The following is a 57,671-nucleotide window of genomic DNA, read 5'->3' on the forward strand; positions in this document are numbered from 1 at the left end:
GATTTTCTGGAGAAATCGCTCAAGGGAGCCGATTTTCCTTACGTAAATGCGAATGTTTATGTTGACAAGGGGGGGCAAGCTACTAAAAATTATTTTACCCCTTATCGAATTCTTGATAAAACGGTAACGGACGAGAAGGGCCAAGAGCACATCCTTAGAGTGGGCGTCATCGGTTTGGTCACACCACAAATTATGCAGTGGGATGAAGCCAATTTGAAGGATAAAGTCGTTACGAAGGATATTGTGGAAACGGCGAAAAAGTTTATTCCTCAAATGAAGACGGAAGGTGCTGACATTATTGTCGTGCTTGCGCACACAGGTTATGAGGATGTGCCGCAAACGCCAATGATGGAGAATGCCGTTAAATATTTAAGCCAGGTGGACGGAATTAACGCTATTCTGTTTGGGCATGCTCATAAATCTTTCCCCGGCCCTGATTTTAAAGAAATGAAGGGTGTAGATCTAGATAAAGGAACCATTAACGGCGTACCGGCTGTGGAAGCTTCCTCATGGGGCAAGGATCTGGGTATTATTGACCTGAGCCTGGAAAAGAGAAACCGCGAGTGGAACGTAACTAACTCTCAGTCTGAAGTACGTCCGGTTGTGAGTACCACTAACCAGGCTGTGCAGTTTACTCCTGACTACAAACTGACAGATTCGATCAAGGAAGAGCATCAAGGAACGCTGGATTATGTTCGCCAACCTGTTGGAACAACGACTGCACCGATTAACAGTTATTTTGCATTAGTGCAGGATGACCCTTCCATTCAAATTGTGACGAATGCACAGAAATGGTATGTTCAAAACCATCTTAAAGGGACCGAATACGAAAATCTTCCCGTATTGTCGGCAGGCGCTCCATTCAAGGCCGGTGGTCGAAACGGAGCCGAGTATTACACCAACATTCCTGAAGGTACGATAGCGATTAAAAACGTGTCCGACCTGTATGTGTATCCGAACACGGTTCATGCTGTAGAAGTGACCGGTGCTGAAATTCAGGAATGGCTGGAGTGGTCTGCAGGTCAGTTCAACCGCATTGATCCAAAGCAAACTGAGGAGCAATCGCTGATCAACAAAGATTTCCCAACCTACAATTTTGATGTCATTGACGGTGTGAATTACCAGATTGATGTAACTCAGCCTGCACGATATGATGCCAAGGGAACTATTATTGATTCTTCAGCTCATCGTATCAAGGATCTGCAATACAATGGGAAGGCTATTGATCCTGCGCAGAAATTTATCGTAGCTACCAATAACTATCGTGCTTCCTCATCCAAACTGGCTAACCCAGATGGCAAACGAATTGTGATGGCAGCACCGGATGAAAGTCGCCAGGTCATTATTGACTATATCCGTACGAACGGAACGATTAATCCATCGGCGGACGGCAATTGGTCTATTGCTCCTTTTGGTCAGGCAAAGGTTACTTTCGAGTCCTCTCCTGATGCCAAAGACGTGCTGGCAGGAAATCAACAAATTTCATACTTGAGCAGCGCGGCAGACGGCTTTGCCAAATACAGCTTAAAAGCTGGCGCTAAGCCTAGTGCAGCAACCACTCCTGTAAAGGAAGCTGTGGCTCCCGCGAAAGCAACAGCAAAACCAGCTGTTAAAACGACCAAACCTGCAGCTGTTAAACCAGCTAAAACAACGAAGCCGAAGGCGTCCAAATAACTTCGGATTTTAGTTTCCACTCAATATCAGAATGAAGCAGCAAGTCTCTTTAACCAAGAGATTTGCTGCTTTTTTTGATGCCAAAAACAACAGCCCCGAATTTATCATGATTGCAAAAAGTTTTCTGATTTTTGTCGAATATGTACTTAAGTCCTAAGTTGTCGTTAAGAATAAGCTACTTTTTTGTAAAAACACGTAATTATATAGTGCTTTTGTTCTAGTTATTTGTGATATAATGGTGAAAAAACCGGAAAATTGTTCCGAGGAGGACCATTATGACATGCAGCAATTGCAGCATCATATTACCTATTAAGGATCAAGGATTGCTCAGAATTAGGCATTCCAGGGTGTCGCTTACTCCAGCATTAGATGGTTTGGGTATGCTATCGGAACAACTGAAGCAGGAACATGGGCGTGAGGGCAGCATAGAGTTTCGCTTTGACAGCCGTTCAGAGCTGGAACAGCTGGTTAACGGACTGGCTCGTCTGCCGCAGGAATACCTGAACCATATGCAAGTTGTGGTAACGGGCTTGCATTATATCGAAGGATATGAGGACTGGCTTCTATTTAGTCAATTGCAAGCCAGACTGCAACATCCAGATATCGTGAGTATTATTAAGGATCAAAGTTTTTCCAGCCATATGCAGCCTATTGTTGACCACAAGCTGGATATTATCGGGTTTGAGTTTTTGCTGCGTCCGTCACATGCAGAGAGACCTTTTCAGCCTTTCCGGCTGTTTGAAATCGCCCGTGAAGCTGGCTTGCATGCTCATCTGGATCGCTCGGCTCGTATTTCCGCTATTGAAAAAAGTGCAACATGCCTTCCGGCGGGAATTAAACGTTTTATTAACTTTCTCCCTTCCACCATTTATAATCCGGCTTATTGCTTGAATCACACCTTTGAGACGATTGATCGGTTATCCATGAGTACGAAGGATTTTGTATTTGAGGTCGTAGAAACGGAAGAGATAGACGACCTTAATTTTTTGCATCATATCTTTGATCAATATCGCAATCGAGGAGTTTCGGTAGCCCTGGACGATGTGGGGGCAGGTTATTCTACGACAGAGCTTATGAATTGCCTTCAGCCGGATTATGTTAAAATTGACCGCAGTATAATTGACGGCTGTCATAGTAACAGTGATCAGAAGCGGCAAATTACAGGGATTGTAGAATCGGCTTTTCGTTTTGGAGGCCAAGTGTTGGCTGAAGGCGTAGAGCAGATGGAGGATTTTGAATTTTGTCGTGAAGCAGGTGTGTCACTGGCTCAGGGTTATTTGTTTGGCAAGCCGGAGCCTGGTCCGCCCTCCAATTTTATGCTTAGTAGCGTAATATAGTCAGGAACAAATTTAAGTAGACGTAGTTTATAAAAATTGGAGCTTAAATAAGGCTGTGGCATAAGCAAATTCCAATTCTATTGGACAGCGCTTTATCACCATTAATGTAAAAAACGCGAGTTGCAGAGGTTATTTCACCCCTGCAACTCGCGTTTTTTGGTCTGCTTGCCCACCTGAGTAAGTTCTGGACAAGCGAAGCCACTTAGTCTCCAATTTTACTTGGTAAGGAACGTTAAAAGCCCGGAGGCAGTTTACGACCGTTTTTATTTTTAAAGTAAAGATTGACGTCTTGAAGACAATTGGATACAGTGTATTGTATAAGAAACAGTGTTTCTTTCGTAATACACCGTATCCATACTAGGTAAAAAGTTTAACATTACAGGGAGGACAACCAAAATGAAAGCAGTGCAACTGAAAGACGGTTTTGGCTTTGAAGAGTTAACCTTGACGGAACTTGACATACCGGTGCCGGGACGGCTGGAAGTTCTGATCCGCATAAGGGCAGCGTCCCTGAATTACCGGGATTTGGTGATTATCAACGGGCTAATGCCGATCGGCATTCAATTTCCCTTCATTCCGTTATCCGATGGAGCGGGTGAAATTGTAGCTGTGGGCGAAGGGGTGACAAAATTTCAGATTGGACAAAGGGTAGCGGCAAATTTACAACAGAAATTCATTGGCGGGAGCACGAGAGCGGAGGTCTTAAAGGACAGTCTGGGAGGCCCGCTCAGTGGAGTGGCGTCTGAATATATCGTTCTGCATGAAGATGGGGTCGTCGCCATTCCGGATCACCTTTCTTGGGAGGAGGCTTCCACCTTGCCGATTGCAGCATTAACCGCATGGAGCATGCTGATGGAATCCGGTGGGCTGCGAGCGGGGGATACGGTGCTCTTGCAAGGAACAGGCGGTGTTTCCATCTTTGGGCTTCAATTCTCTCTGATGGCGGGAGCAAGGGTAATTATCACATCGAGCAGCAATGACAAGCTGGAACGGGCAAAGGATCTCGGCGCATGGCAGACAATCAACTATTCGGAAGTTCCCGAGTGGGATAAGGTGGTTCTGGAGCTGACAGACGGCGGAGTCGACCATGTCCTGGATGTAGGGGGAGCGGCAACAATGGCGCAATCCATCAATGCACTTCGTACCGGAGGGACTGTGAACATGGTCGGCTTCTTATCGGGCTTGACTATTCCTGAGTTTGATGTCACCAGCATTTTGCAGAAGGCTGCGACGATTCGCGGCAGCCAAGTCGGTAACCGGGAACATTTCGAAAACATGAATCGTGCCATTTCCCGCCATCGTTTACATCCTGTCATTGACCGGGTATTCCCGCTCAGCCGAATCGGCGAAGCCTTCGCACTTTTGGCTGAAGGAAAACAGTATTTCGGTAAAATCGTCGTTCAAATATAAATGAGCATTTTGCATAAATCCCAAGAGCGATTTCAAATCAGCAATATATAGATCGAAACGGTTTAGTTCGTCTATATAGTGTACTTTCGAGCGTTGGGAATCGAATTATGCAAAATGCTGAAATATTATTCACATCACATAGGAGGCACTCTAATGCCCAGTAAACCCGATTTATCTGTCAAAGATTCTCAAGGAAGAAAGACTAAGAAACCGCGTAAATGGGTACGCAGAACCGGATTATCGCTGTTGGCGGTAATCCTTCTGGGAATGGTTATTTTTATGCTCATCCCTTCCCCTGTCCAGCCTGCAAAATGGCTTGCACCTTCGGCCCCCTCTTTTGAACAAGCGGGTCCATGGCAACAAAACAACAAACTCAGCTCCGCAGAGCTTGTTACAATTGCCCCTAAGTTTCCGGAATTTATCACCTTTGACAAGGAAGGAAATTTATATACGGGAGACTCCGACGGGAAAATTTATAAGGTTGCCTTTGATACAAAGGGCAATCCGCAAAAGGCCCAGCTATATGCAGATACCAAAGGAACGCCCAATGGACTTATGTTTGACGCAAGTGGAAATCTGATCGTTACGGATGTTAAGAAGGGGCTGCTGTCGGTAGATCCTTCCGGAAACGTGACGGTGTTGGCCAATCAAGTCGACGGCACACCGATCTATTTGGCCAACGAGCTGGATATTGCCAAAGATGGTACCATTTATTTTTCTGACACCTCCAATTATGGCAGTGTAGTCTTCAAAGAAATCGCCGAGAACAAGCCACATGGACGTTTGCTGAAATATGATCCGGCGACCAAGCAGACGACAGTTCTGTTGGAAGGCCTTTATTTTGCGAACGGGGTTGCCTTGTCTGCGGACGAAGATTTTGTGCTTGTGGCAGAGTCGTATCACTACCAATTGACCCGATATTGGCTCAAAGGGCCGAAGAAGGGAACTTCGGATATTTTTGCGGATAATCTCGCCGGTTTTCCGGATAACATTACGCGTGATGATCAAGGCCATTTCTGGGTCGGTCTCTTCACAACACGTATTCCCTTTGTAGATCAGATGCATGGAAGCCCGTGGCTGGCTGGAATGATGGCCAAATTGCCTCAATCGCTGCTCAGCGGTGCAAGCGCACCTGTGAAGCATGGGCTTGCTATAGAGCTTAATCCGCAGGGTAAACTCATCGGAAGCTGGCATGATCCTGAAGGCTCGCTTTATGGGGTAACCACGGCTGTAAACCATGACGGATATTTATATATAGGTACAGCTCCTGGAGGCAGCCAGGGTGTTCATCGTGTGCTTTTAACCAAATAAGCTTGGGGAGGGTATAATATGATATTGGATGAATTGAGATTATCCTGGAAAGCGAAGGAAAGCCTGGCCGGGAAAGTAGCTTTGGTAACAGGCGCAAGCAGCGGCATTGGGGCATCAATTGCAAAAAAACTGGCAAAGCGAGGCGCGTATGTAGCTGTATTGGCACGCCGTCAGGAGCGATTGGATGAATTGGTTCGCGACTTGAACCAAGAGGAGTTGTACGAGGTCATGGCAATACCTGCCGATATCCAAAAAGCTGAAGACGTACAGCAGGCGGTCCACGCCATTCTTGAACGCTGGGGGCGGCTTGACATTATCGTTGCCAATGCCGGCTTCGGGTATCGAAGCCCGCTGGCAGAAGTGGAACTGGAAAGATGGGAGGAGCTTTACAAGACGAATGTGCACGGTCTTGTCCTGACACTGAAGTACGGACTTCAGCCAATGAGGGAACAGGCCAAGGGGGATGTTGTCATTATCTCCTCTATTGCAGCGAAGGAAGTGGTTGCCGGAGGAGGACTATACAGCGCTACCAAGTACGGCGTTAGTGCCATAGCCTCTGCATTGCGTTTGGAGACCAGTACGCAAGGAATTCGTGTAACTGCGATTCACCCCGGGGCGGTGGCGACGGAATTTTCGCAGGTGGCCGGATATCCCGAGCAGGAAATTCGGGCGTTTGCTTCGAGCGTTTTGCCGCTGCATCCCGATGATGTTGCAGAAGCTGCCCTTTATGCACTAGAGCAGCCGGAGCATGTCAATATTCCAGAGTTGACCATTATGCCTTCGAGGCAGGTCCAGCGGTTCAAATAGAGCGATATTTATTCTGACACAAACCGGGTAACCGGGTATGGTCATCGCCGATGCCGGGTATGGCGGCGAAGAGGACTACGTGCCTTCGTTTGACCATAACCTGCTCAAATGGGTGAGCATGAACCAAAAAGCGCGAGCTACAGGGGGATAATAACCCTTGCACTCGCACTTTTTTTATACTAATGACGAAGCGTGACTGTCCAATAAAGTTTAAAACCAGCTTTGGGACAGCTCCATTTACTATAGAGCAGACCATATTCTGTGAAAATTTTGGCTCCACGTTCGCTCATTCAGTCATCGTGAGCACAGCTATAGTGTAATGACGTATAGCCCCAAGGGTGTGGTTGCGCTCCCTGCAACCATGAAGCTGAGATCATAGCTAGATCTGCCGGGAGGGACGCTGATATCAGCCAATCGGCATACCTTGGTATTATCTCGTAGCAGAGGGATACCATATACACGATCATCCACACGCACAGACCCGGCGAACGCGCCCCCACGTGGATTGGCATGAATTCGTACGATACGTACCTCGTCACTGTCATTAACGATGGGAATCGTCGCGTTGTATATGGTTCCGAATTGTCCGCGATTATCTAGCGCAGGCCCCAGCTCGCTGCGTGCCCCGGTAAACAGCAGATCGGCAGGAGTCTCGCCGTTCAGCTTTTTGGTGGCACACGCCCGGTAGTTGGCGCTTTGCCCGACCACGTACTCTGGCATCCGCGAATTCGTTTCGGAAAAGGACCACACCCCTCGTGGATGCGCCTGTGGTGGAGGTACGGGAGGAAGCGCATCCATATGAATCTGGCGCAGATCCGTCTGCGTATCCTTGCTGATCACGGTGCGAATCACATAATCCAGCGTACCGTGGCCTTCAGCAAATTCTACTGTGAGGTCATAGATGAATCCGGCCAGTGATCCTTCGGGCAGCTCAAATTCCTCCAGCAGGGCGGTGCCTTTGCCGAATTTATGACGGTCTGCTGGCTTCAGACGTTCCATCGTACCCGCCAAACAGCTTTTGGCAATAGACTGCCCGACATCTATAATCCAGTTGCCATCCTCAGGCACAATCTTAAGGGCACGTTCAATATGACGTACTTCTAGTTTAGCAGCGCTTCTGTTCTCTACGGTGATGCCCAGTTTAACAGCGCTGCCGATTTTGTTATAATGCCAGCCGAAAATGCGATGCTTGACTGTTCGGGTTGTCGTGCGAACCACATCATGCCACAGGGTGGCTTGCTCGGTAGGTACCGTCACGTGGGTAAGCGTCTCCGGGTTATCGCTAAGCATCAGGCGGCGTGTTCCCCCCTCAGTGGCTGACTCCACATCCACATGGATGTTGGGCGGGATCACAGTAGTTTCCACAATCAGATCCTTTGGCTCCTTGGGTCGATGGTTCATGTAAATTCCTCCTTTTATTCAAAAGTGGCACCGCTTTGAGTACATGTATATGGGCAGTTCATAAATATAGGTAACGCCAGGTCCACTTTTACAACCTGTTTTGCAAAATATTTTTTTAAAATAAATCTCCGTAGGTTATAGCGGCTCTGCTAATGCGTCGAAGCAAGCTTACAAGACTCTTGTTCCCCTACACCAACGATTCGCAGACAGGTATTGCGTGTATGTTAAGAGCATAAGCTATTGGATGTACAGAGAAGCTACAGGAGGGAAACATGCCTAGAAAAATATGGTGGAAGGAAGCCGTTGTATATCAGATTTACCCGATCAGTTTTCAGGATTCTGACGGAGACGGTAAAGGAGACTTGCGAGGCATTTTGTCCAGGCTGGATTATTTGTGTGAGCTGGGTATTGATGTAATCTGGATTTGTCCGGTATATAAATCGCCTAATCACGATAACGGATATGATATTAGCGATTATTATGCCATTATGGATGAGTTTGGAACAATGGAGGATTTTGACGAACTGCTTCACCAGGCGCATGAACGAGGCATCAAAATCATGATGGATTTGGTATTAAACCATACATCGGATGAGCATCCGTGGTTTACGGAGTCACGCTCGTCCAAGGATAATCCGAAGCGGGACTACTACATATGGCGAACAGGCAAAAATGGCGGATATCCGAACAACTGGGAATCGTATTTTTCCGGTTCAGTGTGGAAATATGACAAGCTTACAGACGAATATTACATGCATCTATATTCCGAGCATCAGCCAGATCTGAACTGGGAAAATGAAGAGATGGTGAGCGAACTCTACCGCATGGTGGAATGGTGGCTGAAAAAGGGAGTCGATGGCTTCCGTTTTGACGCCATTGCCCATATTGTCAAAGCGGAGGGACTGCCGGATGCCGATAATCCTGACAAACGAACCTTGGTACGTGCCTATCAGCTCTTTTCCAATCTGGAACAGGTACATGTGCTTCTACGGATGCTGAATGAAAAATTACTGGAGCGTTATCCCTTAATGACAGTTGGCGAAACGTCTGGTTTAGGACCGGAACAGGCGCTTGATTATGTGGGGGACCAGCGGCATGAGCTGAATATGGTTTTCCAGTTTGAACACATGTTTATTGATGCACAAGGGCTAGGGACGGAAAAATGGAAACCCAAGCCGTGGACACTGGTGGAGCTGAAAAAAATAATGAGCAGCTGGCAGACAGTGCTTCATGAGGAAGGATGGAATGCCAATTATCTGAACAATCATGATCAGCCGCGGGCCCTCTCGCGATTTGCTAATGATGGACAATATCGCGTAGAGTCAGCCAAAATGCTGGCAACCTTCACACATATGTTAGAGGGTACGCCTTATATTTATCAAGGTGAGGAAATTGGCATGACGAATATCGCATTCCCGTCAATTGATGATTACCGGGATGTGGAAACATTGAATTATTATGAGCAGCAACGGAAGATCGGTGAGTCTGAGGAACAGATTATGGCGGAGATCTGGCGGAAAAGTCGGGATAATGCGCGTACTCCCATGCAATGGAATGCTGGCCCTTCAGCCGGATTTACCGATGGAGAGCCTTGGATGAAGATTAATGATAACTACACGCACATTAATGCAGAGGCAGAAAGAAATAATCCGGACTCGATTTTCCACTATTATCGCAAGTTGATTGCTCTGCGCAAACAACATGAGGTCATAGTCTATGGCGAATACAAGCTGCTGTTGCCGCTAGATACGGAGCTGTATGTATTCACTCGTTTGCTGGGAGAAGAGCGTTTGCTGGTCATTTTGAATTTCTTTGATCGTGATCCGGTGTACCACTGGCCCGAGGAGGACTTTCCTGTTGCTAAAGCGGAGTTGCTGCTGTCCAACTACGAGCCGGTACAAGGGGAACAACTGCATGCCTTGAAGCTGCGCCCCTATGAAGCCCGAGTGTATAAGCTAAGCGTGCAATAGGCGTTGCTATCTGTAGAATGGTAAAAGGAAGGGAAGGTTCATAGAGAGACCTTCCCTTTCTTGGCGTTTGGCTAAATGGTAACTGTTTCAGCCAACTCACGTATTTTGGCGATAATCAGGTCTTCTTGATTTTCCCCCTCATTAGGGATCGATTCAGTCGCGAAGGCAGCCAGTTCAGCATGTTGATGAATCATGACAGCATGGTGTGCCTCCCTGAACATCGGTATATCATTCGCATCATTGCCGAAGGCGATAAATTGACGGGGCTGCACACCAAGCTTCTGAAGTGCGTTCCATTTATGGATATTTTGCGGGCTGATGTCCAGCACTTGTTCATTACGGTGTTGATGGATGACCACGCCGAGCGGCGAAAGCTTGGCGGCCAGCTCATCCATATCGTCAGCAGTTAAAATGAGCATTTTTACGATGGATTTCAGGGAAGCCAAAGGCAGCTTTTGCGCCAACTTGCTGATATCCACATTGTTGAGTATAGGATGATCAGCTGCTCCCGTATATGCATAATCCCACTCGCTGTCAATCAGGTAGGTGGTTTGGTGTTCCTCCAGTAGTGCGAGCAGGGCATTCTTCACATCTGGTAAAAAGGATTCCACGTGAGTTATACTGCCTTGTTGGGAGATCATAGAGCCGTTGCCACCAATCAGAGCATAGGTGTGAAAGCGTTTAGGAAGTACGGGTAACATGTCGCGAATCGGCCGTGCCGAGGCAAAAATGACTTCATGTCCCGCTCGGGACAATTGTTCCAGACAGCTTGCGATCTTATCCGACACACACTGCCCCTTGAAGCAAATCGTTCCATCCAGATCAAATACAAAATGCATGATGTACCTCCAAAAAATAGTGCTTTCCAATTCATTTCTTACAGTCATTATATCCATTACCTTCCTTGGTCGTAAACTAAAAAGCCCGATTCACACTGGCTACCATGGGCAGGTGTGGATCGGGCTCATTATGATATCGACTCATTAAATTCAATTACTATTTAGTGATAATGTTTCACCTTAAGGTCGTCTAGACTTTTAAACTCATACCCTTGCTTGCGAGCCTCGTCGATGATAGAAGCAAGCGCCTCGGCATTGTCCTTGGATACGGAATGGAGCAGAATGACCGCACCAGGGTGGAGCTGACGCATGACTTGACGATAGGCATAGTCCGTTCCTTGCTGAATATTTGTGTCCCAGTCCTTGTAAGCTACAGACCAGAATACGCTCGTATATCCGGCTTCTCGACAGGAAGCCAATGCTTTTTCACTAAAAATGCCGCGAGGCGGTCGGACATATTTCATTTCTTTTTGCCCGGTTAGCTCTGCCGATGCATTTCGTACCCGATCCAGCTCAGACCGGATCTCTGCCGAAGAAATGGTGCTCATATCAGGATGGCTCCATGAATGGTTTCCGATAATATGACCCTCACTTGCCATGCGTCGCATCAAAGCAGGCTGGTCTTTTACAAAATGCCCTGTCACAAAGAAGGCGGCTGGGACCTTTTTGGCCTTCAATACATCCAGCACTTTCGGAGTATACCCATTCTCATAGCCGTTGTCGAAAGTGAGAAATAATTCTTTTTTAGTCGTATCCCCCAGAAAGATGCCACCTTGTCTTTTGATCAGGTGCATAAAGCCTTCTTGTGCGATAGAAGGCAGCTCCCCTCCCTTACTTTTTTTAAATCCAAAATGATAAGGCTGTCCGTCAACAGTCTGAGTAGCCCATGCGGGTTCCGCCGTAACTGCCAACATCCCCATAACTGCAACGCATAGCCACAAGGTAAATATTCGCTTCATCTATGTTCCTCCGCTTCCGTCCCGTACGGGTAAGGTGTGTATGCTTCGGCATATTCCATACCATCTGCAATACCATGCTGATTTATGCAAGGACATGGACTAACCAGACTCAAAACACATATTGACATGAATATTAAATCGAAGTAGTATACTTTATAAAACTTACTAGAATACTCGGATTTAATTCGATCGTTCATGCCAAAGAAAAGCAATCAGCTCAGAACATTTTACATACTTGTGAGAACGGAAGGAGTTAGGACTCATGATTGAACTTAGGAATGTATCCAAAACCTACGTGAGAAAAGGCCTAAGTATTGAAGCGTTAAAAAATATAAATATCAAAGTGGATAAAGGAGATATCTTCGGGTTTATCGGATTCAGTGGCGCAGGGAAAAGTACGCTGATCCGTTTGGTCAATCGTCTCGAGAAAGTAACCAGCGGAGAGGTTCTTGTTGAGGGGGAGCAGTTAAATACCTACTCGACCTCTGGGCTTCGGAAGGTAAGGAAGAAGATCGGAATGATTTTTCAGCATTTTAATCTTCTGGAATCGAAAACAGTGTTCGACAACATTGCAATTCCGTTGGTGCTGCTTAAGCGCAACAAACGGGAAATAGAGGGGCGTGTAAAAGAGCTTTTGGCGTTCATAGGATTGTCCGACAAGGCGAATAGCTATCCCAACGAGCTTTCCGGCGGACAAAAGCAGCGTGTAGGGATTGCACGGGCGCTTGCGAGCAACCCGTCCATTTTGCTCTGTGATGAGGCAACCTCGGCACTTGATCCGCAGACCACACAGTCAATTCTCGACTTGCTTCGCAAAATCAATAAGGAATACAAGATCACCATTTTGATCATCACCCATGAGATGTCGGTGATTCAGCGAATTTGCAATAAGGTAGCCGTAATGGAAAAGGGGGAAATCATCGAGCAGGGCAATGTCCTGGAGGTATTCGGGCAGCCGCAGCACCCAACGACACAGAGCTTTGTACGCACGGTCATTCACGATACGGTACCCGAGAGTGTGCTGCAAACGTTCGAACAGCAAGAATCGCAGCGAATATACAAGCTGGAATTTATAGGGCAGGTTGCTTCTGATCCGGTGGTTCATGAATTGATTCGGCAGCATGATATCCACGTGAACATTTTGTTTGCCAACATGACGGAGATTCAAGAAACGACAATTGGCTATATGACGATCCAACTGCGCGGCGGACAGCATGCCGTTCAGCAGGCTGTTGATTTTCTCAAGAGCAAAGGAGTCCATATTCAGGAGGTAGAGAGTCTATGATGATTACAGGAACTACGATCACCTGGGATCAACTGTGGGAAGCTTTGTATGAATCCGTGCTTATGGTCAGCATATCATTATTCATTGGTGCCCTGATCGGTATCCCTATCGGTATTTTACTCGTCATCACCCGTCCGGGCGGAATTCTCGAGAACAAATGGCTGCACAATATTTTGAATCCAATCATAAACATTGTTCGCTCCTTACCCTTTATTATCTTGCTGATTGCAATCATTCCGTTAACCCGTCTGATTGTGAATACATCCATTGGGACCAGTGCGGCAATTGTCCCCTTGATTGTATATATTGCGCCATATATCGGCAGGCTGGTCGAAAACTCGCTGTTGGAGGTGAATCCGGGGATACTGGAGGCAGCAGATGCGATGGGGGCGACTCCATTCCAGGTCATTCGATACTTTTTGCTTCCTGAGGCATTCAGTTCTCTGATTTTGTCGTTAACGACAGCATCCATTGGTCTGATTGGTGCTACTGCTATGGCTGGTGCGGTCGGTGGAGGCGGAATTGGCGATCTGGCGATCGCGTATGGCTATCAACGTTTTGATACGCTGGTTATGCTGATTACCGTCATCATTCTAGTCTTGTTTGTTCAAGGTGTTCAGTCCTTGGGGAACCTGCTCTCCCGCAAAGCACGTAGGGGTTAAATTAGATGTTTTTCTTTTTTACCTATTGTCTGTTCATAGCTTGTAATTTTATAATCCATGCGTTCCAATACGTTGTTCATATCTGCCATTTTTGCAATGAGCTGCTTACGCTGCTCCATTAGGAGTTCTTTTCTAGCATTTATCGTTTCATCACCCTGCTGGAACAACCTAACGTACTCAATCAAAATTTCAATGGGAAGCCCTACGCCTCGCATGCATTTGATATATTCAACCCATCTGCAGTCTTCTTCCGTGTAATCCCTGATTCCACTTTTATTACGGTTCACACGCGGAATAAGTCCGATGCGTTCATAATAGCGGAGTGTATCCTGAGATAGTTCGAATTTTTTGCTTACTTCTGCGATCAACATGCAGACTTCACCTCCTGATTTCTGATCAAGAAACGCCCTATGTAAATGGATAGGGCGTTCTTGTTGTTTCTTATTTCGAAACTTTCATTTCATCCATATTTACTGAGCGCCAACTACCGGATGAGGAACATATGGCTCTTCCAGCAATGCAATTTCTTCAGGTGTTAACGTAATCGAAAGAGCAGCTACTGCATCTTCGAGATGAGACGTTTTCGTAGCACCGATAATGGGAGCTGTTACCGGTTCTTTCTGTAGCAACCAGGCAAGTGCGATTTGAACGCGAGGAACTCCACGTTTTTCTGCGATGGCCGCAACCTGCTCCACGATCAATCGATCGGTATCGGCAGTCGCATCGTATTTAGATTTCGCAACCTGATCGGTTTCGGAACGATGTGTTGTTTCCTGCACATCACGCGTCAATCTTCCACCTGCAAGCGGGCTGTATGGAATCACACCGATTTTTTCTTCTTTACAAAGCGGCAGCATCTCTCTTTCCTCTTCACGATATAAGAGATTTAAATGATTCTGCATTGATACAAATTGGGTCCATCCATTCTTTTCAGCAACATGTAACGCCTTCAGAAACTGCCATGCGTACATGGCAGAAGCACCAATATATCTTGCCTTCCCGGCCTTCACAACATCATGTAAAGCTTCCATCGTCTCTTCAATAGGGGTATTGTAATCCCAGCGATGGATTTGGTACAGATCCACATAATCTGTCCCCAGTCGCTTAAGGCTCTTATCTATTTCACTCATGATAGCCTTTCGGGAAAGTCCCGCACCATTCGGGCCTTGATGCATACGGAAATGAACCTTTGTCGCGAGGACAATTTCATCTCGATTCGCATAATCCTTTAAAGCCCGTCCAACAATTTCTTCGCTAGTTCCATCTGAATATACATTCGCGGTATCAAAAAAATTAATACCTAGCTCCAGGGCATTTTTTATAATTGGACGACTGCGCTCTTCATCTAGTATCCATGGGTGAATCCACCGTTCTGCAACCCCAAAGCCCATACACCCAAGACAAAGCCGGGATACATCCAAACCGGTATTTCCAAGTTTCACATAGTCCATTTAATTATACCTCGCTTTCCTAGATATTGTTTTCTTCAAATGTAGTCTACTCCAGCTACTTACACCGGATATTATTACATTTGGAGTTCACTCCAAGTCAAGCGATTTTGTTGCGTGATGCCATCATATAGGTCTTATTGTTCAGAATTGGTTCAGTGGAACTTCGTATAATTCTCTTAGCATAGTTCCTTGGTTGCATGATCCGTAGAACTAAACATGACTAAAGACTTTGATAAAGCAGGATATATGCCAATAAATAGCGTCTAGGAGTGGAAATGTTGAAACTTGTAAAACGAAATAAATGGATTGCATCTGCGATGGTATTAGGTATTGCTTCAGGCTCAATCGTATCTCTGCCTTGGATGGGCGGCGCTCAGACTGCTTATGCAGCAACAGCAGATACGCAAAGCGAAACTGGATTTGTAGCACAAGCTCGCACCTTGGGTTTGATGACAGGCGGTAAGCAGGGCGATTTTATGGCGCAAAAGAATTTGACCCGCGCAGAGGCGGCTAAAATTTTGTGCAGTCTGTTCCAGTTGGAAGTTAACAATCAGCCGCAAACTTCTTTTATGGATGTATCGTCCGATGCATGGGACGCTCCCTATATTGAGGCTGTACGTGCAGCCGGGTATATGACAGGCAACGGGGAACTGTTCCGTCCGGGGGATGCCATTACCAAGGAAGAACTGATCGTATCGCTAGTACGTGCAATGGACTTACAGGATGCCAGCACAGCGAATGCACAGCAAAATGCAGTTCAGGTTGCCCGCTCTTACGGTCTGTTATCAGAGGATGCTTCTGCAACGGATTTGAAAAATCCATTGAACCGGGAGAGTGGTGCAGAAGTATTCGTCAGCCTGCTGGATCATCCGGTAGGAGAAGTGAAATCAGAGGGCAATACCGTTCGCATCGGAAATATCCCTTACCAGTTGGAAGGGTCTTTGCAAGGTTTGTTCGGTGAAAATAACAAAGCTGTATTAAAAGGGGCGAAATTCGACCTTAACCGTAACTTGCGTACACTGACAGGTGTGAATAAGCTGGAAATTAACGCAGACGGTGGCGTTTTTGACGGCAAGGGTGTGTCTTTTGAGGGGCGCCTGATCGTTAATGGCTCGGTAACCTTGAAGAACATGTCCTCCACAGGGGTATTGGAAATCAAAGGTACAGGGAATCAGCCTGTATCGGCCATTTTAGAAAATACGGCATGGTCCGGTGTGGAGCTGGGCTCTAAGGATGCCAAGCTGACAGCAACCGGGACAACGAAGATTGACAACCTGACGCTGAAAGATGATGCATCGATCGTGACCGAAGGAAATGCCGCGATTAGCCGCGTTTCTTTGCAACAGGGACTGGGCAAGCTGTTGGTTAGCGGTAGTATTGGTTTGCTGGATGCATCACAATATGTGGGCGTTCCTTTTATTACGCTGGCTAAGGGAGCTGCAATCAACCAGCTTAACCTGCCGGAACAAAAACAGCCGCAGGATGTTATCATTAACTATGATGCGATGAAAGAAGCTGTTAGTCTCGTAAATGGTACGAAGAACTCATCCTCTGCTGGATCGGTTGTCACGGACACAGATAGCAAAGATAAGAAAAAACACGATAGTGACATTATCAGCGTAGGCCGCAGTCAGCTGGAGACAGAAGTCCATGCAGCCAAAGAACTACTGGAGCGTGCAGGTGAGGGTGGAACAGATCAGGCGCTTTACACGGCCGCAGCGAAGGAAAGCCTGTCCATAGCAATCAATCAAGCTATGCTGGTACTGAACAATACAGCAGCTACACAGGCAGAGGTAGATCAAGCGCTCAGCACATTGAAGCACGATGTTTCTGTGTACACAGCCTCAGCCACAGAACCAGTGATTGGGACACAGGAATTAACTAGACTGATTCAGGTAGCTTCGACTACCCTTGAACAAAACCGAATGATTGGCGACGAATTCCCGCCTCTTTGGGATGAATCACTAAGTCAAGCTATTCAATTTGGCAACAATGTGCTGGAAGGGAATGCTCCTCAAAATATTGTGGATCGGGAAGTAGTAAGCTTGCGTCGAGTAATTGAAGTCTACAATGCATCAGTAAAACTCAGAGATACCTATCTGCATTTTCTCGATGTAACGGATCGTGTGGAGAATATGAAAACTGACAAAGCGCGTTACAAGTCCTTAGTGAGGGAAGGATTAAGTGTATATGTGAACCCATTAGCTACAACTGAGCAGTTGGACGAATGGACACGAAAAATAAAAGATACAACAGAAGCATTTCTGGCATTGCAAGCAGCAGACTTTTCAGTGCTTAAAAATACTTTACAAGAAGCGCAGGTTATCTACGATCAGAGTGGCTCTCAAAATGTTGAACTGGGCAACCTCATTCAGGAATATACAGAGAAGATGCACACCGCTATGACGCAGCAGGACGTATTGACCTTGAACATGGAGCTGAGTCAAAGACTTGCGGAATTCACTGCTCCAGTGCCTGCTACAATTCGGGAAAAACTGCAGCAGCTGGTTCAAGATATTCATCTAAAACTACTGTCTAACCCTGTAGCTCGTAATTACTTGAATACGGAAATGCTGTCTTTAGAGCAACAAACAGCACAAGCCAACTTTGCACTCATTATGCCGTTTACTCCTGAGGAGCAATTGGTGATCTCTTATAATCAATTAAGTCAGGCTAAAGGGACCTATATTGAAAAATATAACGAGAAAAGACTACAATTGAGAGCCGAAATCATTGAAATGCAGGCATCGATCAATGGAATTTTGGTGCAAAATTCAGGCGCATTAAGCGCTGAAGCCCAGCAAGCCTTGTCTTCTGCATCAGAGCATGCCTCCATTTTCTTAGGTCTGCCTAGATTTGAATTGCAAGACGTGGTTCCTGTATACGAGGAGTTGCAACAGGTACAGAGCCAGTATGCTGTACCAATAGCAGTGGATACTACGTTGTTAAGTTTCAACATAAATTTAGCTAATAATGAAGTTCAGACGTTCGGCCGTCATTATACCGAACAAGATAACGAGGAACTTCAAGAGCAAATTAATCAGGCAAGCCTTGTGCTTAATACTCCGGATAGCACACAGCTGCAGGTAGACCAGGCTAACACGGATTTGATTACAGCGTTTGCGAACTACCAATCCAAATGGATAGTAACTGATTATGATATCAATGAGCTCAAGACCATTGCGAACAATCTGCTCACAGCAAATGGTACAGATCCTACGACGGTCTACTTTCACAGAGTAGTGGATGCATTCAATCGTCTGGACCAGTATTATCCTATGCCGGAAATTAAGAAAAATTATATGAATCTGGAAGATGCGATTCAGGAGTATAAAGATTTTGTAGCCAGCCAGCAACAAAACAGCGGAACAGGAAGCAGCGACAGCAGTGGTGGAGCAACACCGCCAAGCGATAGCAGCGGAACAGGAAGCAGTGACAGTAGTGGTGGAGCAACACCGCCAAGCGATAGCAGCGGAACAGGAAGCAGTGACAGTAGTGGTGGAGCAACACCGCCAAGCGATAGCAGCGGAACAGGAAGCGGCGACAGTAGTGGTGGAGCAACGCCGCCAAGCGATAGCGGCGGAACAGGAAGCGGCGACAGCAACGGTCGAGAAACACCACCAAGCGATAGCAACGGAACAGGAAGCAGTGACAGTAGTGGTGGAGCAACAAGTGATAACAGCGGAGACGATTCAGGCTCGATTCCTGGCGGTGGTAATGATGAAGGCATGATTCCTTAATAAGGGAAATGAAGGAAGTAAAGGATGTATAGAAGGGGACGATTCCGCACAGATTTTTGTCTGCGGCGGGCGTCCCTTTTTGCATGGGGGGCGCTTCTAATACAGCTGGTTAGAATAACCGATACTAAAAGATAGACGATATTGAAAAGAGCGGGGGATTTATGAAAAAACAGGGTGTTTTATTTTTTATTATACTTCTGCTTGCGGTTGCGTTGCCGGTGTATCCGTTGGTGTCGGGTGTATTATCTGGAAACAGTCATTGGAAAGCTCATAACGGCGTTATAAATTTGCGTAATTGGCATCCCGAAAAGGAAGGCCCTGTACAGCTGGGAGGGGAGTGGGAATTTTACCCCAACCAGCTTGTGCAACCTTCAGCCTTTCATGAATTGCAAGATAAGGATTGGGTAAATCATCAGAGTTCTTCAGAATTGGGGATGGAAACGGGATATTCTACCAAGATTGTGGATGTGCCTGGTAGATGGAATCAGTGGATGCCTGAGGGACAGGCGACCGGATATGGAACCTATCATATTCGTATCCTGTTGCCTGAAAAAGCGGAAAATCTGTACGGCATCTATATGCAAAACATTCGGAGTTCCAGCCGAGTATGGATTGACGGAGCAGAGGTAGGAGCGAGTGGTATTCCCTCTGTTTCTGCCGACAAAGGCAAGCAGGGCAATGCTCCTTATGTTGGATTTGCAGCGGTAGATGGACAATCGGTAGATATTACCGTGCATGTGGCTAATTATAGTTATTCCTCCGGTGGGATCATTTACCCATTGTTATTTGGGGATTACGAGAGTATTACGCATAGCCGGGAAGTTGCAATGGCAGAGGACACCGTACTGATAGCGGGTTTTTTTATGCCTACCGTATTTTTTATCATGCTGTATCTTTTACGTAAAAAGGAGAAGGCATTGCTTTACTTAGGATGCTTTTGCATCGCGGCTTTATTTTACATTCTGACACATGGAGAAAAGCTGCTGGTCTGGGGAATACCGGACTTACCTTATGAATGGATACTGAAAATACAGTCGTTCTCTTCAACGCTGTTCTACTATTTTTTGATCCGGTATGTTCATCTTTCGACGCAGATTGTTATGAATCGGATCGTGCTGCGCCTCTATAATATTACAACCGCACTGATGCTAGGTATGGGGCTAATGTTGCCTACACTGATACTCTCATCCTTTGAAGCGTTTATTCTTCTTTTTGGCGTAGTCAGTGTGGGATATGTATTACTGATCTTGATTCGTGGACTTCTTCAACGGACGGATGACGCTGCACTGCTAGTCATTAGTATTATGAGCATACTTATGATTGTAGTGACTAGTTTTGTGTATATTTTGGGCTGGGGAGATGTGCGCGGGGTGACAGCCTATGAAATGCTCATATTCGTATTGGCTCAAACGCTTCTGCTGGCCAAACGTTTTGTACATTCGTTTATGGAGGTTGAGAACCTGTCACGACGGTTGCTAACACTGGATGGGTTAAAGGACGAATTCCTGGCGAACACGTCACATGAGTTGCGCACTCCTCTACATGGAATTATTAATATCGCTCAATCCATGCTAGACCGTTACGGGGCACAATTCAATGAGCCGCAAAAGCACAACTTGTCCTTGATTGCGAATGTAGGACGCAGACTTTCTTATTTAATTAACGATATTCTGGATTTTTCTAATTTGAAAAATGGAAGATTAGCCTTAAATCGCCGGCCTGTTAATGTACAGGCAGCTGTAAATTCCGTGCTGGAGGTATTGGGTCATACGGTGGGTAAGAAAAAGCTGCAATTCGTCAAAGAATGGCCCAATTCGTTACCCAAGGTGGATGCGGATGAGGATCGGCTGATTCAGATTTTGTACAATTTGTTGGGTAATGCGGTGAAATTTACGGAGGAAGGCGAAATCGTAATCTCTGCCAAAGCGGGGAACCGCGAAATGGAAATCAGTGTGAAGGATACCGGGTCCGGTATTGCCCAGGAGCATCTTTCGCATATATTTGAACCTTTTAACCGAGGGGCGAATGCTGAGGATGAAGGATACAGTGGGACAGGGCTTGGATTAGGAATAGTCCGTCGCCTGGTGGAGTTGCATGGTGGTCATATCCGGGTAGAATCTAGATTGGGCAAGGGTTCGACCTTTTATTTTACACTACCCTTGGCGCAGACCGGAACGTTGGCACATGAAGCTCAAAAAGATGTTTCGTCTGCGGTTATATTGCAGCCTGGCGTGACGTCGGGTCAGAATGTGATTCCGCATGAAGAGGATGCCCAAGAGCAAGTTCAGACTGTTCCCTACAAAGTGCTGGCTGTGGATGATGATGAGGTTAATCTTCGGGTGCTGGAGGAGCTATTATATACCACAGGTTGTAGCGTGGTGGCAGTGGATCATGCCGAGGAGGCACTTCACATGCTGAATGGCCGTACCCGATTTGACCTAGTCATTACGGATTGGATGATGCCGGAAATGTCCGGTATTGAGCTGTGCCGACGGATACGGGAACGGTATTCCCTGTCCGAGCTACCAGTGTTGCTGCTGACGGCACGCGACCTGCCCGGCGATATCCGCGCGGGTTTTATGGCGGGAGCTAATGATTTTCTACGTAAGCCTGTTGATGCTGAGGAATTAAAGGCGCGTGTGCGCACGCTGTTGAACATGCGTCATTCGGCGGAGGAAGCGGTGCGTTCGGAAATGGCCTTTTTACAGGCACAAATCAAGCCGCATTTTCTGTACAATGCATTGAATGTTATTGTATCGACCGTAGCCGTAGACCCGGATAAAGCAGCGGAGCTGCTCATGGAGCTGAGTCAGTATTTGCGGGGCAGTTTTGATTTTCAGAACAGGGAGAATACGGTACCGTTATCCAAGGAGCTGGAATTGGTAGAATCGTATGTGGCACTGGAAAAAGCACGATTTGAAGAACGTTTGCAGGTGACCGTAGAGGTAGGAAGGAACATCCGGTCGCTTATCCCGCCATTAAGCATTCAGCCCATCGTGGAAAATGCGATACGACATGGTGTGATGCAACGGGCAACAGGTGGAACCGTGCGAGTGGTTGTGCAGGAGGATGGAACCGATTTTGTAGTCAGCGTGACCGATGACGGCGTAGGGATTCCGTCCGAGCGACTGGAACAGCTGTTGTCGGAGGATCATGTATCTTCCAGCGTGGGACTGCGGAATATCCATCGCCGTCTTATCCATATGTATGGAGAAGGATTGCGGATTGAAAGTAATTCAATGCAAGGGACGACGGTAAGCTTCCGTGTGCCGGAAACGATCTCGCCCCGGAATACCGATGAATAAAAAAAGTACAGTACATTTGTCGGAAAAGCTAATGTCGCGTCCGCGATGATACGATATATAAAATATAAGGAATTAAAAATTGTAAGGATAAAGCAGATAGCATGTAAATAGAGCATCATGATGGATGGTTGCAGCAGGAAGGGAGTACAGACACAAATGAAGGCGATTTTGATTGATGATGAGCGGTCGGCATTAACCTACTTGGAACGGTTGCTGGAGGCGGACGGACGGTTAACGGTAATGGGCAAATATACGTCTGCACAAGCAGGGCTGGATCATCTGGCGGTAGAACGTGCGGATATTGTTTTTATAGATATCGGAATGCCAGAGATGAATGGTCTGGAGGCCGCCGAGTGGATTCAACAGCTGGATTCCCATATTCATATCGTCTTTGTGACCGCGTACTCGGAATATGCTATTGAAGCGTTCGAGCTGCAAGCACTGGATTATTTGCTAAAGCCCGTTCATGCCCGGCGGCTATCCAAAACGTTAGATCGGATTGCAGCCACGCTGGCTGATCCCCGTTCTTCCAGCTTGGGAGTTGCAGCAGAGCAATCCCCCAAGGTACGTTGTTTTCAAAAGCTTGAAATTTTGGAGGATGGACAGGAAGCCGTAGGAGCGAAACCCTTCAAATGGCGCACATTAAAGTCACAGGAGCTATTTTCCTTTTTACTACACCATGAAGGGGAATGGGTGAGCAAAGAACAATTGCTGGATGCGCTATGGCCTGAATATCATTTGGACAAGGCTGTTGTTCACCTGCACACGTCCATTTACCAAATCCGCAAGGCATTGAAAGAACGGATGCAAGATACGAAGCTGGAATACAATCTGGATCGCTACCGCTTGAACCGCAATGGCTGGATTACAGATGTGGAGCTATTCGAGCGGGGAATATCCGAATGGGCTGCATCCGGTAGCGGCGGTACGCCGCGTATTGAGAGCCTGTTGGCTCTATACCGTGGCAACTATCTGGAGGAGTACGATTACCCGTGGGCGTATGCAAAAAGGGAGAAGCTGCGCAGTATGTATCTGGCATGTGCTTCGGAGCTGGCGAGAGACGAGCTTCGCTCAGGTCGTACCCGGCAGTCTGTTCAGCGCTTACTCAGCCTCCAGCAACGGGAGCCGTACTCAGACGATATCTGCGGTCTGCTGCTGACCGCCTATGCCCAACTGGGCGATTATACCGCTGCTCAAAAGCATTATGAAAGCTTCGTCAGAATACTGGAAGATGAGTTGGGTATTGAGCCGCAGCAGGTGACGCACCAGTTGTACGTGCAATTGAAAACACAGACGCTACCTGCGTAAACTGCTCTACTGGCTCAGGTAGCGCTAAAAAACCGCTTCAAGGTATCTCCTTGGAGCGGTTTTTTGCATGGATGGAAATTTCGTTTTTTTGTGTGAATCACCGAGCCTCTTTTCTCTATGATCCGCTATTCGCCGCTACCTGTTTTCTACAGTGGCATATTCATATAGCATATCTCTTCACGGTTGAGTCGTAATTGAGAGGTTTAAGGAACTCACGTATATATTTAAGGAGGTATTGCATTGGGGAGAACAAGACGAACTGGATTTAAGAATAAAAGAGTTTCGGTGGTCGTCAGACAATCTTCTTCAGCTCAGACAGGACAAGGCGGTAACCCCATTTCGATCAATGCTTCGGATGTTGGGGTAGTAAGAACAGATGTTAAAAATAAATAAACGGCTTGGATAGAAGTTCTTATTCGACGTAAAGAGACCATCAGGAACAAGTAAACATCTTGTTCCCGGTGGTCTCGCTTTTTTTGCCGTTATTCGGCAGGTACCTTCATCAGCATCCGCCTATATAGGCGGATGCCTTGCTTCCCGTCTTGACATCGTCCTCTTAAGCAGGTTTTACTGACCGAGCAGGTGCTGCCTTCAGTACAGCGTATCCGTAGGGTGGAAGCTTGGCGTGCAACCCCTTCGCTCCTTTGGACCACTGGCTTTCGCCAAAAGCTAATTGCCATTCCTGCTCAGGAATGTCCAGTTCAAAAACGTGATCCTCATCGGAACGATTGAGCAGCACGAGCATTACTTCTTCCTCGCTGCGGCGCTCGTAGGCAAGTGAGGTACCCTCTGGCTGTGCCTCCAGAAAGGTGATGCTTCCCTGATCACGGAGGACCGGGTGCCCCTTACGAAGCGCAATCAGTTCGCGGTAAAAGTCGAACAGCTCGCGGTCCTGCTTGTCGGTGTCCCACTCCATGCACTTGCGGCAGCCTGGATCGGCATCTCCATCCAGGCCGATCTCATCGCCGTAATAGATGCAGGGTGCGCCCATGTACGTGAACTGGAACAGGGCGGCCAGTCGCATCAGCCGCTTGTCATCCCCGCACAGTGTCAGCAGGCGTGGTGTGTCGTGGCTATCCAGCAGATTGAAGGCAACCTCGGATGCTTGCTGCGGATAGCGGGCCAGCTGTCGTCCGATGGCGAAGGCAAAGCTTTGGGCATCGGTCACTTTTTTGACGAAAAAATCATTCACCGCGTAGGTGAACGGATAATTCATCGTTGCATCGAATTGGTCCCCCTGAAGCCATTCAGACGATTCATTCCACATTTCACCCAAAATGTACGCATCCGGATTGGCCTGCTTGACCGTAGTACGGAATTCCCGCCAAAAGGCGTGATCCACCTCGTCTGCCACATCCAACCGCCAACCATCGATGCCGATTTCTTCGATCCAATGTTTTGCTACATCCAGCAGGTACTTTTTCACCTCAGGATGTTCGGTGTTCAGCTTGGGCATCATTGGTTCCAGCCCGAATGTATCGTACGTCGGTGTGCCATCCACCACTTCCAAGGGAAAGCTATGTACATGGAACCAGTCCTTGTAAGGCGAGGCTTCGCCTTTTTCCTGCACGTCAACGAACGGTTTAAACGTACGCCCTGAATGGTTGAATACCGCGTCAAGCAGCACACGAATTCCTCGTTCGTGGCAGGCATCGACCAGTTTTTTTAATGTCTTTTTGTCCCCGAAATGCGGGTCCACCTCCATATAATCCTCTGTATCATATTTATGATTGGTCGTTGCCTTGAAGACAGGGGTCATATATATGGCGTTAATCCCTAGCTCGTTCAAGTGATCCAGGTGATCCAGAATCCCCTGTAGATCGCCACCGAAAAAATTGTCTCTTTGTGGCGTTCCGCCCCATGTCTCTGCACCTTCTGGGCTGATGGAGGGGTCACCGTTCGCAAAACGTTCCGGGAAAATCTGATAAAATACAGCATCCTTCACCCATGCAGGTGGCTTCAGAATATCAATCGGGTTCAAAAACGGATATTGGAACAGTTTATCTGCATTTTGGGGTTCCTGGGTAGTAAAGTCGTCCTCGTTCACCCAAATACGTTCCTCACCGTCTTCTAGCAAAAATCCATATTTCAGCCGACGGTGAGTAGGTTTTACGCTGCATTCATAGTAATCAAACCTGCCATCGGTAGCGAATTTGGACATCGGAACAAGCTGTCTAGTGCGGTCCCAATCGTATTTATCTCCGGTGAGAGCATGAACGGTATTCAGGTCATTTTTCTTCGCACGTAGCCGTAGAAATATCGTTTCATCATTATAACCAAAAGCCCAATTGCGTTTCGGGTGATGGTATATCGCTTCCAGCAGCATCGGGTAGGCCTCCTTTTTTCAAGAGCATTCAAATTTGAAAATGTGAAGCGTATGTCGTATAAGGTAGTTATTAACCTTTTTAAGTGGGTCATGTACCATAAATGCTATAATGCCCATTACATAAAAGAAAAACGATAAGTAGGTGCCCATGATGAAAACAAATGTGTTATACATCGAAGATGACCAGGATATTGGTGCTTGGACGCATCAGTATTTGGAAGAGCGGAATTACGCTGTAGTATGGCTTCGCAGCGGGGAGGGGGCTGTGGAAGCAGCCCGTACGTGCCAACTCGTGATTTTGGATGTGATGTTACCCGGTCTGGATGGATTCACCATGGGGAAGCGGCTCAAGAAAGAGTACCCGGAGCTTCCCATTCTCATGTTGTCTGCACGTACATCCATTGACGATAAGCTGCAAGGACTGGATTTCGCCGACGATTATGTAACCAAGCCCTTTCACCCGGACGAGCTCATAGCACGTATGGAGATTTTGCTGCGCCGTTCGGGAACCGTGCCCGAAGAATCCTTACAACTGGGGCATCTCTCGGTGTTCTCTCCTGATAACCGTATTGTGAACCGTGATACCGGGGAGGAAATTACACTGACAGGCAAGCAATATCACATTTTTGCTTATTTGCTGCGGCATTTGGGCCAAATTATGACAAAAGAGCAAATGTATGAAGCAGTGTGGGGAGATCCATATATTGACGGAGACAAAACTTTAATGGTCCACATCCGACACCTTCGCGAAAAGCTGGAGATCGATCCCGCGACACCCCGCATCATTGAGACGATCCGTGGTGTAGGATATCGGGTGAAAGCATAATGAGCAGGACGCGCAAGGATTGGAGGAGGCTGTACCCCAGCTCTAGGCCAGGTCAGGGAGGTCGGTTTCGCAGTTCACTGTTGTTCCGTTATCTGGTCATTATTGTGGTTGCTATGATGCTGTTGCCCATTGTGTTGCCTGCTACAGCCTTGATATATAGCGTGTTATTGAATTGGGGGGCGGAGCTCAAGCCTAAAAATGCTTACTATCCCTCTACTACCCATACCGAAAATAGCTGGCATCGCGAAGCTGTAGCTTTGAAGGGAGCCACACCAGAGCAAATCTCAGCCCATCTGCGCAAAATACAACAAGATATGTTCCCTAACTCACAAATATTTTGGGTGGATCCCGCAGGTAAAACAAGGTTGGAGTTACCGACACAACCTAACATGCCAAAACAATGGAACGCTGCGCAGGCTATAGAATTTATGAAGCAAGCAAGCTATGAGGGGCCGTTTACGGTAGTAGCCTTTATTGGCGGGGGCAAGAATGATGTGAATCAGGGCTATATGGTGTTAAAAGTGCCTCGTTCGTTCTTTGAACAGCCACCTACAGATAGTAGCATGTTGATGTACTATCTCTTTTTTATCGTATTGATTCTGGGCACTTTTATATTCGTATCTCTTCTGTTTTTTGGAGGCATTCGGCGAAGACTGTTGCAGCTTCAGGCCGCCATGTCGCAGCGAGGAGAGGATGGCTTGCCTATTCTTGTTACCACTGGACGCCCGGATGAAATCGGCAAGCTGGAGGAAGCATTTAATCAGATGGTCGAGCAGTTGGCCGAGAGTCGGGGACGTGAGCGTCAGGAGGAAGAGCTGCGGAAGAGACTGGTCGCGGATCTGTCACACGATATTCGAACGCCGCTTACGGTCGTGCGTAGCCATCTGTATACACTAGATGGTGAAAATCTGAGCAGCAGAGGGAAACAGTCGATTACACTGATGGAAAACAAGCTAAAAGACCTTGGGAGTCTGATCGACAATCTGCTCACCTATAATCTGCTAGCTAGTGGAAAATACACTATGAATAACACACCACGTGATATCCTGCGGCTAGTGCGGGAGTGTGTAGCCAGCTGGTATCCGGTGTGGGAAAAGGAGGGCTTTGAAGTGGATATCGACCTGCCCGAACATAGTATGGTGTGGAATGTCGATGAGCAAGGCTTCCGTCGTCTGCTGGACAATCTCTTTCAAAATGTAGTTCGCCATGCTGCCTCAGGCCGATTTATCGGTGTTCAAGTACAGAAAGATAATGGGACAGAGGCATTGGTTATCACAGATAAAGGGCCCGGTATGGAGCAACAGTCCAGTGAAAAAGGGGCAGGGATTGGTTTGGCGATTACAGAACTGCTGGCTCGCGAAATGAATTTGGAGAGGGAGATTTTCAGTTCATCAGCCGGGACAAGAATTCGTTTTTTAAACAAAACTTAAACTCAGAGTTCCCTTGGCTTTAAACTTGGCACGTTACGATAGGTGTCGAGGTGAGGAACTTGAACGAATACATTATTGAAACGAACAGTCTCAGCAAAATATACAAAGGCCGCGCGGCGGTTAATCAGCTGGACCTGAAAATAGCTCGAGGAGATATTTACGGATTTCTGGGTCCCAATGGAGCGGGGAAAACGACAACGATCCGCATGCTGCTTGGACTTATTCGCCCAACTCGAGGAACGATCCGTATATTCGGCAAAGATATTCGCAGACATAAGCTCGATATCTTGCGTAAAGTCGGCTCGTTGGTGGAGTATCCTTCGTATTATGGTCATTTGAACGCAATTGAAAATCTGGAGGCCATTCGCCGTATTTTGAATGTACCCAAGCAAAACATTGCGGAAGTGTTGGAGGTCGTCCGACTGACCAAGCATGCCAAACGTCCAGTCAAAGGCTACTCCCTGGGCATGAAGCAGAGACTGGGTATTGCAGCAGCCCTGCTTGGGAATCCTGAAGTGCTCATTTTGGATGAGCCTACGAATGGTTTGGACCCGGAGGGTATTCAGGAAATGCGCACATTGATTCAGGCGATGCCCAAGCAACGGGGGATCACCGTGCTGGTATCCAGCCATCTGTTGAGCGAGGTAGAGCATATGGCGAATACTGTGGGTATTATCCGTGAAGGAGAGCTGGTCTTTCAAAATACGATTCATAATCTCCGTCAGGAATCTGCGGGAGGAATTCGGATTGTAGTGTCGGAACCGGAAGCAGCCCAATTGATTGCGCGTGAGCAGGGGTATCATTCGGTGAAGGACGGCTCGGCGCTGGATTTCGAGAACATGAATGATGCGGCTGTTGCGCTGCTGGTCAGAAGATTGGTCGAAAATACGCATGCCGTATACCGTGTGGAGGAACGCCGCAAATCGCTGGAGGATATGTTCATGCAAGTGGTGGGCAAAGGAGGAACTTCCTTATGATGCTGCGGGCGCTCACGGCGGATCTGCTCAAAGCACGCAGAAAGGGAATCTGGTTCCTGGTGTTTCTCGGTCCCCTTGGGCTGGTGGCGATGCAGGCGCTGAACTTTGGACTCCGCTATGACTATCTGATTCCGCGATACAAGGGCCATTTGTGGGAATCCTTGATGGATAACATCGCTATGTTTGTCCCCCTTGCGCTGGTGTTAGGAGCCACCATGGTCGCTTCCATGTTGGCGAATGTGGAGCATATGTCTAATTCCTGGAAGCAGCTACTGGCCTTGCCGATTTCCAAATTCAGCGTCTATATGGCCAAGCTGACGCTGGCGATCGGGATGCTGTGTGTGTCCTGTGTACTCCTGACGGTAGGGACGTGGGTGTTGGGCATGCTACTCGGCTTCGTGGGAGAGCCGGCGCCGATTGGAGAATTACTGCGGCTTGGATTTTGGCCTTTAGGCGGCACGCTGCCTATGCTCGTATTATTGTTGTGGTTAACGGTCACGTTCCATAATCAGGCTCTGCCTGTAACACTGGGCATTACGTTAGGCATCGGCAGCTTGTTTGCTTCACAGCTGTCCGAATGGTTTCCGTTGGCCTGGCCTCAATTCGCATGGGTTGCACCTCAAGCGTGGATGTTTGCGTCCGTCGGGTGCGGAACGGGTGTGCTTCTCAGCCTGCTGACAGCGGCCCATTTTAGCCGAAAGGATGTGGCGTAATGTTCGGAGGATATGTACGGCTGCTTTCTGTTGAACGTATGAAAATGGCGAAATCGCCCGTCTGGCTCCTTGCGCTCGTCAGCCCGGCGATTGCCGTCCTGATTGGTTTGCTGGCAAACCCGGGAGGGAATTGGCAGGTGTTGTTGTCTGCCATGCTTACAGTTCATGCGCTGCTGTTCATGCCGATGCTGACCGCCGTATTTGCATCTCTGGTCTGCCGATTCGAGCATGGGGGCGGCGGTTGGAAGCAGCTGATGTCATTGCCATTGTCCCGCACGAGTCTGTATGCGGCCAAGCTGACCATCATTATGGCTATGGTCGGATTGACCCAGCTACTGTTCGGAGGAGCGTTGCTGGGTGTTGGAGCTGTGCAGGGTATGAACGGACCGATTCCATGGGCCGTGATCGCTCAAAGTTTGCTCGCCGGCTGGGTAGCCTGCCTGCCGCTGGCTGCGTTGCAGTTGATGGTGTCCTTCCTGTGGTCCAGCTTTGCTGCACCGCTTGCGTTGAATTTCGTCTTCACCGTGCCAAATATTCTGGTCGCCAATTCTCAAACCTACGGTCCGTACTATCCATGGACACAGCCTTTATTGGCGATGATGCCGAGTGGAAGAGACAACTTTGGGGCGTTCATGGTGCCAACTGACACACTGTTGATGGTTATAATAGGTAGCTTTGTCGTATTTACGTTAGCGGGACTGACAGTATTTCGTTATAAAGAGATATAGTGCGGAATACGAGGACTGCAAAAAGCTCCTTATCCTAAATTAGGGTAAGGAGCTTTTTTTGCTGTGCTACAGGTTCGTGTTCTGAATAAGATGCTTACTCTATTGGTTTACACTAGGCCTGAAATGGCACGAATATTATTGCTGATAAGGTGGCAAGAGGCGTCGAACTTCGCTTGTTCCTCCGGACTTAGCTCCAGCTCGATGACCTCTTGAATTCCTCTGCTGCCGATAATTGCCGGAACGCCCGTGCAGACATCGGTGTGCCCGTACTCGCCGTCCAATACAGCAGAGACCGCTATAATTTTACCATCATCATTTAAAATGGAACGTGTAATGTATGCCAGCGCATTGGCAATACCAAAATAAGTGGCGCCTTTGCGGGTGAAGATCTCCCAGCCTGCATCCCGAGTTTTACGGGCAATGTCGTCCAGATCGACGTGGCTGAATCGTTCCTTATGCTGACGCAAAATGTGCAAGAGTGGCTTACCACCAATCGTGACGTGTGACCAGGCAACGAATTGGGATTCGCCATGCTCGCCAAGCGCATATCCTTGTACGCTGCGCGGATCTATGGAAAACACCTCAGAAAGCAACGTCTTGAGTCGCGATGAGTCAATGGAGGTGCCCGTGCCGATCACCTTGTTGCGTGGCAGACCGGATATACTTTGTACCATATACGTTACAATGTCGACAGGATTAGCGGCAATGACGAATATACCGTCGAAGCCACCCTCCATAATCGCTGTTACAATCTCTCTGGTAATAAGCACTGCGTCATCCAGCACAGATAGGCGGTCTTGACCCGGTTTAGGGTTGGCTCCAGCCGTTATAATCACAACGTCCATATCCGTGCAGTCTGCATACGTGCCTGCACGTACCTTGGTACGTGTGGACGTAAAATCCATACAATGGGACAGATCCAGTGCATGGGCCAAAGCCCGATCATACGTGCGGTCAATCATCATGATCTCATCACAAATGGACTGATTAACCATTGAGTAGGCACAGCTCGAACCGACCATTCCCGCGCCGACAATAGCTACTTTCCTTGCCTTCCCCTTCATCTATGTTGCCTCCTCGTTCCAGCGAACGTTAATATGCTACAAATTATGCCTGAAATCCATTTTACGTTACATAACATAACATATTGCTGATCTTTTGAAAATATCCATTTTTTTGTCTCCATTCTGGAAAATTAAAAATGAACTGTAAATAGAGGTGTCTTTCTAGGATTAATTGTAGAATGAACGTAAATTATCAATACTTTTACTGGAAGGTAGGAGAGGACGTTTCAATTTATATTTAAGGTGACCGCTGTATAAATTATAACATGGACCATGTTGATGGAAGGAATGGTGCCATAGAAATCATGAAAGTGTGACATTTATGTGACGCTCTTTAAAGAGTCTGAAGGGTACATAAAACGAAAGTATTCTCTTACAATGTCGTTTCTTGTATTTCTACAAATATTCCGTTATGACAAAGGTTCTTAGCAGTCTGCAATATTAGAACATTTTTGCCAAAGGGTTTCCAATGGATTTCGCGAATTCTACATATACAAGCTAATTTCTTTCCATACCATCCGGGGAGGTAATGATTAAATGGAAGAAAGCAAATCGACAACGGAAGCAGCAAAGCAGTTGGGAATCGGGGCGAGTACCCTTCGTAAATATGCAGCGGCGCTGGAGGAGCAAGGGTATGTGTTTCAGCGTTCCGCGAATCAATCGAGAATGTTCAGTGCTGAGGATGTTGAGTGCTTGAAGGTGATGCGGTGGGCATTGCGTGAACAGCATATGACGATGGAGCAGGCGGTTCAGGTGGTGCTTGAGAGAGTGACCGCTCCCTTTCAAATGGAGGATGAGGAATTCCGCTTGCCACCCATCTCGGATGCTGAGTCACTGACCGCAACCTGGGAAGAAATAATGGCGGCGGCTGAGGGCAGGGAAGAGACGGTCATGCAGGCGCAAGCTGCTGCTACGGTTGAACTGACAGAGTTACAGGATGAAATGAATGCTCAGGAACTGTCAGAGGAACCCATGATGCAGCTACAGTCGCAGGAGGAGTTCCAGACTTTGGCATCTACCATTGAGTATAGATTGGAACAAGCACCTGTATCCGTACAAACGCAGGAGTCCGTAGAGCCACAGGAACTGGCGCAGATGCAGGACATGGTGCAAAACGCTTTGTTGGAAATGCGGAGCCGTTTGGAGGAGTTGGAAGCAGAGCACAGCCGTTTGGTGGAAAAGAATATCAGCCTGTCTAACCAACTGGAGGATCAAAAACGCTGGATGAAAGAAAAGGTTGACGAGGAACGAGACCGGCAGTTAATTACGAATTTGCGTACCTACCAGGGCAGGCAACGCAAATCGCGCGGTTCGTTGTTGTCCTGGCTTGGTCTGACACCGCGCAGACGCAGAGAGGCATAACCAGCATCTTTTTTGATAAAGACCATCAGACCTTCCCGGTTCTGATGGTCTTTTATCGTGGATGGTATAATAACGGAATATAAGAATACGAGAACAAGCCGCATAAGAAACGTTGCTGCGGCATGTAGAGGAAAGGATATAAATATGTTTGCTTGGTTGCGGAACGCATATGAATCATGGATGGACTATCCGAAACAGCCTGGCGATTTACTGAGCGGACGTTATGATGTTCGTTCGCTTTTAGGCATGGGGAGCTATGGTCTAACCTACCTCTGTCTGGATCGGCACAGCGGACAAGAGGTGGCAGTGAAAATGCCCAGACCGAGCAAACGGGCGAAGGCAGTTCAGCTATTGCAGCGCGAGGCTCATATTATGCGGCAGATGGAACACCCTTATATTCCGAAGCTACTCGAAAGTGTCGAGCATTCGAACGGAATAGTTGTGGTCATGGAATACATCTCCGGCATGACGTTGGAGGAACTTATATTCGAACAGGAGCGTTCCTTTACAGAACAGGAATGCGTTGTCTACATTTTGGAGTTAATGGAGCGAGTTCTGTATGTGCATGAACGGGGCTATATCCATCGGGATATCCGCATTCCCAATGTGATTCACCGCGAGGGGAAGCCTTACCTGATCGACTTTGGTCTTGCTCTGGCGGTGGGAGAGCGACAGGAGGATGTATTTACCGAATCCACGCTGGAAAAGCGCGCACCCGAGCGACAGGATGTCGCCGTCTACAGCGATTTGTACGATGTCGGACATTTAATGCTTTTTATGCTGTATAGCAGTTACGAGCCTCAGCCGGATCAACCGCCAGCAAGCTGGCAGGAAGAATTGAAACTGAGTTCACCTGTGCGTCATATGCTGGAGCGTCTTTTTCAGATTCGGCCACGTTATGAGAATAGCCGACAGTTTATGCAAGAGCTGGAGGAAGCATTGTTGCTGCTTGAGATTAACCCATAGATAGTCCCTAAAAATAAACAGGCATTCGCCGCAAAAATGGGGGAATGCCCCCCTTACGCATTTGACCAGGTCTACATACAATGATTCTGTAAATGAGCGAAGGGAGTGTTGTAAATGAGTCATATGTGTGGAGTAGGCGGTATGGGTTGCGGCGTAGGAGCATGGACCTCTGTAGGAGCGATTCTGGTTCTGTTTATTTTGCTGGTGATCATCTCTAAAACCCTGTTTCTGTAATTTCGGTCATAACCGATTTCCTGTAAAATGCACAGATGTTGCCCTGCATAACGAAGGGCGCACAACAATAAAGCGAAGGCCCTTGAGATGAGAAGGGTCTTCGCTTTATAGGGTTTGAAGGAGCCTGTGGCATGCTTCTTGTGGTACGCTCTATTCCGTCGCTACTTCTTGTTGTTTGGCTAAGAACTGGAGTAATGACGGCGTTTATCTTTGTAATATCGGTGCCCATTGTGGCTATTCTTGTAACCGTCTGAAGAAGAATGGTGTTTACGTTCACGTTCGTAATAACGGTCTGAGCTGCTGTATCGCCGCTTATGAGAATGAGAGGTGGAATGTAGCAGGCGGTGCAGTAATTGTTTAAGCATCGTCTAATCCTCCTTCTTACCCTGCCCAACTGACATAGACAGGTTTTTATAAAAAGGTAATACGCAGCAGCGTTAGAACAGGTTCCACTAATTTAAGATTGTAGGGACTTGGCCTGAAATTCCGCAATATCCTTGAACTCTTCTTCGAATTTACGTGAAATGCGGATATAAATCGGTAGTAAATCGCGATAAATATCCACGTGTTCTGCTACAGGTTTGTGCTGGTGAGTGGTACCGATCATACCGGACACAGCATCCAGCGAATCAATCCGTCCCAGCGCGTACAAGCCCAGAATAGCTGCGCCCAGACATGAGCTTTCCAGACTTTCGGGGATAATGACTTCCTGATCGAAAATATCCGCCATGAGCTGTCTCCATAGCTCCGAGCGTGCAAATCCACCAGTGGCGTGAATGACTGACGGTCTGTCGATGACTTCTTCCATGGCGAGCATGACGGTATACAAATTGAACAGCACACCCTCCAGAGCGGCGCGAATCATATGCTCTTTTTTGTGACGCAGGGACAGACCGAAGAAGGAGCCGCGAGCATTTGGGTCCCACAGGGGCGCACGTTCACCGGATAAGTACGGAAGAAAGAGCAGACCGTCGGAGCCAGGACGTACCTGTTCCGCAATTTGGGTCAGCACATGATATGGATCAAGTCCCAGTCGTTTGGCCGTTTCCACCTCGGAGGCTGCAAATTCATCCCGGATCCAGCGGAAGACTATACCTCCATTGTTCACCGGGCCGCCGATGACCCACAGCTTTTCGGTTAAGGCGTAACAGAAAAAGCGCCCTTTGGCATCCGTGAGCGGCTTATCAACTACGGTACGGATGGCTCCGCTGGTGCCGATGGTAACCGCGACAACTCCAGGTTTGATCGCATTCACACCGAGGTTGGACAAGACACCATCGCTGGCCCCGATTACAAAAGGAGTCGTCTTCAGTAGACCCATGTCATGCGCATAGGTCTCATCCAGCCCTTTGAGCACATGAGTTGTCGGCACCAGCTCGGATAGCTGCTCCTTCGTCACACCTGCAATGTGCAGTGCTTCCTCATCCCAGTCCAGCTGCTGCAAATTCATAAGTCCGGTTGCAGAGGCAATCGAGTGGTCCACGACATATTGGTGGAATAACCGGGCAAAAACGTACTCCTTAATGGAAATGAATTTATACGTCTGGGCCGCAATATCCGGTAAATCCCGTGTAATCCACATCAGTTTCGTTAGCGGTGACATGGGATGAATGGGCGTTCCGGTACGTAAGTAAATGTCGTGTCCGTTGTATTCATGTTTGAGCGCTTCGGCCCATTTGGCGCTACGGTTATCTGCCCAAGTGATGGAGGCGGTCAGCGGTTTGCCGTTCTTATCCACCGCCAGTACACTGTGCATGGCCGAACTAAAGGAGACGAACAGCACATGCTCGGCTGACACTCCGCTTTGTTTCATGATCTCTTGCACCGTCGTTACGACAGCTTTGAAAATATCTTCCGGGTCCTGTTCTGCCGCATCCGGCTCAGGTGTATGGAGCGGATAGCCCACATGGTGCTGGGCGGCAATATTGCCGTTTTCTTCGAAAAGCACCGCTTTGGTACTGGTTGTGCCGATATCGACGCCGATCATATATCGGGTGTCTGTCATATTCAATCTCCCCTTCACTTACCGTTATTAGCTCATTATCGTTAAATTAACACACTCAGCAGCATAATCAAACCGAAAGCAACCAGGGAGAGGATGGTTTCCATAACGGTCCATGATTTTAGAGTCTGCGGAACCGTCATATTGAAAAACTCTTTAATCATCCAAAAACCGGCGTCATTCACATGAGACAAGATCAGCGACCCGGCTCCTGTAGCAAGGACGACCAGTTCGACATTCGCGCCGGGAGTAAGTGCCAGCACAGGTGCGACAATACCGGAGCCTGTCGTCATCGCGACTGTCGCTGATCCAGTGGCTACACGAATGAGCGCAGCGACCAGAAAAGCAAATACAATCACATTCATATGGGCTCCTGTAGCGACCGCTGCAATGGCCTGACCTACACCGCTGTCGATCAATACCGTTTTAAATGCACCGCCGCTCCCGATAATTAAGATAATAGAGGCTGTTGGTGCCAGACATTCACTGGTAAAACGGGACAAGTCCTCTTTCTTTAGACCACGTGCATAGCCTAGCGAGAAAAAAGAGAACACAGCCGCAATCAGCAATGCCATAACCTCATCACCAATGAATTTGAAAAATACAGTGAGCGGATGTGTATTGGCCGGGTCTACGATTTCAGCGACTGATCCGCTAAGCATTAGAATAACAGGCAACAAAATGGTGAACAAAGTAATCCAAAAAGGAGGCAACGAACGTCCCGTCGTATTTCTGAACTGCTCGTCCAGCCTCTCGGAAGGTCTGACCATGATTCTTTTGCCAATCCAAGCGCCGAAGACCGGGCCCGCAATAATGGCGGATGGGATGCCCACGATGAGTGCATATCCTATCGTGCGTCCAATATTGGCGTTAAAGGCTTCAATCGCGATCATCGGAGCCGGGTGGGGTGGCAAAAGGCCGTGTACCGTCGATAGTCCTGCCAGCATCGGAATACCGATTTTCAGCAGAGACATATTCATTTTACGGGCAACCGTGAACAGAATGGGAATTAATAAAATAATACCAACCTCAAAAAATACTGGAATACCCACGATAAAGCCTACAATCATCATCGCCCAATGAACGCGTTTTTCACCAAAACGATCCATCAGTGTGGTCGCGATGCGTTCGGCACCGCCGGATTCTGCCATCATTTTACCGAGCATGGTGCCTAAACCGATCACGATGGCGATGGAGCCGAGCGTACTGCCGAGCCCCTTGGTGATGGAGGCAGTAACTTCATGTCCCGGCATCCCGTTAACCAGTCCGAGAAATACCGACGAAAGCAGCAGTGAAACGAAGGGATTCCATTTGAATTTGGCAATCAGCAAAATCAAAAGAATGACGGTAACTAGCGCCCATATGAGCAGGGACGCGTTATGGCTTAAGCCGAATAATGTGTTCATGAAGGTATGCCTCCTTATTCTTATATGTGTAGTTAAATGTATACTTGTCGACAACTTTAATGTAAAAGAGAACCGCGCCAGCAAGAAACGCATGAAGCGCGGTACATCGGCTCTTTGTCACGCATGTTGCGGCTAGGACGATGTCTTTCTGTAGGGAGACAGGACGCTGTCGTTAACCGCGTTGCGGGTATCTCGGTAATGATCCTCAATAAATCCCGACAACTCCTGAGCATTCCCTTGATTTAAAGCGTTTGCAAAGGTTCGATGTTTGTGAATCGTGACTTGTGATTCTTCGATGTTGGACGCAAATCGTTGTTCTGTCGCAGCTAACATGACCGTCAGGATTAACTGTCTCATACCGTTCCAGGTATGAAGAATACGGGTATGGCCTGCTTCCAGAACCAGAGCCTCATGAAAATTAAAATCCTGAAGAGAAAATTCAACAACATCTCTGTACTTGAGAGCGACTTCCATTTTGTCAATCATCTGATTCAGAACAGTCACCAATGTGGCATTATCACTATGTACATACCTTTGTACAACAAAATGCTCAATCAGCATTCGCACATCGAATAGCTCCTCCATATCACCGGGTGTCATGCCGACGACAACCGCCCCCATGCGCTCCAAACGGATCAGTCCTTCGCCCGAGAGTGCCTTCAAGGCTTCACGCACCGGAGAACGACTGGTACCAAAATCGGCACCAATCTGATTCTCAGATAGCACAGTACCTGGCGTCTGAATGCCCCGTATAATCTGAAGCCGGAGTTCACAAGCAATCCTTTCCCCAAGCGATGCGCCCTGTAACCAGGTTGTTGGATATTTCATAGGATACTCCTATCTTGGAAATAATTTTGCATACTGGTATACAAGTTATGGAGTATTATATACCCCGTTTAAGATCCTTGTAAACGGTGTCAGTTGACATCGGTTCCATTTCGCTGCTTTTAGCGTTACAATAGAAGCAGAAAAAAGAAGCAGTGAAAAGTGGAACGAACACGGAAAAGAAGGAGACCGTTTAATGATTATCATTAAAACCAAAGAACAAATTGAAAATATGAAAAAAGCTGGAGACATTTTGGCTGCTTGCCACCGGGAAATTGCCAAAATGATCAAGCCAGGCATTACGACACTGGAAATCGACGCTTTCGCAGAATCCTTTATGAAGAAGCATGGCGCAACACCGGAGCAAAAGGGCTATAACGGCTACCAGTTTGCAACATGTGGCTCACCTAACGATGTGATTTGCCACGGCTTTCCGAATAAGACACCGTTGAAGGACGGGGACATCGTGACGATCGACATGGTTGTGAATCTGAATGGCTGGCTGGCAGATTCCGCTTGGTCGTATGCGGTAGGTAATGTGTCTGAGCAGGCGCAAAAGCTGCTGGACGTTACCAAGGAATCACTGTATAAAGGGATTGAGCAAGCTGTTATCGGTAACCGGATCGGAGATATTTCCCATGCGATACAAACCTACGCGGAAGCGGAAGGCTTCTCGGTCGTACGCGAATTTATTGGGCACGGCATCGGGGAAGAGATGCATGAGCAACCGCAGGTTCCACATTACGGACCGCCGCACCGTGGACCACGCTTAAAAGAGGGCATGGTCATTACAATTGAGCCGATGCTCAACACAGGCACATACCGCAGTAAAATTGATGCCGACGGCTGGACCGCACGCACGTTGGACGGCGGCTTGTCTGCGCAATACGAGCATACGCTGGCCATTACAGCAGAGGGTCCGATTATTTTGACCCAGCAATAAAGCAGGCATCCATCGGTAGCATACAGACTAACGGGTTGAATGAGCTAGACATGTTACAGAAAAAGGGGCTGTCCAGAGGACGGTCTCTTTTTCTATAAGCATCCGCTGCATGTCCGTTCCAGTCCCAGGCATGTTCAGGCAGATCGAATGCTGTACACTGCGAAGACAGAGGGACGCAATCGAGTAGCTCCTTTTTCCCGGAATGCATAATGTAGACCTGATAGACTAAAAGACCAAAAAGACACGGCTCCTGTTAGGAGAACGTGTCTTTTTGGTCTATACAGCAACATGCGAGCATGCATGTTAAAAACCTGTTTGTCAGATGCGAACTTCCGCCTCGTTCGGAACGAACTGACGATATTGGAAATACATACGAAGCCGCCAGTGTAACAAGGTCCCGAAGGCTAGGATGAAAAATAGCCCTGCTGTCTGCGGAATGGTAATGTAATGCTGAATAAATTCATGCAACAGCAATCGGATGATCAGCAGGCTGATCAGGATAAAAAAGAAGGTACGTGAGCGTTGCACGAAAACCAGCCCTTCTTGCAATTCAAATTTGGTGCTGCGGATCAACGGGTAAGAAAAAATAAACCAGCCGACCAGAAAAGCGCCTAGCGCCCAAAGCCAGGGAACCCGTACTTCCGGCACCACAAACATCATAAAACCGGTGCTCATGCCGAGCGGTGGGATGATGATTTTTTTGGCATTAATCGGGCGATGACCTGTCTTCATACGGATGAAAATAGCCGATATAGCGATTAAGATCATACCGAAGGTTGCGCCATATTGCAGCAATGGGGTGCTAATATGAAACATGGACTGGCCCCCTCTATAAGGAATATAAGCGTTATTGGACAGACTGCAAACCTTTTACATTATAGCACATATGCAATGGATATATTTAGTTACAGTCTTTCCTTGGGCAAGCGGATTATACGCCTCTTGGTGGTAACGGGTCCTATAATTAGGTCTCTTTCATACTTATGCGAGTTCCTTTGCTTGTACCTCTCCTTGAGCTGATTTTTTCTCCTGACGCATGATATAACCCATGGCTGCAATAATAAGGATAAAGGCGATCAGTGCGAGAAAAGGAATGGTGATAAAATCGAACCAGTTCAGGTAATCCTGTTCACAGGATACTCTGCCGCAGGAAGTTGAAGTTTGCGCAGCTGCTTTGGCGGCTGCATGGATGCGCTGAATGATAAAATGATAGGCCGAAATCGCGCCTCCAATGATAGCCAACGGCATGACGTAACGACGTATCCCCGAATCTCCTCGAAAATATGCAATTCCGAGCAGAAGGGTCAGGGGATACATCAGAATGCGCTGAAACCAGCACAGCTTACAAGGCTCATACCCCAAAATCTCGCTGAGATACAGACTGCCCAAAGTTGCCACACAAGCTACAACCCAGGCGGCAAACAAAGCAATATCCGTTTTTTTAAACGATCCAATCATAGTAACGCTCCTTTTTTAATTCAAATGAGAACAAAATGAACTCACCCGTGTCTTGTCCCATCGGCAGGCATATGCCGATATGCATGTCTTTATCCGTATTGTACTGTATTTTGAGTGCAGGGTCATACTTAAACATATTGACATCATTCACTATCATTTTTATAATTGCAGTAGTTTGGGAAGTTAATGAGGATTCAAGTTAGATATATATTAAGAAATTAGGAGAGTGCCTAGAATGTCGAGCAGTCCAAAAAATGAAACTCTATCTACTATTAGTGAAAGACACGCGGTAAAGAGCTATGTTAAGGATTTTAAATTGCCAGAGGAAGATTTGGAGGCTATTTTGACTGCCGCGATAGAAGCTCCTTCCGCTTGGAACCTTCAACATTGGAAATTCCTTGTCATCGAAAGCGAAGCGGACAAGCAAAAATTGCTACCTATCGCCTACAATCAGGGTCAAGTAGTGGAAAGTTCCGTTACGATTGCTGTATTGGGTGATTTGGAAGCAAACCGTAACACCGTCATTTATGATCAAGCGGTAGAAGCAGGCGCACTGCCAGCGGAAATCCGTGACGCATTGGTAGGTCAAATCAACGGCGCGTACCAAAACCCGCAAGTAGCTCGCGATGCCGCCATCCTGAACTCTGCTTTTGCAGCACAAAACATTATGCTGGCTGCTAAATCTCTGGGCTACGACACTTGCGCAATGGGCGGTTTCATTCCAGCACAATTGATCGAGCAATTCAATATTCCGGCACGTTACCTGCCAACCCTGCTTATTAGCGTAGGTAAGGCACAAGTACCAGCACGTCCATCAGGACGTTTCCCACTGTCTGAAGTTGTTGTAAAAGGTAGCTTCTAAGAAGATTTGTGAATGTAAAAGGGTGTTCCTGCAACCGTTCGTGGTTGGGGAACACCCTTTTTTACGTCGTGTTAGGCTGTCAAAAGCCTTTTGGTTAGCCCTTTGTTTAGTCCGAGCGTTTGGACACGAGATATACCAGCTCCAGCGTCAGGATCGGTAGAAAGACAGAAGCCGGATAGGCCAGATAACGCGGCTCCCATTGCGGCTTGAACTTATCCTTAAAGCGCCGAAGCCCCTGAAAGCCGTAAAAATGTCCCCCGTATTGAAAAACAAGTCGAGCCAGCTTTTCCTCGCGCAATGCCTTTTCGCTTTGCCCTACCTGGGACAGCGGTGCCATTCCCAGATTAAATGTCGTATATCCACTCTCCTTGGCCCACTCAATGACCCGTGTGAATAAATAATCCATCGTGCCATTTGGCGTGTCAGGCAAGTGGCGCATCAGGTCAATGGAGACCGTCCGTCCATGATCATAGGCAGGGGCCATCGTAGCGAAAGCGATAACTTTTCCTTCAGAGTCCTTTAGCAATGCAATCGGCGCCAACTGAAGATAGGGCTCTTTGAACCAACCGAGTGAATATCCCTTCTCCTTGCGCCCGTCCAGCCAAATATTCGAAACATGTCGCATCTCCTCAATCAGTGACGCCTCTAGAGGCGGTTGGATGATTTCGAACGAGTAGCCATCGCGGTCAAAGCGGTTTTTGGCGCTGCGTAGAGCTTGATTGCTTTTGCCCGTCAGTGTAAAGGATTCCAGCGGCACCAGTGCTTCCTCGCCCAGTTTGAAAAAGCGATAGCCGTTCTCGTGATAGATGGACAAATACTCCGGTGATGCCTGATAAAATACAGCCGTTAACGCATACCGATCTGCGAACCGCTGAAATTCCTGAATCGCTTCACTCACGCGTTCTTTTGGACCGAGTGGGTCACCTAATACAATCAGTTTGTCCCGACTGCGGGCATAGGGAATGACGACCTGTTCATTTTTGGTCCAATACAGATATTTATCGCCCAGAAAAAGCATGTGGGAAACGAGATTACCACCCTGTCGTTCCAAAAATTCTTTTAGCTTATCCAGCTCCTGTGCGTCGGGTAGATTGCTGATACCACGCTGAGGTCGAAGAAAGAAATACACCGTCAGGAAAACCCATGCCAAAATCAGACTAAACACGGCAGTAACTCCGTAATCGCTCCGGTTCATAAAAAAGTCCAGATGGACCTTGGCGTGCAAATGGCGCATAAACGGAGTATTGGAGCCTGCCCCAATGATAAAATAAGCCCCGGTTACGAGTAGAGATAATCCGCCCCATATTAAAATATTGTGCCGATTCAGTGGTGCACTGACCCGATAAAACCGCGAGCGCGAGATCCATAGCATTAACGCCACGAACAGTAGGAATAAGGCTTCTTCAAAATCCAGACCTTTAATGAAGGTGAAAATGGCGCCGGCCAGCAGCAATATCAATGTCAGTCGTAATGCTCTGCGAATACGCAGAGAGATTCCGTGGGACAGGACGACAAGCATAATCCCGATGATGACTGAGATTTCATGCGACAAGCGCATGACGGGCAGGCTGAGCAAATGCTCAGCAAAACGGAGCCGATATAACAGACCTGGCGTAGCTGCCGACAAAAGAAGCACCACGCCGGAGATGAGTACCAGCTTACCAAGCGCCCATACTCCTAGATCTGCCAAAAACCGGAATTGACCAGGCCAGCCCCATACCTTCTGCCACGCATTAAGGGAGTAGTCCCAGCCCGTCTCAGCTAGCTGATTCAGGCGCTCGTTACGCGGAATCATTTCCAGCGCGGCTAATACCAAGCCGATGAGCCACGGGATGATGTAATAAAAGACACGAAAGACCAGCAGCACAGCCAGTGCCCGATCTGAGTTGGCTCCCGCCATTTGCAGCCCGAGCAGGGCAATGATGTCGAATGCACCGACCCCTCCGGGTGCAAGACTGATCAACCCGGCAATCGCGGCTATTACATAAATGCCGAACACAGCATGCATCGGCAGTTCATGGAGCAAGTGCGAGCCGATCCATGCAAAGGTAAGGCCAGCTAGCAGCCATTCCAGCAGGGAAGCACTGATGGAAGCGGAGATGGTGGACCAGGAAAGCTGTCCTTCTCCCTTGTTGAACCATGTGGAGTACCGTTTGGAGCGCTGCATGATCAGAAATAGCGGCAGGTACAATGCCATTCCCCACAGCGCCCAATGAAGCCACGGATGAGCATCCAGTACAGGCTGTACCGGATACAGATGGACAATGGCTCCCCAAGCCAGCAAAGATAGTCCGGTAATGACGACTGGCGAAAGAAACACGACCGCAGAGGTGATGACACCCAACGGCACCCCGCTTTTTTTATACAGCACTGTGCGAAGTCCCGCTCCTGTAAAGCCTGCAAAACCAAAGACATTATTGAAGGTATTGGAGATCCAGGCATAGCGAAATGTCGTTCCAGGCTTGACCTGAAGCTTGAAATGATGCCTGATTACGTAATCGTATGCGCTCATAGCCGCCACGGCAGCTAGTGAGAACAAGCCAATCTCGATCAGAAAGGTGGCATCCATTCGCCGCAGCTCATGAAGCATACGCGCCAGATTAAAGTCTTTTAGTTCTCGTCCGGCCTCCCATATAATAAAAGCCAGTACAGCCAGTGGTAGCAGAATACGTGTCAATCGTTGCCTGTAGACGGTCATCACGAACTGTACGATTTTAAAGGATTGAATCGGTTTGTGATTAGATTTCATAGATTCACCTGCTTGGAAAAGAATGAGATGTACACGGAATGAAGTGCTTAGATTTCATGCCCGATGAACATTACTATATATTATACCTGTAATAATCGTTTGAATAACAACAGAAGGGTTACGAAATGGGGTTTCAGTTTGATTGCTGTAAATAATTCCAATATAATAATGGAAAACCTAGTGAATTGCTTGGCAATGGAGCTGAACTGGACATGAGTATATGGGATCGTAATCTTTTTATACGTCGCCTGGAGCTGATATGGTCTCCAGATGCTGACAAGAGCCAATATCCGTTTAACTTAAAAGCCTTACACCAGTGGAATGAACTTAAATTCCATCCTTCCGTTACCTATATTATTGGAGAAAACGGTGTAGGTAAATCGACGCTTATGGAGGCAATCGCGGTCGCGTGGGGATTTAATCCAGAGGGCGGTACTAAAAATTTTAATTTTTCTACACAAGCCACGCATTCCTCACTGCATGAGCATATCCGGCTGGTGAGAGGGATAGAAAAGCCGAGGGATGGCTTCTTTTTCCGGGCGGAAAGCTACTATAATGTGGCGACTCATATCGACGAGCTGGATCGCGAAGGTGGAGGCCCACCTATTCGAAACTCCTACGGAGGCAAATCGCTGCATGAGCAGTCGCATGGCGAGTCTTTTTTTGCTGCCTTTGTGCATCGGTTTGGAGGACAAGGATTGTATATTTTGGATGAACCGGAGGCTGCGTTATCGCCTTTGCGCCAGATGGCCATGCTTGCACGGATTCACGAGCTGGTGCAGCAGGGCTCACAGTTTATCATTTCTACTCATTCCCCCATTTTGATGGCGTATCCAGATTCCATCTTGTATCATCTGACACATGAAGGGATCGACATCCGGACACTGGAGGAAACCGATCATTTTATCATCACCAAGCAATTTCTGAATAACAAGGAAAAGATGATACAGGAGCTATTCGAAGATCCACAATAGGGATCGTAGGGACCGCCAGACCGTTCCAGAAATTCACCCTGGTCGTTCGTATGAGAGGGACAACATCGCCATTTCAGGTTGTTCCTTTTTGCTGTCCTGTCAAAGGAAAGATTCAGGGTTATCGGAAGTATTTTATGATTGTTATTTGTCTCTCGCTCTATTAATATAATGAAGAGTTTTGCTGAAATGGTTGCAAAATAAGATTTTCGTATACGAAATAAAGAACCTGAGGAGGACAAAACGCAACATGTCAGATTCACAACAGTTGAAAATGGGACCGCTGGTCATTTTGATGATTAATATGTTTATTGCCATGCTGGGAATTGGCCTCATTATTCCGATCCTCCCTAAGTTTATGAGCTCCTTGGGAGGCAGTGGTGAAACGGGTGGTTATTTGGTTGCTGTGTTTGGCTTAACCCAATTCCTGTTTTCGCCGCTAGCGGGAGAATGGTCCGATAAATACGGACGTAAAAAAATGATTATTATCGGTTTGGTAATCATGACGGCTTCTTCTGTATTGTTTGCTATTGGGGAATCGTTGACCACATTGTATATCTCCCGTTTACTGGGTGGTGCAGGGGCAGCCTTTATGATTCCTCCGATGATGGCCTATATTGCTGACATTACAACGGTCCACAATCGCGGTAGAGGAATGGGGCTGTTGGGTGCCGCCATGTCTCTTGGCTTTGTGATCGGTCCTGGTGTGGGCGGTTTGCTGGCAGATATCTCGATTCGTACGCCCTTGTATGTTTCGGCGGCCGTATCGGGCGTAGCTGCACTGATTTCCTTGATTATGCTACCCGAAACCTTATCACTGGAAAAACAGTTGAAGTTTCGGAATGTCAAGGCCAAACGGGACAATGTGATTAAACAGTTTGCCCTTTCTTTCCGCAAGCCTTACTTTATGCTGCTGATTATGATATTCACCTTAACCTTTGGACTGACACATTTTGAAACGATGTTTCCTTTCTTTGTGACGGGGAAGTTTCATTATAATGAGCGTGATATTGCTATCATTATTACCGTAGGTGCACTGGTCGGAACCGTGATTCAAGCTGTGGTAATCAGTCCGATGTTAAACCGTTTTGGCGAAAAAGGTGTCATCATCGGTTCCTTTCTGTTTTCGGCGATTTCCCTTGTGCTTATGCTGCTCTCTGGCAACTTTTATTATGTACTCGGGGTATCGCTCATCTTCTTTACCGCTACGTCGTTGCTTCGGCCAGCCATTAATACTGCTTTATCCAAAATGGCGGGGGATGAGCAGGGAGTTGCAGCTGGTATGAACAATGCTTATATGAGTATTGGTAATATTCTAGGACCTGCGCTTGCGGGTACATTGTTCGAGGTGCATATCAATTTGCCATACATTTTTGGGGCAGCCATTCTCATTCTTAGTTTGGGTCTGGCTGTAAAATGGAAAAGCAGAGATACGCAAACCACAGCGGTTTAATGTTGTTCTTTTCGTGAAATTAGTCTCTTTTGGTGTGAACTGTGACGTTCTTGTGAACCGCAGATGGCGCCGAAGGAGGCTATTTTTTTTGCATACATCGCGAAACGTTAATGAAACGACAGAATCTTGGGTAATAATGCATGATGAGTTTACAACAAGACAAATAGTAGAGCTAAAAGCCAGATAATATGTAAAAAAACAGCTAGAAGGAGATGAGAGCCGATGGAAGAGCGGAATGAGCAGTTATTTTATACAGGAACTTATGCGTCTCGTCAGGAAAGAGGAATATATGTATGTGCTTTGTGTGTGACCAATGGTGATCTGCGCATTGTTGGAGGTGTGGAAGGAATGGAGAGGCCTTCTTTTCTCGCTCTACACCCGGATGGGACGAAGCTGTATGCTACCAGTGAAACAGAAGGAGGCGAGCTGTATGCGTATCAGGTGAATGCCCAGACGGGGGAATTACATCCTTTGGATCGAAAAGGGACGGAGGGAGCGCATACTTGCTATGTTTCCGTAACAACCGATGGACGATATGTGCTGGCTTCTAACTATTCAGGCGGCAATGCCGTTGTGTTCCCTGCGACGGAAGCAGGAGGATTAGGAGACATGTCGGGGCAAGTTCAGCATACCGGCTCAGGTATTCGCCAGGACCGCCAGGATGCGGCACATCCGCATTCGATTATTCCAGATCCTTCAGGACAGTATGCCATGGTATGTGATCTGGGACTGGACCAGATTGTGGTATACCGTTTGACAGAGGATGGAAAACTGGTGACCCATCGTGAGACAGATTTGCCACCCGGTTCTGGACCGCGTCATCTGGTTTTTCATCCTTCGCGTCCATATGCTTTTGTCGCCAATGAGTTGAACAATACAGTCGCTGTGTTTAGTTATAACGAACGTAATGGTGAGCTTACATTGCTGCAAAGCCTGTCCACACTGCCAGAAGGCATTATAGATGTAGAAAATACAGCAGCCGATATTCGGATTACGCCCTGTGGACGCTTTTTGTATGTGTCAAACCGCGGCCATGATAGCATCGTGCTATACCATGTCGATCTGGACAGCGGCAAGCTGAAGGTGGTTGAATGGGTGGAGACCTTCGGCAGCACACCGCGTAACTTCAACATCTTGTCCGGTTATCTGGTAGTAGCGAATCAGGATGGAAACAACATCGTATCCTTTGCCATCCATAGTGAGGATGGACGGCTGACCCGAACGGGATATGTGCTGGAGGTTCCTTCACCTGTATGTATTGAACCTGTTCGCTAATCGGATAGCATGTGGCAAAAGAGTACGATATAAGTGGATGAAAAATAAAACACGGCGCTTTGTTTCCCATGAAAGGCATGGGCCAAACGCCGTGTTCAGGTCTTGAAGTGGTCTAAAAGCTATTTGCTGCTATCGCCAGCTTCTACCGCTACTGTTTTGGCATGATTTTCTGTATGTTTGTAGTACAAACGGAACAGGATATCCTGATTGTAGTTACCGAATCCGGTACCGAACAGGGTAACCCCTCCAACATGCTGGGCATCATCCAATATGGCAATGCGGAATTTCCATTGCTTCTGATCAATCAGCACTTGGCTTAAAGTCACGTCGGATATTTGCTTGCCATCCATAAAGGTACCTTCGGAGGTAACGCGAAGTCTTTTAAGGAGACCATATTGATTGATAAAATCAGGCCACCATGCAGGTGTGTATTTACCACGGTTATCCCCGAAATCCCCTGGGCTGGTCCATGTACCCAAATTCACATCATTTAGGAAAAAAGTGATATCTGAAGGCCAATTATCATTGGTAAAAGGGGCCTCGGATGATAGTTCCATCGAAATTTCCAGTTCCTCAGCTTTTTGGCTGGACAGTAGGAAATTTGGCACCTTATAATCCATATATCCCTGGCTAAACCACAGAATTTTGGAATTGAAGCGCTCAGGGTCCAAGAATGAACGAGGCTCATCGAATTCACCAATGATCTTTTCGACGGTAGCCAGTCCGCAGGTCGCCTGTATTTCAAAATCTGTAAAGTGTCCGACAGAAATCTCCGTCTGATGGAATTGTCGTACATCCTGCTGGTAGCGTGGCATGGCGATTTCAATTTTGTCTGTAGCCAGTGAGCACACTTTCTGTACCCCGCCTCGTCCAGGCAGCATTTTGGTCGAAATAATGGACGCTCTCTCCAGTTTCTTGACATGCATCGTCATAATCGCACTGCTGAGCCCCAACGCTTCCGCCAGCTCACGTATATTCATAGGCTTCTCCGCAAGCAGAACAATCATGTTTAGCCGAACCTCACTGGCCAGCGCTTCATAAACGGGAAGTGATTTTTCAGAAATGTCCAGTTGCATAGTTCCTCCAATTCTAACGCACATCATAAATTGATGGTAGTTTAACATATATGGATTTTTTTCAATAATCATACATAAAAAACGATATGATTTACATTTATATAAACAATATACCCTTTCCTTGATCACTGGCACAAGCCTAACCCCTCAAAAAGCCGGAAATTGTTCAAAAAACAGGACACCCCATGAACTCTTTCTTTGTTGTTGGGATGTCCTGTGATGGTATGTGATTTGCAGGGTGGATATGGGATAGAGTCATGTGCCATTGGTGTTAGGACCGGATATGTTCTTCTGCCAAAGAAGAGGCAGCTGTTTTATCTTTATCTGCTGCGTGTACATCCTGATGTTGAGAAGCATCTGCCTTGATCAAGCCGGGGTGACCAACATAAGGACGATCACTGCGCGAGCGGCCTCGGGTAAGTCGGAAGCCAATCAAGAACAGCACAAGCTGAACAGCCAGTATGTAGGGAGACGCTTCCGGTCCGATCCATTGAAACAGAGCGATAGCGGCGATCACCATGCACAACAGGCTTGTTGGAAAATGGGATGCCGTCACGTCCAGATCATTTTGCCTGCGCAGGGTCATCAGCCGGTATACATACAGTAGGGCGATCAAGCCGGAAACGAACCTCATCCATGCACACCCTATGAGCCATGAGGCAGATTGTACAGTGTCGGGCAGACTAACATCGACATGGCTGGAGGCTATCAGTTCCACAACCAGCCTTGAGACCAACCAGACGATTCCTGCCAGCGCCAACGGACCAGCTGCTGGACGTAATAGCTTCCACAATGCTGTTCCCCAGCCCGGAGCATGAGATTCCAGCAGAACCAGACGCCGTTCCTCGATGAGTTTGTTCATTTCACGCTCCAGTGATTTGAGAAGCAATTCTCTGCGGAACGTATCACATTCCCGAAGGGATGCTTGAACCTGCTCTTGAAGGTGAGGGGTCAAATAGGGAGCAGCTTTGGCTTCCTGAAGAGCGTGGATGAGTCCGTTCTGGTACTGCTTTTCGCTGTTATTGAACCCATTCTGGGTAGCGGTTTGGAGACAACCAGCTAATCGTCCATAGATACGCAGCGATTCCTGTAATTCTTCCAGCCGCTGCTGACGCGAATTTCGAAGCTGGGCTGCACTGTGAACATACAGCCATACCAGCAAAGATAACGCCAGCAGGAAGGCAATCAGACCGGGTGAGATATATGCGGCTAACGCCGCGAAGTCCGTCGGGGACACCCGCAATCCCTCCTTCCATTGTTCTTTCTACACTATTGCACAGACTACACAGGCATTTCAAGGGCTTGTATACCTTTGACCAGGATATATGAAGTATTTTTTGGTAAAATAGACAAGATACAAGCAGGAGGGTAGATTCGGTATGGATAAAAATATAAAAATTGAAACAGAACATCATGAGACATCGAATCGATATCTTGCACGGGTTTAAGCTGGAGATAAAACGGATAAATAACAGTAAGTAAATTATAGACAGGAAGAAGGCACATTTATATGAAAGTTATTATTTTTGGAGCAACTGGAACCATTGGTCAAGCGTTAGTAAAGGAAGCAATCAAGCGCAAGTATGAAGTGACAGCAGCGGTCCGCGACCCCCAACGTGTGACGGAGCGAAGTGAATACTTGACGGTGGTTCAAGCAGATATTCTAAATCCGAATTCCGTTACGGAAGTGGCCAAAGGGCACGATGCTATCATTAGCGCGTACGGTCCCAAGTTTGGAGAAGAGGAAGAACTGCTCGAAGCGACTCGTTCTTTGCTGGAAGGAACCCGGCGTTCCGGCGCGGAGCGCATACTTGTCGTTGGCGGAGCGGGAAGTCTGAAAACAGAAAACGGTGAACGCCTCATGGATACCGCCGAGTTTCCGGAGGAAGTGAAGCCACTGGCGGCTGCCCATGCAGATGCACTGGAGCTGTACCGCGCTGCGGATGTAGACTGGACCTATTGTAGTCCTGCCGGAATGATTGAATCGGGAAAACGTACAGGACAGTTCCGTATTGGCTTGGATCATTTGGTGGTTGACGAATTAGGCCATAGCCGTATCTCGGTCGAAGATTATGCGGTAGCCCTGATTGATGAGTTAGTAGAAGGGGAATTTGTCAATTCCCGTTTTACAGTCGGGTATTAATAAGCAGGGATAGCCATATGGGAGGCGAAAAGCATGTATATGGTGACCGCCGAAGAAATGCGGCAATTGGATCGGTACACAATTGACAGGCTGGGTATCCCGGCCCTTACGTTGATGGAAAATGCCGGGCGCGCGGTAGCTGACGAGGTATTGAAGCTATGTGCCGAGAGAAGTGGGAAGAGCAATGGCGGCTTCTCAGTAGGCATTGCTGATCTAGCACGTGGGATTGAGCGTGCTGAAGTGTTAGGGTCGCAGTGGGCAGAAGAGGTTACACACACAGGGCCGGGGGATATACCTGGACATGGCGGTGTTATACGGACAGAGTCGTGGAGTCAAGGACGACATGACTTACGGGAACGAGAACACTGGTATATCCTCGTAGGTAAAGGCAACAACGGTGGTGACGGACTGGTAGTAGCCCGCCATCTAACGGATGCAGGGCTGCGCGTCACCGTTGTGTACGTCGAGCCGCCAGACACGCTGCGCGGTGAAGCGGCTGCGCAGCGCGACATCATCGCGGCTCTGGGTATCCCGGCTATCCTCTATGGCCGGGATACCCTCGACCTGCGCGGCGCCTCCGGCATCGTCGATGCCCTGCTGGGCACGGGCACGCAAGGCCCGCCGCGCGAACCCTACGCCTCGCTGATCCGCGAGGCCAATGCCAGCGGCGTGCCGCTTGTGTCGGTAGACGTGCCTAGCGGCCTCGACGCCGACACAGGTACGCTGCACGAGCCGTGCATTCGTGCGCGCGTCACCGTATGCCTCGCCTACTTGAAGCGTGGGCTCGTCCAATATCCGGGCGCCGGGACTGCAGGCGATGTGGTGGTACGCTACATCGGTATTCCACCCGGCCTTGCCCGTGAGTGTGGCGTGCAGCTGCGGCTCTTGACCCGTGACACGCTGCGCGCTGCACTGGATGTGGATGTAAGCCGCAGCCGCGTGCCGGACGGGCACAAGGGCACCTACGGCCATGTTCTCGTCGCGGCCGGAAGCCTGCGCATGAGCGGCGCGGGCTTGCTGGCCGCACGTGCAGCCCTGCGCATCGGCAGCGGCCTTGTCACGTGGGCGGTGCCCGAGGCGTTGTTGCCGCGCGTCATTGGCGCCGCGCCGGAACTGATGCTCGCTGCCGCAGCAGCAGGCGGAGACGGCGAATGGAATGCCGACTCCGCAGACGAGCTGCTACAGCTCGCGCAGGCACGTGATGTGCTGGCCGTCGGCCCCGGCCTCGGACGCTTTGCAGGGGACACCGGCTGGCTGCGCCGCCTGTGGGAAGAATACGGCGGTCCGCTCGTGCTTGATGCGGACGCCTTGAACATCCTCGCCTCGGCGGGGCCTGAGCTGGAGGCTTGGAAGCCGAGAAGTACGGCGGTCGTACTAACGCCGCACCCCGGTGAAATGGCTCGTCTGCTGGGCATACCGACAGCAGAGGTGCAGCGTGACCGCATCACCCATGCCCGGGAGTACGCCCGAACACGTGGGGTCACGCTGGTGCTCAAAGGAGCGCGCACTGTCATCGCTTGTCCCGACGGAACAGCCTACGTCAATACCACAGGCCATGCTGGGATGGCGACAGGCGGTGCGGGCGATGTGCTGACAGGCATCATCGCAGGTTTGCTGGCCCAGGGTCTGAATGCTGCGCAGGCAGCAGCCTTTGGCGTGTATCTGCATGGTGCGGCTGGAGAAACAGCCGCACGTCATCGCCAGCATCCTGCCTCTGTGATAGCTGGCGACATTATTGAAGCCCTATAGGCCATAGCAGCAGTGGCAGGAGGAAGGCCAGCATGATCTGTAATCCATATTCACGGTTCAGCCAGTACCTTCCTCCATAATACAGGAGTGTAATCCCTGCACCTGCTATGCCGTTGCTCCATGAAATGCCCGTTCCGGCAGGCGACATCAAAGAACCTAGCAGGAGAAAGACACTGAATCCTGCAGCGAGGTATAGGGTGAGCTGCTCGGGCTTACGAAGCCAGGGTAAAAGATCGCGTAGCGCATCAGCGGCAAGAGCGGCAGGAAGGGCAAAACCATAGGCCCACAGCTGCGCGGTCAGTTCACCACTATTGCCTGCTATAGTCAGAGGAATTCCTGTTATTTCCTCTGTCAGATAGCAGTAGACCCATAAGAGACCAAAAACCAATCCTCCACAGGCCAGTTTATTCAGCGCATAACAACCAAGCTCCATCCGCCAAGGCATTTTGGAATTAAATTCATTCCAAGGCTGTCTCATGTTGCGACTCCTCCTCTTATCACACTCGGTATTCATAACCAATCAAGGAATTTATTTTCAATTACAATCCGCTTACCGTTTACGACAATTCAGTTTACGTTAGCTGTGTATCATGTTCCTAAGCAAAATAAAGATTGCGGATAGCCGCGGTACGGAAAGGCGGGGATTGCATGATACAGGCGGTTATTTTTAATCTCGAAAGTACATTGTTAGACCCCGGAGGACGAGGCTTAACCCAGGGAATGCGTGACATTTTCAGATGGAAAGGTATACAGGTAACTGAAGAACAGGTATCTCATGGGCGAGGAATGCCGATCCGGGATCATATTGCGAATGTGCTGGGACTTTCAGAGGTTCGGAAAAAATGGCTGGAGTGCTTTGGTGCGCATCCTGGCAGAGCGGATATTGAGCATATTTATCTTGAGCTTGTCCCTGTTCTCCGTTCCTTGATCCAAGGGGCTGAGCCTGCTATCGGTATAGACAGGGCGCTGCAGGAGTTGCAGGATCGTCGCATTCAGTCAGGCGCCACTGCATTCTGTCCGATGGAAATGCTCAGTCACAAGTTTACGCCTGCACAGTCACCCTATACGTTGGATTGTATGGTAGCCCCTTGTGAAGTTTCGCAGGGGAGGCCTTATCCGTGGATGATCTATGAAATTGCACATCGCTTGCAGGTATTCCCACTTAGCGATATTGTGAAAGTAGGAGATACAGTAGCCGATATGCAAGAGGGACGGAACGCCGGTGTATGGACGATTGGTGTGTTGAACCATAACGAAAGCGTGACGACCGCAGCTCAAACGACCAGCCATGAAGCGGACGACAGAGTGGCTGAGGAACGGCGCAGACAGAGTGTATATGGCTTGAAAAGGGCAGGAGCCCACATCGTGATGAACTCGGTCGCTGACTTGCCGCGTATTTTGCGTGAAATCGAAATGCTCCAGCATACGGGAGGCTATCCTTCTTATACGAAACAGGTGAAAACAGCCGCGCTACCTCCATCATAAGAACAGGTATGAGTCTGGAGTGCTTGAATACACACTTCTAGGTTATATGTATGCACCTACTCGGATAAAGGTGAACTCTGCTTGGCTTTCAAAACATAAAAATGGAGCACTCGCTACGTTTGCGAATGCTCCATTTTAGTTTACTTCTTTTCGTTCAGTTGAACTGAACCCAACGTAATATTTATTATTCAGCGTTTTTTACCCGGAACTGGTCAGCATGACGCTGCAGATTGTTTGATAGTGTGGTCAGATTGCGGGCTACTTCGGATAGTTCTTTTACCGCTAGAGCCTGCTTCTGAGCGCTTGCTGATACATCTTCTGTCATTCCAGCAGTCTGCTGTGCCGCGCTGGCTGTGTGATTTAAATGTTGATCTACGCTGTGACGTACCTCTTGCATCTCTGCCGTCAATTGAGCCAGATGTGCAGCTAACTCCTGAACTTCCTGTGAAACCTGGGTGACTTTGTCAACAGACTGTAGACATACCGAAATTTGTACTTCTTGTTCATTGACGGTCTTTATGTTTTCATCAAATTGATCACCCATTTGCTCAATTTGCTCAACAAAGCTTCTTAAGATTTCATCGATTTCACGAATCGATATGGCGGATTGCTGGGCAAGTTGTCCCATTTCATGAGCGACCACAGAAAAACCCTTGCCAGCTTCGCCTGCACGTGAGGCTTCAATAGAGGCATTAAAGGACAAAATCTGCGTCTGCTTTACGATGCCCTGTACCTGCTGACCGATGTTAGCCGCCTCGCGGGATTTTTCGGTTAACGCGTGTGACATGCGCTGCATCTGCTTGATACGCAAGGCGCTTTCTCGTCCTTTCTCTAATAACAGTTCATGCTCACTAGCTACCTGATTACGAACCTCATTGAGATGATGGGCCGTATCCGTAAATTGTTGCACATGGCTTCCGACTTCATCCAGCGTTTGTCCTAATCGATCAGATTGTTGAACCGATTCCACCGCTTGATCCGCTTGGTTAATAGAGACATCGGCAATTTGCTGGAGTGTACGGGACAGTTCCTCAGTCTGGTGGAGTGTTCCTTCCGTTGTCACGACGATATTCTCCGATGCGTGCTGGAGTGTGCTTGAACTGCTTTGAATATCCACAATCATATTCGACATGGCTTCCACCATTTTGTTCGTCAATTTGCTGATTTCGCCTAACTGATCATATGTTACTTGCGACGATGTAACCGTAAGGTTGCCGTCGGCTACTTGCTCCAGTGTATTTTTAATAAATCTCACCTGACGCAGTATCCGTCGGGTTACCAGCATCATAGCCGCAATTGAGATGATCAGAATGATGGAGATAACAGGGATAACTAATCGGTAGGCCTCGGGCAAGGTATGTTCGTATACTTCAGTCACAGAGGACAGGGATCTGTCGATTCCCAAATATCCAATGATGGTTCCATCGGTATCCTTAATGGGAGTAAAGGAGGAAAACATCGTCCCCCACTCAGGGTCCGTTGTAATATCTGTAGTTACCGTTTCCCCTTGTTTTAATTTCTCTTCCGTTTCTTTAAGGGTAAAACTTACAGGAGTTCCGAATGGACTGTAGTCTTTGTCGTTCCATGCGGCTCCATCCACTGTAATTTTCCACTCATTTCCAACCCGGTTGTACATATAGATGTACAGGATTCCAGTTTGCAACCTGAGCGTATTTAACTCGTTCCGAAGCTGCTTATACTCGCTGCTTTGCTCAGATGAATTAGTGTTTAAGCTCTTGACTGCGGACTTGTCCAGTAACTGGGCCGTGTTCTTTGCCAGCGTTTCATTGTTTAGCTGCATGGTTGATAGAGAAGCATTTTGGATAGATTGATTGGTCGTCCACAGAACAATAACGCCAATCACTATTAAAGGAATGAGCAAGATGAAGTAGAGTTTGGATTGTAATCCCATTCTTTTTTTAACGCTGCTTTTCATAATATGCTCCTTACTATATTTTTTTCACCTTCATATATATCGTGTACAAATAGGAAAATATGAATAGTAATTCAGATGTTTCATGATTTTTTTTGCGTATTTGCGTAAATTCTCATGAAAAAAGCCTTAGCCCGGTAAGTACCGAGTTAAGGCTGTATCTTATAACTTACAAATCGTCAAATCCGTTGTCATCTCCGACCTTGCCATAATTGCGTGATTTTGCTTCAAAAAAGTCCGTTTTTGTCGCATTTAGCGCTTCGTCTGAGAATGGTTTAATCCAAGGCATACAGTTTACATCTACGCCTTCGTACGCTTTGTCCATACCAAGCAATCTCAGGCGCATATTTGCCATGTATTTGATATAATCGCTCAGCTCGTGCAAGTCGATGCCGCGAACCTCTTTGAGCGTATAATGCGCCCAATTCGTTTCCAGCTCCACAGCGCGGTTAATCATACGATAGACATAGTCCGTATTTTCCTTGGTGTTCAGCTCAGGGAAGTCAGACAATAGCTGCTTAAACACTTCAGCAAAAAAGTAGCAATGCTGATTTTCATCACGCTGAATATACGAGATCATTTGGCTGGTTGCCATCATTTTCTGATCACGGGCCAAATTGTAGAAGAAAGCAAATGTACTGTAAAAGAAAATGCCTTCCAGAATCAAATCGGCTACCATCGCTTGGAAAAAGGTTTGTGGGTTCTGCTCATCGCGGAACTCTTGATAAATGTCCGAGATGAATGTGTTACGCTCCAGCAGGACAGGATCGTTTTTCCAGTATTCAAAAATTTCCTTCTGTTCCTGATCTGACACCAAAGAAGACAGAACGTAGGAGTAGGACTGGTTATGCACCACTTCCTGCTGCCCGATAATCGCCGAAATAGCTTCCAGCGAGGAATCGGTAAAATAGCGTTTTACATCCCCGACAAACATCGTTTGCATGGAATCCAGCACAGCCAGCAAGCCGATGTTAATTTTGAAGGTGCGCTGTTCTTCGGCATCCAGCACAGGGAACTGGGACGCGTCCTTGGACATCGGAATTTCATCTGGAATCCAGTGGTTCAGCAGCAGTACTTTATACAGTTTGTACATATGCGGCATCCGAATATCGTTCCAATTCAAAATACCGGAGCTTTCGCCTTCAATAATACGGGTAGAGCGATTTGGCGCTTCCGTGTTAAAAATCTTCTGTAACTGCATGAGAGCTTCTCTCCTTTAGTTTAGGATGCGCAGCTATCACATTCTTCAATCGTCA

At 47.9% G+C, this 57,671-nt stretch carries 49 protein-coding genes (2 of these 49 cut by a window edge); 28 read left to right on the top strand and 21 right to left on the bottom strand.

Annotation, left to right across the window (positions count from 1 at the left end; genetic code table 11):
- The 5 genes from MKX59_RS23135 to MKX59_RS23155 form a co-directional block, all read left to right on the top strand.
- Nucleotides 1-1,674: the 3' portion of a bifunctional 2',3'-cyclic-nucleotide 2'-phosphodiesterase/3'-nucleotidase gene (locus MKX59_RS23135; RefSeq protein WP_071559424.1), read on the top strand. Its footprint begins 429 nt before the window's first position; only the last 1,674 of its 2,103 coding nucleotides appear in the window; its start codon lies off the left edge, out of view; its stop codon occupies nucleotides 1,672-1,674.
- 275 nt (nucleotides 1,675-1,949) lie between these two features.
- Nucleotides 1,950-3,011, top strand: a complete 1,062-nt coding sequence (locus tag MKX59_RS23140; RefSeq protein ID WP_071559423.1) for an EAL domain-containing protein — start codon at nucleotides 1,950-1,952, stop codon at nucleotides 3,009-3,011.
- A 396-nt stretch (nucleotides 3,012-3,407) separates the two neighbouring features.
- Nucleotides 3,408-4,421: a zinc-dependent alcohol dehydrogenase family protein gene (locus tag MKX59_RS23145; RefSeq protein WP_071559422.1), complete on the top strand. Its 1,014-nt coding sequence runs from the start codon at nucleotides 3,408-3,410 to the stop codon at nucleotides 4,419-4,421.
- Between the two features lie 153 nt (nucleotides 4,422-4,574).
- The gene (locus tag MKX59_RS23150) at nucleotides 4,575-5,732 is read left to right on the top strand and encodes an SMP-30/gluconolactonase/LRE family protein (protein ID WP_076295438.1); all 1,158 of its coding nucleotides are present in this window, start codon (nucleotides 4,575-4,577) and stop codon (nucleotides 5,730-5,732) included.
- Between the two features lie 18 nt (nucleotides 5,733-5,750).
- Nucleotides 5,751-6,539: an SDR family oxidoreductase gene (locus MKX59_RS23155; protein WP_071559420.1), complete on the top strand. Its 789-nt coding sequence runs from the start codon at nucleotides 5,751-5,753 to the stop codon at nucleotides 6,537-6,539.
- A gap of 309 nt (nucleotides 6,540-6,848) precedes the next feature.
- On the opposite strand, the gene MKX59_RS23160 is transcribed toward MKX59_RS23155, so the two are convergent.
- Complete coding sequence (locus MKX59_RS23160) at nucleotides 6,849-7,940, bottom strand: hypothetical protein (RefSeq protein WP_071559419.1); 1,092 nt, start codon at nucleotides 7,938-7,940, stop codon at nucleotides 6,849-6,851.
- Nucleotides 7,941-8,212: 272 nt separating this feature from the next.
- Here MKX59_RS23160 and MKX59_RS23165 point away from each other — a divergent pair, with 272 nt between their 5' ends.
- Entirely contained in the window at nucleotides 8,213-9,910 is a 1,698-nt protein-coding gene (locus MKX59_RS23165) for a glycoside hydrolase family 13 protein (protein ID WP_071559418.1), read from the top strand.
- 71 nt (nucleotides 9,911-9,981) lie between these two features.
- Here MKX59_RS23165 and MKX59_RS23170 read toward each other — a convergent pair whose 3' ends face one another.
- Complete coding sequence (locus tag MKX59_RS23170; protein ID WP_160788652.1) at nucleotides 9,982-10,749, bottom strand: HAD-IIB family hydrolase; 768 nt, start codon at nucleotides 10,747-10,749, stop codon at nucleotides 9,982-9,984.
- Between the two features lie 161 nt (nucleotides 10,750-10,910).
- On the bottom strand, nucleotides 10,911-11,708 hold the full coding sequence (gene pdaA / locus MKX59_RS23175; RefSeq protein ID WP_028541204.1) for a delta-lactam-biosynthetic de-N-acetylase: 798 nt from the start codon (nucleotides 11,706-11,708) through the stop codon (nucleotides 10,911-10,913).
- A 262-nt stretch (nucleotides 11,709-11,970) separates the two neighbouring features.
- Between pdaA and MKX59_RS23180 the strand changes: the two genes are divergently transcribed.
- Nucleotides 11,971-12,993 carry a methionine ABC transporter ATP-binding protein gene (locus MKX59_RS23180; RefSeq protein WP_023986715.1) on the top strand — a complete coding sequence of 341 codons (1,023 nt, stop codon included), beginning with the start codon at nucleotides 11,971-11,973 and terminating at the stop codon, nucleotides 12,991-12,993.
- The gene (locus tag MKX59_RS23185; protein WP_023986716.1) at nucleotides 12,990-13,655 is read left to right on the top strand and encodes a methionine ABC transporter permease; all 666 of its coding nucleotides are present in this window, start codon (nucleotides 12,990-12,992) and stop codon (nucleotides 13,653-13,655) included. Before MKX59_RS23180 ends, MKX59_RS23185 begins: the two co-directional genes overlap by 4 nt.
- Here the strand turns inward: MKX59_RS23185 and MKX59_RS23190 are convergent.
- Nucleotides 13,652-14,026 carry a MerR family transcriptional regulator gene (locus tag MKX59_RS23190; RefSeq protein WP_023986717.1) on the bottom strand — a complete coding sequence of 125 codons (375 nt, stop codon included), beginning with the start codon at nucleotides 14,024-14,026 and terminating at the stop codon, nucleotides 13,652-13,654. The genes MKX59_RS23185 and MKX59_RS23190 overlap by 4 nt on opposite strands.
- A gap of 99 nt (nucleotides 14,027-14,125) precedes the next feature.
- Complete coding sequence (locus tag MKX59_RS23195; protein WP_068941055.1) at nucleotides 14,126-15,106, bottom strand: aldo/keto reductase; 981 nt, start codon at nucleotides 15,104-15,106, stop codon at nucleotides 14,126-14,128.
- A gap of 275 nt (nucleotides 15,107-15,381) precedes the next feature.
- Here MKX59_RS23195 and MKX59_RS23200 point away from each other — a divergent pair, with 275 nt between their 5' ends.
- The 4 genes from MKX59_RS23200 to MKX59_RS23215 all read left to right on the top strand — a co-directional run bounded on the left by MKX59_RS23200 (nucleotide 15,382) and on the right by MKX59_RS23215 (nucleotide 23,852).
- Nucleotides 15,382-18,846 carry an S-layer homology domain-containing protein gene (locus MKX59_RS23200; RefSeq protein ID WP_340859021.1) on the top strand — a complete coding sequence of 1,155 codons (3,465 nt, stop codon included), beginning with the start codon at nucleotides 15,382-15,384 and terminating at the stop codon, nucleotides 18,844-18,846.
- Between the two features lie 161 nt (nucleotides 18,847-19,007).
- Nucleotides 19,008-22,151, top strand: a complete 3,144-nt coding sequence (locus MKX59_RS23205) for an ATP-binding protein (RefSeq protein WP_076265152.1) — start codon at nucleotides 19,008-19,010, stop codon at nucleotides 22,149-22,151.
- A gap of 156 nt (nucleotides 22,152-22,307) precedes the next feature.
- The gene (locus MKX59_RS23210) at nucleotides 22,308-23,459 is read left to right on the top strand and encodes a response regulator (protein ID WP_023986721.1); all 1,152 of its coding nucleotides are present in this window, start codon (nucleotides 22,308-22,310) and stop codon (nucleotides 23,457-23,459) included.
- 240 nt (nucleotides 23,460-23,699) lie between these two features.
- Nucleotides 23,700-23,852, top strand: coding sequence for a hypothetical protein (locus MKX59_RS23215; RefSeq protein ID WP_167348614.1), 153 nt, complete (start codon nucleotides 23,700-23,702; stop codon nucleotides 23,850-23,852).
- A gap of 163 nt (nucleotides 23,853-24,015) precedes the next feature.
- On the opposite strand, the gene MKX59_RS23220 is transcribed toward MKX59_RS23215, so the two are convergent.
- The gene (locus MKX59_RS23220) at nucleotides 24,016-25,785 is read right to left on the bottom strand and encodes an alpha-glycosidase (protein WP_340859022.1); all 1,770 of its coding nucleotides are present in this window, start codon (nucleotides 25,783-25,785) and stop codon (nucleotides 24,016-24,018) included.
- A 151-nt stretch (nucleotides 25,786-25,936) separates the two neighbouring features.
- On the opposite strand from MKX59_RS23220, the gene MKX59_RS23225 reads away from it, so the two are divergent.
- From MKX59_RS23225 to MKX59_RS23245, 5 genes are read left to right on the top strand one after another with little or no spacing between them, the layout of a single operon-like run.
- Nucleotides 25,937-26,611, top strand: a complete 675-nt coding sequence (locus tag MKX59_RS23225; RefSeq protein ID WP_023986723.1) for a response regulator transcription factor — start codon at nucleotides 25,937-25,939, stop codon at nucleotides 26,609-26,611.
- Nucleotides 26,611-28,041: a sensor histidine kinase gene (locus MKX59_RS23230; protein ID WP_340859023.1), complete on the top strand. Its 1,431-nt coding sequence runs from the start codon at nucleotides 26,611-26,613 to the stop codon at nucleotides 28,039-28,041. Before MKX59_RS23225 ends, MKX59_RS23230 begins: the two co-directional genes overlap by 1 nt.
- Before the next feature lie 59 nt (nucleotides 28,042-28,100).
- Entirely contained in the window at nucleotides 28,101-29,018 is a 918-nt protein-coding gene (locus MKX59_RS23235; RefSeq protein WP_023986725.1) for an ABC transporter ATP-binding protein, read from the top strand.
- The gene (locus MKX59_RS23240; RefSeq protein WP_340859024.1) at nucleotides 29,015-29,731 is read left to right on the top strand and encodes an ABC transporter permease; all 717 of its coding nucleotides are present in this window, start codon (nucleotides 29,015-29,017) and stop codon (nucleotides 29,729-29,731) included. The genes MKX59_RS23235 and MKX59_RS23240 overlap by 4 nt, the downstream gene beginning before the upstream one ends.
- Entirely contained in the window at nucleotides 29,731-30,459 is a 729-nt protein-coding gene (locus tag MKX59_RS23245; RefSeq protein ID WP_340859025.1) for an ABC transporter permease, read from the top strand. The genes MKX59_RS23240 and MKX59_RS23245 overlap by 1 nt, the downstream gene beginning before the upstream one ends.
- Nucleotides 30,460-30,566: 107 nt before the next feature.
- Here the strand turns inward: MKX59_RS23245 and MKX59_RS23250 are convergent, their stop codons facing one another.
- The gene (locus MKX59_RS23250) at nucleotides 30,567-31,523 is read right to left on the bottom strand and encodes an L-lactate dehydrogenase (RefSeq protein WP_023986728.1); all 957 of its coding nucleotides are present in this window, start codon (nucleotides 31,521-31,523) and stop codon (nucleotides 30,567-30,569) included.
- 537 nt (nucleotides 31,524-32,060) lie between these two features.
- Here MKX59_RS23250 and MKX59_RS23255 point away from each other — a divergent pair.
- From MKX59_RS23255 to MKX59_RS23265, 3 genes are all read left to right on the top strand, one after another.
- The gene (locus tag MKX59_RS23255; protein ID WP_069080456.1) at nucleotides 32,061-32,885 is read left to right on the top strand and encodes a MerR family transcriptional regulator; all 825 of its coding nucleotides are present in this window, start codon (nucleotides 32,061-32,063) and stop codon (nucleotides 32,883-32,885) included.
- A 144-nt stretch (nucleotides 32,886-33,029) separates the two neighbouring features.
- The gene (locus MKX59_RS23260; protein WP_340859026.1) at nucleotides 33,030-33,851 is read left to right on the top strand and encodes a serine/threonine protein kinase; all 822 of its coding nucleotides are present in this window, start codon (nucleotides 33,030-33,032) and stop codon (nucleotides 33,849-33,851) included.
- A gap of 114 nt (nucleotides 33,852-33,965) precedes the next feature.
- Nucleotides 33,966-34,085 (top strand): hypothetical protein, encoded by a 120-nt coding sequence (locus MKX59_RS23265; protein ID WP_013369112.1) that lies wholly within the window; start codon nucleotides 33,966-33,968, stop codon nucleotides 34,083-34,085.
- A 179-nt stretch (nucleotides 34,086-34,264) separates the two neighbouring features.
- On the opposite strand, the gene MKX59_RS23270 is transcribed toward MKX59_RS23265, so the two are convergent.
- The 4 genes from MKX59_RS23270 to MKX59_RS23285 form a co-directional block, all read right to left on the bottom strand.
- A complete protein-coding gene (locus tag MKX59_RS23270; protein ID WP_071559410.1) occupies nucleotides 34,265-34,450 on the bottom strand; it encodes a hypothetical protein in 186 nt (61 codons plus the stop codon).
- A gap of 92 nt (nucleotides 34,451-34,542) precedes the next feature.
- Nucleotides 34,543-36,090 carry a gluconokinase gene (gntK, locus tag MKX59_RS23275; protein ID WP_028541194.1) on the bottom strand — a complete coding sequence of 516 codons (1,548 nt, stop codon included), beginning with the start codon at nucleotides 36,088-36,090 and terminating at the stop codon, nucleotides 34,543-34,545.
- A 41-nt stretch (nucleotides 36,091-36,131) separates the two neighbouring features.
- Complete coding sequence (locus MKX59_RS23280) at nucleotides 36,132-37,493, bottom strand: GntP family permease (RefSeq protein WP_028541193.1); 1,362 nt, start codon at nucleotides 37,491-37,493, stop codon at nucleotides 36,132-36,134.
- A 132-nt stretch (nucleotides 37,494-37,625) separates the two neighbouring features.
- The gene (locus MKX59_RS23285; RefSeq protein ID WP_028541192.1) at nucleotides 37,626-38,321 is read right to left on the bottom strand and encodes a GntR family transcriptional regulator; all 696 of its coding nucleotides are present in this window, start codon (nucleotides 38,319-38,321) and stop codon (nucleotides 37,626-37,628) included.
- Between the two features lie 193 nt (nucleotides 38,322-38,514).
- Here MKX59_RS23285 and map point away from each other — a divergent pair, with 193 nt between their 5' ends.
- The gene (gene map / locus MKX59_RS23290) at nucleotides 38,515-39,261 is read left to right on the top strand and encodes a type I methionyl aminopeptidase (RefSeq protein ID WP_013308498.1); all 747 of its coding nucleotides are present in this window, start codon (nucleotides 38,515-38,517) and stop codon (nucleotides 39,259-39,261) included.
- A gap of 318 nt (nucleotides 39,262-39,579) precedes the next feature.
- On the opposite strand, the gene MKX59_RS23295 is transcribed toward map, so the two are convergent.
- From MKX59_RS23295 to MKX59_RS23305, 3 genes are all read right to left on the bottom strand, one after another.
- Nucleotides 39,580-40,077 carry a CcdC family protein gene (locus tag MKX59_RS23295; protein ID WP_023986735.1) on the bottom strand — a complete coding sequence of 166 codons (498 nt, stop codon included), beginning with the start codon at nucleotides 40,075-40,077 and terminating at the stop codon, nucleotides 39,580-39,582.
- Between the two features lie 165 nt (nucleotides 40,078-40,242).
- Nucleotides 40,243-40,719, bottom strand: coding sequence for a disulfide oxidoreductase (locus MKX59_RS23300; protein WP_053324504.1), 477 nt, complete (start codon nucleotides 40,717-40,719; stop codon nucleotides 40,243-40,245).
- Complete coding sequence (locus MKX59_RS23305; RefSeq protein WP_023986737.1) at nucleotides 40,703-40,855, bottom strand: hypothetical protein; 153 nt, start codon at nucleotides 40,853-40,855, stop codon at nucleotides 40,703-40,705. Before MKX59_RS23305 ends, MKX59_RS23300 begins: the two co-directional genes overlap by 17 nt.
- A gap of 99 nt (nucleotides 40,856-40,954) precedes the next feature.
- Between MKX59_RS23305 and MKX59_RS23310 the strand changes: the two genes are divergently transcribed.
- Nucleotides 40,955-41,581, top strand: a complete 627-nt coding sequence (locus MKX59_RS23310) for a nitroreductase family protein (protein WP_023986738.1) — start codon at nucleotides 40,955-40,957, stop codon at nucleotides 41,579-41,581.
- Nucleotides 41,582-41,687: 106 nt separating this feature from the next.
- Here the strand turns inward: MKX59_RS23310 and mprF are convergent, their stop codons facing one another.
- The gene (gene mprF / locus MKX59_RS23315) at nucleotides 41,688-44,330 is read right to left on the bottom strand and encodes a bifunctional lysylphosphatidylglycerol flippase/synthetase MprF (RefSeq protein ID WP_023986739.1); all 2,643 of its coding nucleotides are present in this window, start codon (nucleotides 44,328-44,330) and stop codon (nucleotides 41,688-41,690) included.
- 212 nt (nucleotides 44,331-44,542) lie between these two features.
- Here mprF and MKX59_RS23320 point away from each other — a divergent pair, with 212 nt between their 5' ends.
- The 3 genes from MKX59_RS23320 (at nucleotide 44,543) to MKX59_RS23330 (ending at nucleotide 48,029) form a co-directional block, all read left to right on the top strand.
- Nucleotides 44,543-45,304: an AAA family ATPase gene (locus MKX59_RS23320; RefSeq protein ID WP_340859027.1), complete on the top strand. Its 762-nt coding sequence runs from the start codon at nucleotides 44,543-44,545 to the stop codon at nucleotides 45,302-45,304.
- Nucleotides 45,305-45,551: 247 nt separating this feature from the next.
- Entirely contained in the window at nucleotides 45,552-46,754 is a 1,203-nt protein-coding gene (locus MKX59_RS23325; protein ID WP_028541191.1) for an MFS transporter, read from the top strand.
- A 222-nt stretch (nucleotides 46,755-46,976) separates the two neighbouring features.
- On the top strand, nucleotides 46,977-48,029 hold the full coding sequence (locus MKX59_RS23330; RefSeq protein WP_023986742.1) for a lactonase family protein: 1,053 nt from the start codon (nucleotides 46,977-46,979) through the stop codon (nucleotides 48,027-48,029).
- Between the two features lie 119 nt (nucleotides 48,030-48,148).
- Here the strand turns inward: MKX59_RS23330 and MKX59_RS23335 are convergent, their stop codons facing one another.
- Nucleotides 48,149-49,105: an ArsR/SmtB family transcription factor gene (locus tag MKX59_RS23335; RefSeq protein ID WP_023986743.1), complete on the bottom strand. Its 957-nt coding sequence runs from the start codon at nucleotides 49,103-49,105 to the stop codon at nucleotides 48,149-48,151.
- A gap of 271 nt (nucleotides 49,106-49,376) precedes the next feature.
- On the bottom strand, nucleotides 49,377-50,342 hold the full coding sequence (locus tag MKX59_RS23340; RefSeq protein WP_340859028.1) for a hypothetical protein: 966 nt from the start codon (nucleotides 50,340-50,342) through the stop codon (nucleotides 49,377-49,379).
- A gap of 273 nt (nucleotides 50,343-50,615) precedes the next feature.
- On the opposite strand from MKX59_RS23340, the gene MKX59_RS23345 reads away from it, so the two are divergent.
- Both MKX59_RS23345 and MKX59_RS23350 read left to right on the top strand, forming a co-directional pair.
- Nucleotides 50,616-51,248, top strand: a complete 633-nt coding sequence (locus MKX59_RS23345) for an NAD(P)-dependent oxidoreductase (protein WP_023986745.1) — start codon at nucleotides 50,616-50,618, stop codon at nucleotides 51,246-51,248.
- A gap of 33 nt (nucleotides 51,249-51,281) precedes the next feature.
- Nucleotides 51,282-52,997, top strand: coding sequence for an NAD(P)H-hydrate dehydratase (locus MKX59_RS23350; RefSeq protein WP_340859029.1), 1,716 nt, complete (start codon nucleotides 51,282-51,284; stop codon nucleotides 52,995-52,997).
- Here the strand turns inward: MKX59_RS23350 and MKX59_RS23355 are convergent.
- A complete protein-coding gene (locus MKX59_RS23355) occupies nucleotides 52,981-53,475 on the bottom strand; it encodes a hypothetical protein (RefSeq protein ID WP_023986747.1) in 495 nt (164 codons plus the stop codon). The genes MKX59_RS23350 and MKX59_RS23355 overlap by 17 nt on opposite strands.
- A 170-nt stretch (nucleotides 53,476-53,645) precedes the next feature.
- Here MKX59_RS23355 and MKX59_RS23360 point away from each other — a divergent pair, with 170 nt between their 5' ends.
- Nucleotides 53,646-54,482: an HAD hydrolase-like protein gene (locus tag MKX59_RS23360; RefSeq protein ID WP_209940876.1), complete on the top strand. Its 837-nt coding sequence runs from the start codon at nucleotides 53,646-53,648 to the stop codon at nucleotides 54,480-54,482.
- Between the two features lie 184 nt (nucleotides 54,483-54,666).
- On the opposite strand, the gene MKX59_RS23365 is transcribed toward MKX59_RS23360, so the two are convergent.
- The 3 genes from MKX59_RS23365 to MKX59_RS23375 all read right to left on the bottom strand — a co-directional run.
- A complete protein-coding gene (locus tag MKX59_RS23365; RefSeq protein ID WP_340859030.1) occupies nucleotides 54,667-56,418 on the bottom strand; it encodes a methyl-accepting chemotaxis protein in 1,752 nt (583 codons plus the stop codon).
- A gap of 166 nt (nucleotides 56,419-56,584) precedes the next feature.
- Complete coding sequence (locus MKX59_RS23370) at nucleotides 56,585-57,616, bottom strand: ribonucleotide-diphosphate reductase subunit beta (protein WP_340859031.1); 1,032 nt, start codon at nucleotides 57,614-57,616, stop codon at nucleotides 56,585-56,587.
- A 20-nt stretch (nucleotides 57,617-57,636) separates the two neighbouring features.
- Nucleotides 57,637-57,671, bottom strand: the 3' end of a protein-coding gene (locus tag MKX59_RS23375; protein WP_028541188.1) for a ribonucleoside-diphosphate reductase subunit alpha. 2,299 nt of this gene lie beyond the right edge of the window; 35 of the gene's 2,334 nt are visible here — the last part of the coding sequence; its start codon lies off the right edge, out of view; its stop codon occupies nucleotides 57,637-57,639.

Origin of the sequence: Paenibacillus sp. FSL R7-0340, assembly GCF_038002205.1 — a bacterium.
Classification (GTDB): domain Bacteria; phylum Bacillota; class Bacilli; order Paenibacillales; family Paenibacillaceae; genus Paenibacillus; species Paenibacillus polymyxa_B.

What these genes read in the sequence shown, in the direction of transcription:
- MKX59_RS23155 (WP_071559420.1), top strand. Translation starts at nt 5,751, where the DNA reads ATGATATTGGATGAATTGAGATTATCCTGGAAAGCGAAGGAAAGCCTG.
- MKX59_RS23140 (WP_071559423.1), top strand. Translation starts at nt 1,950, where the DNA reads ATGACATGCAGCAATTGCAGCATCATATTACCTATTAAGGATCAAGGA.
- mprF (WP_023986739.1), bottom strand. Translation starts at nt 44,330, where the DNA reads ATGAAATCTAATCACAAACCGATTCAATCCTTTAAAATCGTACAGTTC.
- MKX59_RS23250 (WP_023986728.1), bottom strand. Translation starts at nt 31,523, where the DNA reads ATGAAGGGGAAGGCAAGGAAAGTAGCTATTGTCGGCGCGGGAATGGTC.
- MKX59_RS23245 (WP_340859025.1), top strand. Translation starts at nt 29,731, where the DNA reads ATGTTCGGAGGATATGTACGGCTGCTTTCTGTTGAACGTATGAAAATG.
- MKX59_RS23150 (WP_076295438.1), top strand. Translation starts at nt 4,575, where the DNA reads ATGCCCAGTAAACCCGATTTATCTGTCAAAGATTCTCAAGGAAGAAAG.
- MKX59_RS23335 (WP_023986743.1), bottom strand. Translation starts at nt 49,105, where the DNA reads ATGCAACTGGACATTTCTGAAAAATCACTTCCCGTTTATGAAGCGCTG.
- MKX59_RS23365 (WP_340859030.1), bottom strand. Translation starts at nt 56,418, where the DNA reads ATGAAAAGCAGCGTTAAAAAAAGAATGGGATTACAATCCAAACTCTAC.
- gntK (WP_028541194.1), bottom strand. Translation starts at nt 36,090, where the DNA reads ATGACAGACACCCGATATATGATCGGCGTCGATATCGGCACAACCAGT.
- MKX59_RS23230 (WP_340859023.1), top strand. Translation starts at nt 26,611, where the DNA reads ATGAGCAGGACGCGCAAGGATTGGAGGAGGCTGTACCCCAGCTCTAGG.
- MKX59_RS23320 (WP_340859027.1), top strand. Translation starts at nt 44,543, where the DNA reads ATGAGTATATGGGATCGTAATCTTTTTATACGTCGCCTGGAGCTGATA.
- MKX59_RS23265 (WP_013369112.1), top strand. Translation starts at nt 33,966, where the DNA reads ATGAGTCATATGTGTGGAGTAGGCGGTATGGGTTGCGGCGTAGGAGCA.
- MKX59_RS23295 (WP_023986735.1), bottom strand. Translation starts at nt 40,077, where the DNA reads ATGTTTCATATTAGCACCCCATTGCTGCAATATGGCGCAACCTTCGGT.
- MKX59_RS23185 (WP_023986716.1), top strand. Translation starts at nt 12,990, where the DNA reads ATGATGATTACAGGAACTACGATCACCTGGGATCAACTGTGGGAAGCT.
- MKX59_RS23305 (WP_023986737.1), bottom strand. Translation starts at nt 40,855, where the DNA reads ATGTTTAAGTATGACCCTGCACTCAAAATACAGTACAATACGGATAAA.
- MKX59_RS23170 (WP_160788652.1), bottom strand. Translation starts at nt 10,749, where the DNA reads ATGCATTTTGTATTTGATCTGGATGGAACGATTTGCTTCAAGGGGCAG.
- MKX59_RS23370 (WP_340859031.1), bottom strand. Translation starts at nt 57,616, where the DNA reads ATGCAGTTACAGAAGATTTTTAACACGGAAGCGCCAAATCGCTCTACC.
- MKX59_RS23355 (WP_023986747.1), bottom strand. Translation starts at nt 53,475, where the DNA reads ATGAGACAGCCTTGGAATGAATTTAATTCCAAAATGCCTTGGCGGATG.
- MKX59_RS23165 (WP_071559418.1), top strand. Translation starts at nt 8,213, where the DNA reads ATGCCTAGAAAAATATGGTGGAAGGAAGCCGTTGTATATCAGATTTAC.
- MKX59_RS23350 (WP_340859029.1), top strand. Translation starts at nt 51,282, where the DNA reads ATGTATATGGTGACCGCCGAAGAAATGCGGCAATTGGATCGGTACACA.
- MKX59_RS23300 (WP_053324504.1), bottom strand. Translation starts at nt 40,719, where the DNA reads ATGATTGGATCGTTTAAAAAAACGGATATTGCTTTGTTTGCCGCCTGG.
- MKX59_RS23330 (WP_023986742.1), top strand. Translation starts at nt 46,977, where the DNA reads ATGGAAGAGCGGAATGAGCAGTTATTTTATACAGGAACTTATGCGTCT.
- MKX59_RS23225 (WP_023986723.1), top strand. Translation starts at nt 25,937, where the DNA reads ATGAAAACAAATGTGTTATACATCGAAGATGACCAGGATATTGGTGCT.
- MKX59_RS23180 (WP_023986715.1), top strand. Translation starts at nt 11,971, where the DNA reads ATGATTGAACTTAGGAATGTATCCAAAACCTACGTGAGAAAAGGCCTA.
- MKX59_RS23260 (WP_340859026.1), top strand. Translation starts at nt 33,030, where the DNA reads ATGTTTGCTTGGTTGCGGAACGCATATGAATCATGGATGGACTATCCG.
- pdaA (WP_028541204.1), bottom strand. Translation starts at nt 11,708, where the DNA reads ATGAAGCGAATATTTACCTTGTGGCTATGCGTTGCAGTTATGGGGATG.
- MKX59_RS23360 (WP_209940876.1), top strand. Translation starts at nt 53,646, where the DNA reads ATGATACAGGCGGTTATTTTTAATCTCGAAAGTACATTGTTAGACCCC.
- MKX59_RS23325 (WP_028541191.1), top strand. Translation starts at nt 45,552, where the DNA reads ATGTCAGATTCACAACAGTTGAAAATGGGACCGCTGGTCATTTTGATG.
- MKX59_RS23255 (WP_069080456.1), top strand. Translation starts at nt 32,061, where the DNA reads ATGGAAGAAAGCAAATCGACAACGGAAGCAGCAAAGCAGTTGGGAATC.
- MKX59_RS23280 (WP_028541193.1), bottom strand. Translation starts at nt 37,493, where the DNA reads ATGAACACATTATTCGGCTTAAGCCATAACGCGTCCCTGCTCATATGG.
- MKX59_RS23200 (WP_340859021.1), top strand. Translation starts at nt 15,382, where the DNA reads ATGTTGAAACTTGTAAAACGAAATAAATGGATTGCATCTGCGATGGTA.
- MKX59_RS23310 (WP_023986738.1), top strand. Translation starts at nt 40,955, where the DNA reads ATGTCGAGCAGTCCAAAAAATGAAACTCTATCTACTATTAGTGAAAGA.
- MKX59_RS23145 (WP_071559422.1), top strand. Translation starts at nt 3,408, where the DNA reads ATGAAAGCAGTGCAACTGAAAGACGGTTTTGGCTTTGAAGAGTTAACC.
- MKX59_RS23210 (WP_023986721.1), top strand. Translation starts at nt 22,308, where the DNA reads ATGAAGGCGATTTTGATTGATGATGAGCGGTCGGCATTAACCTACTTG.
- MKX59_RS23345 (WP_023986745.1), top strand. Translation starts at nt 50,616, where the DNA reads ATGAAAGTTATTATTTTTGGAGCAACTGGAACCATTGGTCAAGCGTTA.
- MKX59_RS23270 (WP_071559410.1), bottom strand. Translation starts at nt 34,450, where the DNA reads ATGCTTAAACAATTACTGCACCGCCTGCTACATTCCACCTCTCATTCT.
- MKX59_RS23285 (WP_028541192.1), bottom strand. Translation starts at nt 38,321, where the DNA reads ATGAAATATCCAACAACCTGGTTACAGGGCGCATCGCTTGGGGAAAGG.
- MKX59_RS23205 (WP_076265152.1), top strand. Translation starts at nt 19,008, where the DNA reads ATGAAAAAACAGGGTGTTTTATTTTTTATTATACTTCTGCTTGCGGTT.
- MKX59_RS23195 (WP_068941055.1), bottom strand. Translation starts at nt 15,106, where the DNA reads ATGGACTATGTGAAACTTGGAAATACCGGTTTGGATGTATCCCGGCTT.
- MKX59_RS23190 (WP_023986717.1), bottom strand. Translation starts at nt 14,026, where the DNA reads ATGTTGATCGCAGAAGTAAGCAAAAAATTCGAACTATCTCAGGATACA.
- MKX59_RS23160 (WP_071559419.1), bottom strand. Translation starts at nt 7,940, where the DNA reads ATGAACCATCGACCCAAGGAGCCAAAGGATCTGATTGTGGAAACTACT.
- map (WP_013308498.1), top strand. Translation starts at nt 38,515, where the DNA reads ATGATTATCATTAAAACCAAAGAACAAATTGAAAATATGAAAAAAGCT.
- MKX59_RS23240 (WP_340859024.1), top strand. Translation starts at nt 29,015, where the DNA reads ATGATGCTGCGGGCGCTCACGGCGGATCTGCTCAAAGCACGCAGAAAG.
- MKX59_RS23220 (WP_340859022.1), bottom strand. Translation starts at nt 25,785, where the DNA reads ATGCTGCTGGAAGCGATATACCATCACCCGAAACGCAATTGGGCTTTT.